The sequence below is a fragment of the Aliirhizobium wenxiniae genome (genome assembly GCF_019511445.1).
Classification (GTDB): Bacteria; Pseudomonadota; Alphaproteobacteria; order Rhizobiales; family Rhizobiaceae; genus Neorhizobium; species Neorhizobium wenxiniae_A.
Genome location: NZ_JAEUAN010000021.1, coordinates 1 through 52,924, shown reverse-complemented (window position 1 = coordinate 52,924; position 52,924 = coordinate 1). Strand labels below are relative to the sequence as shown.

General features: G+C 60.9%; 68 protein-coding genes (1 of these 68 cut by a window edge). 21 read left to right on the top strand and 47 right to left on the bottom strand.

The features are described 5' to 3' along the window. The 6 genes in view from JNB91_RS22900 to JNB91_RS22875 are tightly spaced (at most 36 nt apart) and all read right to left on the bottom strand, a layout consistent with a single transcriptional unit that may run on beyond the window. A protein-coding gene (locus tag JNB91_RS22900) for a DUF2163 domain-containing protein (protein ID WP_220327798.1) crosses the window boundary here: on the bottom strand, nucleotides 1-571 show its 5' portion. The gene continues 305 nt to the left of window position 1, outside the view; 571 of the gene's 876 nt are visible here — the first part of the coding sequence; the start codon lies at nucleotides 569-571; its stop codon lies beyond the left edge, outside the window. Beyond that, nucleotides 568-1,206, bottom strand: coding sequence for a DUF2460 domain-containing protein (locus JNB91_RS22895; RefSeq protein WP_220327797.1), 639 nt, complete (start codon nucleotides 1,204-1,206; stop codon nucleotides 568-570). Before JNB91_RS22895 ends, JNB91_RS22900 begins: the two co-directional genes overlap by 4 nt. Before the next feature lie 21 nt (nucleotides 1,207-1,227). Then, nucleotides 1,228-1,767, bottom strand: a complete 540-nt coding sequence (locus JNB91_RS22890; protein ID WP_220327796.1) for a phage tail tape measure protein — start codon at nucleotides 1,765-1,767, stop codon at nucleotides 1,228-1,230. A 36-nt stretch (nucleotides 1,768-1,803) separates the two neighbouring features. Continuing rightward, a complete protein-coding gene (locus JNB91_RS22885) occupies nucleotides 1,804-2,037 on the bottom strand; it encodes a rcc01693 family protein (protein WP_220327795.1) in 234 nt (77 codons plus the stop codon). After that, entirely contained in the window at nucleotides 2,034-2,381 is a 348-nt protein-coding gene (locus tag JNB91_RS22880; protein WP_220327794.1) for a gene transfer agent family protein, read from the bottom strand. Before JNB91_RS22880 ends, JNB91_RS22885 begins: the two co-directional genes overlap by 4 nt. Nucleotides 2,382-2,395: 14 nt before the next feature. Further along, entirely contained in the window at nucleotides 2,396-2,803 is a 408-nt protein-coding gene (locus JNB91_RS22875) for a phage major tail protein, TP901-1 family (RefSeq protein WP_220327793.1), read from the bottom strand. Between the two features lie 98 nt (nucleotides 2,804-2,901). Between JNB91_RS22875 and JNB91_RS22870 the strand changes: the two genes are divergently transcribed. Continuing rightward, nucleotides 2,902-4,134, top strand: a complete 1,233-nt coding sequence (locus JNB91_RS22870; protein WP_220327792.1) for an MFS transporter — start codon at nucleotides 2,902-2,904, stop codon at nucleotides 4,132-4,134. On the opposite strand, the gene JNB91_RS22865 is transcribed toward JNB91_RS22870, so the two are convergent. From JNB91_RS22865 to JNB91_RS22845, 5 genes are all read right to left on the bottom strand, one after another. After that, the gene (locus JNB91_RS22865) at nucleotides 4,115-4,513 is read right to left on the bottom strand and encodes a DUF3168 domain-containing protein (protein WP_220327791.1); all 399 of its coding nucleotides are present in this window, start codon (nucleotides 4,511-4,513) and stop codon (nucleotides 4,115-4,117) included. The two genes, JNB91_RS22870 and JNB91_RS22865, sit on opposite strands and share 20 nt — an antisense overlap. Beyond that, nucleotides 4,510-4,845 (bottom strand): phage head closure protein, encoded by a 336-nt coding sequence (locus JNB91_RS22860; protein ID WP_220327790.1) that lies wholly within the window; start codon nucleotides 4,843-4,845, stop codon nucleotides 4,510-4,512. The genes JNB91_RS22865 and JNB91_RS22860 overlap by 4 nt, the downstream gene beginning before the upstream one ends. Continuing rightward, nucleotides 4,842-5,411 (bottom strand): head-tail connector protein, encoded by a 570-nt coding sequence (locus tag JNB91_RS22855; RefSeq protein WP_220327789.1) that lies wholly within the window; start codon nucleotides 5,409-5,411, stop codon nucleotides 4,842-4,844. The genes JNB91_RS22860 and JNB91_RS22855 overlap by 4 nt, the downstream gene beginning before the upstream one ends. A gap of 254 nt (nucleotides 5,412-5,665) precedes the next feature. Beyond that, entirely contained in the window at nucleotides 5,666-6,925 is a 1,260-nt protein-coding gene (locus JNB91_RS22850) for a phage major capsid protein (RefSeq protein ID WP_220327788.1), read from the bottom strand. Next, the gene (locus tag JNB91_RS22845; RefSeq protein ID WP_220327787.1) at nucleotides 6,922-7,527 is read right to left on the bottom strand and encodes an HK97 family phage prohead protease; all 606 of its coding nucleotides are present in this window, start codon (nucleotides 7,525-7,527) and stop codon (nucleotides 6,922-6,924) included. Before JNB91_RS22845 ends, JNB91_RS22850 begins: the two co-directional genes overlap by 4 nt. Before the next feature lie 111 nt (nucleotides 7,528-7,638). Here JNB91_RS22845 and JNB91_RS22840 point away from each other — a divergent pair, with 111 nt between their 5' ends. Then, entirely contained in the window at nucleotides 7,639-7,839 is a 201-nt protein-coding gene (locus tag JNB91_RS22840) for a hypothetical protein (RefSeq protein ID WP_220327786.1), read from the top strand. 4 nt (nucleotides 7,840-7,843) lie between these two features. On the opposite strand, the gene JNB91_RS22835 is transcribed toward JNB91_RS22840, so the two are convergent. The 6 genes from JNB91_RS22835 to JNB91_RS22810 form a co-directional block, all read right to left on the bottom strand. Then, nucleotides 7,844-8,170, bottom strand: a complete 327-nt coding sequence (locus JNB91_RS22835; RefSeq protein WP_220327785.1) for a DUF6107 family protein — start codon at nucleotides 8,168-8,170, stop codon at nucleotides 7,844-7,846. 224 nt (nucleotides 8,171-8,394) lie between these two features. Next, complete coding sequence (locus JNB91_RS22830) at nucleotides 8,395-8,697, bottom strand: type II toxin-antitoxin system RelE/ParE family toxin (protein WP_220327784.1); 303 nt, start codon at nucleotides 8,695-8,697, stop codon at nucleotides 8,395-8,397. After that, nucleotides 8,697-8,987 (bottom strand): CopG family ribbon-helix-helix protein, encoded by a 291-nt coding sequence (locus JNB91_RS22825; RefSeq protein WP_220327783.1) that lies wholly within the window; start codon nucleotides 8,985-8,987, stop codon nucleotides 8,697-8,699. The genes JNB91_RS22830 and JNB91_RS22825 overlap by 1 nt, the downstream gene beginning before the upstream one ends. A gap of 56 nt (nucleotides 8,988-9,043) precedes the next feature. Beyond that, nucleotides 9,044-10,249: a phage portal protein gene (locus JNB91_RS22820; RefSeq protein WP_220327782.1), complete on the bottom strand. Its 1,206-nt coding sequence runs from the start codon at nucleotides 10,247-10,249 to the stop codon at nucleotides 9,044-9,046. Between the two features lie 33 nt (nucleotides 10,250-10,282). Continuing rightward, nucleotides 10,283-10,591 carry a Dabb family protein gene (locus tag JNB91_RS22815; protein ID WP_220327781.1) on the bottom strand — a complete coding sequence of 103 codons (309 nt, stop codon included), beginning with the start codon at nucleotides 10,589-10,591 and terminating at the stop codon, nucleotides 10,283-10,285. A 39-nt stretch (nucleotides 10,592-10,630) separates the two neighbouring features. After that, nucleotides 10,631-11,299: a lysozyme family protein gene (locus JNB91_RS22810; RefSeq protein ID WP_220327780.1), complete on the bottom strand. Its 669-nt coding sequence runs from the start codon at nucleotides 11,297-11,299 to the stop codon at nucleotides 10,631-10,633. Nucleotides 11,300-11,473: 174 nt separating this feature from the next. Here JNB91_RS22810 and JNB91_RS31230 point away from each other — a divergent pair, with 174 nt between their 5' ends. Next, on the top strand, nucleotides 11,474-11,596 hold the full coding sequence (locus JNB91_RS31230) for a hypothetical protein (protein ID WP_262928024.1): 123 nt from the start codon (nucleotides 11,474-11,476) through the stop codon (nucleotides 11,594-11,596). A gap of 27 nt (nucleotides 11,597-11,623) precedes the next feature. Next, a complete protein-coding gene (locus tag JNB91_RS22805) occupies nucleotides 11,624-11,959 on the top strand; it encodes a hypothetical protein (protein WP_220327779.1) in 336 nt (111 codons plus the stop codon). 72 nt (nucleotides 11,960-12,031) lie between these two features. On the opposite strand, the gene JNB91_RS22800 is transcribed toward JNB91_RS22805, so the two are convergent. Beyond that, entirely contained in the window at nucleotides 12,032-13,285 is a 1,254-nt protein-coding gene (locus JNB91_RS22800) for a DNA-packaging protein (protein WP_220327853.1), read from the bottom strand. A 145-nt stretch (nucleotides 13,286-13,430) separates the two neighbouring features. Next, the gene (locus tag JNB91_RS22795) at nucleotides 13,431-13,994 is read right to left on the bottom strand and encodes a hypothetical protein (protein ID WP_220327778.1); all 564 of its coding nucleotides are present in this window, start codon (nucleotides 13,992-13,994) and stop codon (nucleotides 13,431-13,433) included. Nucleotides 13,995-14,329: 335 nt separating this feature from the next. On the opposite strand from JNB91_RS22795, the gene JNB91_RS22790 reads away from it, so the two are divergent. Together JNB91_RS22790 and arsC are read left to right on the top strand one after the other, a co-directional pair. Next, nucleotides 14,330-15,232, top strand: a complete 903-nt coding sequence (locus JNB91_RS22790; protein WP_220327777.1) for a dihydrodipicolinate synthase family protein — start codon at nucleotides 14,330-14,332, stop codon at nucleotides 15,230-15,232. Nucleotides 15,233-15,234: 2 nt separating this feature from the next. Further along, nucleotides 15,235-15,657 (top strand): arsenate reductase (glutaredoxin), encoded by a 423-nt coding sequence (gene arsC / locus JNB91_RS22785; RefSeq protein WP_220327776.1) that lies wholly within the window; start codon nucleotides 15,235-15,237, stop codon nucleotides 15,655-15,657. A gap of 3 nt (nucleotides 15,658-15,660) precedes the next feature. Here arsC and JNB91_RS22780 read toward each other — a convergent pair whose 3' ends face one another. After that, nucleotides 15,661-17,121, bottom strand: coding sequence for a protein adenylyltransferase SelO (locus JNB91_RS22780; RefSeq protein ID WP_220327775.1), 1,461 nt, complete (start codon nucleotides 17,119-17,121; stop codon nucleotides 15,661-15,663). Between the two features lie 206 nt (nucleotides 17,122-17,327). Here JNB91_RS22780 and JNB91_RS22775 point away from each other — a divergent pair, with 206 nt between their 5' ends. Continuing rightward, nucleotides 17,328-17,495 (top strand): Thivi_2564 family membrane protein, encoded by a 168-nt coding sequence (locus JNB91_RS22775; protein WP_180355836.1) that lies wholly within the window; start codon nucleotides 17,328-17,330, stop codon nucleotides 17,493-17,495. Nucleotides 17,496-17,589: 94 nt separating this feature from the next. Here the strand turns inward: JNB91_RS22775 and JNB91_RS22770 are convergent, their stop codons facing one another. The 4 genes from JNB91_RS22770 to JNB91_RS22755 form a co-directional block, all read right to left on the bottom strand. Beyond that, nucleotides 17,590-17,814: a hypothetical protein gene (locus JNB91_RS22770; RefSeq protein WP_220327774.1), complete on the bottom strand. Its 225-nt coding sequence runs from the start codon at nucleotides 17,812-17,814 to the stop codon at nucleotides 17,590-17,592. 78 nt (nucleotides 17,815-17,892) lie between these two features. After that, complete coding sequence (locus JNB91_RS22765) at nucleotides 17,893-19,113, bottom strand: TadE/TadG family type IV pilus assembly protein (RefSeq protein WP_220327773.1); 1,221 nt, start codon at nucleotides 19,111-19,113, stop codon at nucleotides 17,893-17,895. 122 nt (nucleotides 19,114-19,235) lie between these two features. Continuing rightward, nucleotides 19,236-19,424, bottom strand: coding sequence for a hypothetical protein (locus JNB91_RS22760; protein WP_220327772.1), 189 nt, complete (start codon nucleotides 19,422-19,424; stop codon nucleotides 19,236-19,238). 290 nt (nucleotides 19,425-19,714) lie between these two features. Continuing rightward, entirely contained in the window at nucleotides 19,715-21,043 is a 1,329-nt protein-coding gene (locus JNB91_RS22755) for an aspartate aminotransferase family protein (RefSeq protein WP_220327771.1), read from the bottom strand. 104 nt (nucleotides 21,044-21,147) lie between these two features. Here JNB91_RS22755 and JNB91_RS22750 point away from each other — a divergent pair, with 104 nt between their 5' ends. Further along, on the top strand, nucleotides 21,148-22,017 hold the full coding sequence (locus tag JNB91_RS22750) for a LysR substrate-binding domain-containing protein (RefSeq protein ID WP_220327770.1): 870 nt from the start codon (nucleotides 21,148-21,150) through the stop codon (nucleotides 22,015-22,017). On the opposite strand, the gene JNB91_RS22745 is transcribed toward JNB91_RS22750, so the two are convergent. The 6 genes from JNB91_RS22745 to JNB91_RS22720 all read right to left on the bottom strand — a co-directional run bounded on the left by JNB91_RS22745 (nucleotide 22,018) and on the right by JNB91_RS22720 (nucleotide 28,397). Further along, nucleotides 22,018-22,965, bottom strand: a complete 948-nt coding sequence (locus JNB91_RS22745; RefSeq protein WP_430736341.1) for a GGDEF domain-containing protein — start codon at nucleotides 22,963-22,965, stop codon at nucleotides 22,018-22,020. A 243-nt stretch (nucleotides 22,966-23,208) separates the two neighbouring features. Next, nucleotides 23,209-24,801: an EAL domain-containing protein gene (locus JNB91_RS22740; RefSeq protein ID WP_220327769.1), complete on the bottom strand. Its 1,593-nt coding sequence runs from the start codon at nucleotides 24,799-24,801 to the stop codon at nucleotides 23,209-23,211. 164 nt (nucleotides 24,802-24,965) lie between these two features. Then, a complete protein-coding gene (locus JNB91_RS22735; RefSeq protein ID WP_220327768.1) occupies nucleotides 24,966-25,784 on the bottom strand; it encodes an ABC transporter permease in 819 nt (272 codons plus the stop codon). Continuing rightward, the gene (locus JNB91_RS22730; protein WP_220327767.1) at nucleotides 25,781-26,569 is read right to left on the bottom strand and encodes an ABC transporter ATP-binding protein; all 789 of its coding nucleotides are present in this window, start codon (nucleotides 26,567-26,569) and stop codon (nucleotides 25,781-25,783) included. Before JNB91_RS22730 ends, JNB91_RS22735 begins: the two co-directional genes overlap by 4 nt. Before the next feature lie 192 nt (nucleotides 26,570-26,761). After that, entirely contained in the window at nucleotides 26,762-27,793 is a 1,032-nt protein-coding gene (locus tag JNB91_RS22725; protein ID WP_220327766.1) for an ABC transporter substrate-binding protein, read from the bottom strand. Between the two features lie 394 nt (nucleotides 27,794-28,187). Continuing rightward, nucleotides 28,188-28,397 carry a hypothetical protein gene (locus JNB91_RS22720; protein ID WP_220327765.1) on the bottom strand — a complete coding sequence of 70 codons (210 nt, stop codon included), beginning with the start codon at nucleotides 28,395-28,397 and terminating at the stop codon, nucleotides 28,188-28,190. A gap of 229 nt (nucleotides 28,398-28,626) precedes the next feature. Here JNB91_RS22720 and JNB91_RS22715 point away from each other — a divergent pair, with 229 nt between their 5' ends. Then, the gene (locus tag JNB91_RS22715; RefSeq protein WP_430736338.1) at nucleotides 28,627-29,328 is read left to right on the top strand and encodes an ankyrin repeat domain-containing protein; all 702 of its coding nucleotides are present in this window, start codon (nucleotides 28,627-28,629) and stop codon (nucleotides 29,326-29,328) included. 60 nt (nucleotides 29,329-29,388) lie between these two features. On the opposite strand, the gene JNB91_RS22710 is transcribed toward JNB91_RS22715, so the two are convergent. Together JNB91_RS22710 and JNB91_RS22705 are read right to left on the bottom strand one after the other, a co-directional pair. After that, on the bottom strand, nucleotides 29,389-30,207 hold the full coding sequence (locus JNB91_RS22710) for a polysaccharide deacetylase family protein (RefSeq protein WP_346269382.1): 819 nt from the start codon (nucleotides 30,205-30,207) through the stop codon (nucleotides 29,389-29,391). 264 nt (nucleotides 30,208-30,471) lie between these two features. Further along, a complete protein-coding gene (locus JNB91_RS22705; protein WP_220327764.1) occupies nucleotides 30,472-31,131 on the bottom strand; it encodes a GntR family transcriptional regulator in 660 nt (219 codons plus the stop codon). Between the two features lie 91 nt (nucleotides 31,132-31,222). Here JNB91_RS22705 and JNB91_RS22700 point away from each other — a divergent pair, with 91 nt between their 5' ends. The 3 genes from JNB91_RS22700 to JNB91_RS22690 are packed head-to-tail and all read left to right on the top strand — an operon-like array spanning nucleotide 31,223 to nucleotide 34,165. Then, a complete protein-coding gene (locus tag JNB91_RS22700; protein WP_220327763.1) occupies nucleotides 31,223-31,852 on the top strand; it encodes a TRAP transporter small permease in 630 nt (209 codons plus the stop codon). Beyond that, complete coding sequence (locus JNB91_RS22695) at nucleotides 31,852-33,120, top strand: TRAP transporter large permease (protein ID WP_220327762.1); 1,269 nt, start codon at nucleotides 31,852-31,854, stop codon at nucleotides 33,118-33,120. The genes JNB91_RS22700 and JNB91_RS22695 overlap by 1 nt, the downstream gene beginning before the upstream one ends. Nucleotides 33,121-33,157: 37 nt before the next feature. Next, on the top strand, nucleotides 33,158-34,165 hold the full coding sequence (locus JNB91_RS22690) for a TRAP transporter substrate-binding protein (RefSeq protein ID WP_220327761.1): 1,008 nt from the start codon (nucleotides 33,158-33,160) through the stop codon (nucleotides 34,163-34,165). A gap of 251 nt (nucleotides 34,166-34,416) precedes the next feature. On the opposite strand, the gene JNB91_RS22685 is transcribed toward JNB91_RS22690, so the two are convergent. Further along, entirely contained in the window at nucleotides 34,417-35,292 is an 876-nt protein-coding gene (locus JNB91_RS22685; protein ID WP_220327760.1) for a DMT family transporter, read from the bottom strand. 348 nt (nucleotides 35,293-35,640) lie between these two features. On the opposite strand from JNB91_RS22685, the gene JNB91_RS22680 reads away from it, so the two are divergent. Continuing rightward, a complete protein-coding gene (locus JNB91_RS22680) occupies nucleotides 35,641-37,035 on the top strand; it encodes an aminotransferase-like domain-containing protein (RefSeq protein WP_223218324.1) in 1,395 nt (464 codons plus the stop codon). A 3-nt stretch (nucleotides 37,036-37,038) separates the two neighbouring features. On the opposite strand, the gene JNB91_RS22675 is transcribed toward JNB91_RS22680, so the two are convergent. Then, nucleotides 37,039-38,475, bottom strand: coding sequence for an MFS transporter (locus tag JNB91_RS22675; protein ID WP_220327758.1), 1,437 nt, complete (start codon nucleotides 38,473-38,475; stop codon nucleotides 37,039-37,041). Between the two features lie 130 nt (nucleotides 38,476-38,605). Between JNB91_RS22675 and soxR the strand changes: the two genes are divergently transcribed. Then, nucleotides 38,606-39,076: a redox-sensitive transcriptional activator SoxR gene (soxR, locus tag JNB91_RS22670; protein WP_220327757.1), complete on the top strand. Its 471-nt coding sequence runs from the start codon at nucleotides 38,606-38,608 to the stop codon at nucleotides 39,074-39,076. A 170-nt stretch (nucleotides 39,077-39,246) separates the two neighbouring features. Beyond that, complete coding sequence (locus JNB91_RS22665; RefSeq protein WP_220327756.1) at nucleotides 39,247-39,882, top strand: outer membrane protein; 636 nt, start codon at nucleotides 39,247-39,249, stop codon at nucleotides 39,880-39,882. Between the two features lie 85 nt (nucleotides 39,883-39,967). On the opposite strand, the gene JNB91_RS22660 is transcribed toward JNB91_RS22665, so the two are convergent. Next, nucleotides 39,968-40,405 carry a GNAT family N-acetyltransferase gene (locus tag JNB91_RS22660; RefSeq protein ID WP_220327755.1) on the bottom strand — a complete coding sequence of 146 codons (438 nt, stop codon included), beginning with the start codon at nucleotides 40,403-40,405 and terminating at the stop codon, nucleotides 39,968-39,970. A 106-nt stretch (nucleotides 40,406-40,511) separates the two neighbouring features. On the opposite strand from JNB91_RS22660, the gene JNB91_RS22655 reads away from it, so the two are divergent. Further along, nucleotides 40,512-41,078, top strand: a complete 567-nt coding sequence (locus tag JNB91_RS22655; RefSeq protein WP_220327754.1) for a GNAT family N-acetyltransferase — start codon at nucleotides 40,512-40,514, stop codon at nucleotides 41,076-41,078. Further along, nucleotides 41,047-41,643, top strand: coding sequence for a GNAT family N-acetyltransferase (locus JNB91_RS22650; RefSeq protein WP_220327753.1), 597 nt, complete (start codon nucleotides 41,047-41,049; stop codon nucleotides 41,641-41,643). Before JNB91_RS22655 ends, JNB91_RS22650 begins: the two co-directional genes overlap by 32 nt. Nucleotides 41,644-41,750: 107 nt before the next feature. Here JNB91_RS22650 and JNB91_RS22645 read toward each other — a convergent pair whose 3' ends face one another. The 3 genes from JNB91_RS22645 to JNB91_RS22635 form a co-directional block, all read right to left on the bottom strand. After that, nucleotides 41,751-42,371, bottom strand: a complete 621-nt coding sequence (locus tag JNB91_RS22645) for a DapH/DapD/GlmU-related protein (RefSeq protein ID WP_223218323.1) — start codon at nucleotides 42,369-42,371, stop codon at nucleotides 41,751-41,753. A 134-nt stretch (nucleotides 42,372-42,505) separates the two neighbouring features. Next, nucleotides 42,506-43,321 (bottom strand): TRAP transporter substrate-binding protein DctP, encoded by an 816-nt coding sequence (gene dctP / locus JNB91_RS22640; RefSeq protein WP_220327751.1) that lies wholly within the window; start codon nucleotides 43,319-43,321, stop codon nucleotides 42,506-42,508. An 18-nt stretch (nucleotides 43,322-43,339) separates the two neighbouring features. Next, a complete protein-coding gene (locus JNB91_RS22635) occupies nucleotides 43,340-43,603 on the bottom strand; it encodes a hypothetical protein (RefSeq protein ID WP_220327750.1) in 264 nt (87 codons plus the stop codon). 76 nt (nucleotides 43,604-43,679) lie between these two features. Between JNB91_RS22635 and JNB91_RS22630 the strand changes: the two genes are divergently transcribed. The 4 genes from JNB91_RS22630 (at nucleotide 43,680) to JNB91_RS31720 (ending at nucleotide 46,242) form a co-directional block, all read left to right on the top strand. Next, on the top strand, nucleotides 43,680-44,348 hold the full coding sequence (locus tag JNB91_RS22630; protein ID WP_220327749.1) for a TetR/AcrR family transcriptional regulator: 669 nt from the start codon (nucleotides 43,680-43,682) through the stop codon (nucleotides 44,346-44,348). Beyond that, nucleotides 44,348-44,965, top strand: coding sequence for a hypothetical protein (locus JNB91_RS22625; RefSeq protein ID WP_223218322.1), 618 nt, complete (start codon nucleotides 44,348-44,350; stop codon nucleotides 44,963-44,965). Before JNB91_RS22630 ends, JNB91_RS22625 begins: the two co-directional genes overlap by 1 nt. Before the next feature lie 235 nt (nucleotides 44,966-45,200). Next, entirely contained in the window at nucleotides 45,201-46,076 is an 876-nt protein-coding gene (locus JNB91_RS22620; protein ID WP_220327748.1) for a DMT family transporter, read from the top strand. Between the two features lie 4 nt (nucleotides 46,077-46,080). Next, a complete protein-coding gene (locus tag JNB91_RS31720) occupies nucleotides 46,081-46,242 on the top strand; it encodes a DUF1127 domain-containing protein (protein ID WP_220327747.1) in 162 nt (53 codons plus the stop codon). Between the two features lie 41 nt (nucleotides 46,243-46,283). Here the strand turns inward: JNB91_RS31720 and JNB91_RS22610 are convergent, their stop codons facing one another. From JNB91_RS22610 to JNB91_RS22565, 9 genes are all read right to left on the bottom strand, one after another. Next, entirely contained in the window at nucleotides 46,284-47,201 is a 918-nt protein-coding gene (locus JNB91_RS22610; protein ID WP_220327746.1) for a DMT family transporter, read from the bottom strand. A gap of 203 nt (nucleotides 47,202-47,404) precedes the next feature. Further along, nucleotides 47,405-47,878 (bottom strand): VOC family protein, encoded by a 474-nt coding sequence (locus tag JNB91_RS22605; protein ID WP_220327745.1) that lies wholly within the window; start codon nucleotides 47,876-47,878, stop codon nucleotides 47,405-47,407. Between the two features lie 131 nt (nucleotides 47,879-48,009). Beyond that, a complete protein-coding gene (locus JNB91_RS22600; protein WP_220327744.1) occupies nucleotides 48,010-48,333 on the bottom strand; it encodes a hypothetical protein in 324 nt (107 codons plus the stop codon). 70 nt (nucleotides 48,334-48,403) lie between these two features. After that, complete coding sequence (locus JNB91_RS22595) at nucleotides 48,404-48,943, bottom strand: GNAT family N-acetyltransferase (protein WP_220327743.1); 540 nt, start codon at nucleotides 48,941-48,943, stop codon at nucleotides 48,404-48,406. A 71-nt stretch (nucleotides 48,944-49,014) separates the two neighbouring features. After that, nucleotides 49,015-49,473 carry a GNAT family N-acetyltransferase gene (locus JNB91_RS22590; RefSeq protein ID WP_220327742.1) on the bottom strand — a complete coding sequence of 153 codons (459 nt, stop codon included), beginning with the start codon at nucleotides 49,471-49,473 and terminating at the stop codon, nucleotides 49,015-49,017. A 30-nt stretch (nucleotides 49,474-49,503) separates the two neighbouring features. Then, a complete protein-coding gene (nudI, locus tag JNB91_RS22585; RefSeq protein ID WP_220327741.1) occupies nucleotides 49,504-49,929 on the bottom strand; it encodes a nucleoside triphosphatase NudI in 426 nt (141 codons plus the stop codon). Nucleotides 49,930-49,956: 27 nt separating this feature from the next. Next, on the bottom strand, nucleotides 49,957-50,151 hold the full coding sequence (locus JNB91_RS22580) for a heavy-metal-associated domain-containing protein (protein ID WP_220327740.1): 195 nt from the start codon (nucleotides 50,149-50,151) through the stop codon (nucleotides 49,957-49,959). Between the two features lie 55 nt (nucleotides 50,152-50,206). Then, on the bottom strand, nucleotides 50,207-50,641 hold the full coding sequence (gene cueR / locus JNB91_RS22575; RefSeq protein ID WP_220327739.1) for a Cu(I)-responsive transcriptional regulator: 435 nt from the start codon (nucleotides 50,639-50,641) through the stop codon (nucleotides 50,207-50,209). Continuing rightward, the coding region (locus JNB91_RS22565; protein WP_223218321.1) for a copper-translocating P-type ATPase at nucleotides 50,638-52,924 on the bottom strand (2,287 nt) is incomplete at its 5' end. The genes cueR and JNB91_RS22565, both read right to left, overlap by 4 nt.

The following is a 52,924-nucleotide window of genomic DNA, read 5'->3' as shown; positions in this document are numbered from 1 at the left end:
CAAAACCCGCCAGCCCCGATACAAGCAGCCTGCTCCGGTCGATCATTTCGATAACCAATCCCTCGCCGCGCAAACCGGCAAGGGGCACCCGGCACCTGCCGTCTCCGAGTTTCGCATCACAACGGCGGTTATAGAGCCTGCCCTGCGGCCGGTTCAGCCTATGCGCCAGGCTGCGCAGCTCTGCTCGAAACTGTCCTCCCGCGCGCACCACCTCACCGATCTCGCGGATATTGAGCATCATATGCTCCTCCGGCCCGGCCCAGTTGACGAGAAACAGCTCGACCCGGGCACCGTCATAGCGTCCGGTGGCCAGATCCTTCTCGTCGATCGCAGCATTCGAAAACCCGCCCGCCACCTCGTCGGCGCCGGCGCCAAGCCCCGTAGCCTGTTCGCTGTCGCTGGCCGCAAAACCGCTCGCCGCCAGAAAAGCGGTGCCATCGAACACAAGATCGCGGTCATGATCGGTAAAACCGATCACCGTGCCGTCACGCCGCGTCACCCGCCAGCAATGGCAGGTCGTCGTCGCCTCACCGCCCAGATGCGCCTTCAGCGCCGGATAGATCGTCCTCATGCCAATATCTCCGTCAGCGGAATGGTGGGAATACGCCCGGCATCGAAATGCGCGAGATTGACATCGATCCGGTCAATGTCGAAGCGCACAGGAACGTCGAATTCATATCCCGCCTCGATCAAAGCGCCGGATCCCGGCACATGCCCCGCAGCAAAATTCACCATCCCGGTCGCCGCATCCACTGAATAGGCCGCGCCCGAAACGGCAACGCCATCCACGGAAACCAGCACCGTTCCCTGAACCGGTTTGACAATCCGCCGCGTCCAGCCGCCGCCTGCATCCTGGTAGGTCTTCACCAGTTGGAATGAGGCCGTCACTCCGTCACCGGTACCGATGATCTGGTCGGTCGCAGCCACTGTTCCGCCCGGTGGACACGACGCCCAATCGACAGGATCCCGAAACCGAAACCCGTAGAGTTGCCCCCGACGCGCCTCGAAAAACTCCAGCACGGCATAAAGATCGGCAAGCGACCTCACCCCCGATCCGGCATCGTAACTGCGGCGGCTGTCGCGCCAGCGCTGGTTGCGCTGCTCCCGCCCGTTGGAAAGGTTGACGATATCGGTGCGCCTGACAGGCCCACCGCTCGAACCCAGCGCCACCCGCAAGGGAAAGCGCACTTCGTGAAATCCGTTCATGTCGCCCCCTGAAACATCGCTCTAAAGCCCGCGCCTGCCGCGCATGACACTGCGCGCCAGCATGGCCGAGACTTGCCCCTCGCTCTTGCGAAAGCTCGCCGCATCGGTTGCCGTGACGTTGAAAACGATTTGCGGCATCGCCCCGCCACCGCCAGCGGATGCCACACCGAGCGAACCGTCCGCGCCGCGTTTCGACGGCAGGATAGCCTCCGGCCCCGCCTCGCCCATCAGCCCCGTACCGCCACTCATCGGAAAATAGCTCGGCGCCCGCACCACCCCGCCATCGGCAAAGGGCGTCACCGAGCCGATCAACGAGCCGACGGCATTGCCGAGCAGCCCTTCCAGCGGCTTCAGACCGGCGCTTAGCGCAATATCCGTCAGCCGGTTGCCAAGCCCGCGCAGCACATCTTCAAGCCCCTTGCCGCCGGTCGTTGCCGATCGCAGCGCACCGGTCAGCGCCGCACCGAACCGCTGCGACCGCGCCTCCAGATCCGCCATCACATCCGACAGCGCTTCGGCACCGGAAAGTGTTGCGGAGATATCCGTATCGTCGTTTTCCATTTTTGTTCTCCGTGAGCCACACGCTCGAAGCCGCAGTCACCGATCCGGAAACGCTCGCATCAGTTCCTCCAGTTCCCCCCTGCCCGTCGCCACCGCACGCGGCCTTGCACCACCGGTCATGAGAAAAAACTCGACCGGCGTCAGCGCCCAGAAATCCTCCGAAGAAAGCCGCAGCAGGGAGAAACCGACATGCATGACGAGATCCCAGGGAAACGGTGCCGAAACACCGATCCCGCCATCACCCGCATCCTCTCCCGCTGCGGCATTCAAGGGTTTGCGGCAGCGCCCTCCCCATGCCCGGAAAAAGTCGCCGTCAGCAGCTCGCCGACGATGCCGGCATAGATCGCGATCCCGCCCTCGACGCTCATCCCCGCTACTTCGTCATCCGAGACAAGGTTGCCGCCGCCACGCAGGCCCGCGCCGATGATGCGGATCATGTCGGCGGCCCTCAGCCTGCCGGAAGAAAAGCGCGCGGCCAGCCCGTTCAGGTCTTCCGCCGCAAAGGCTGTCTCCAGTTCCGCCAGCGCGCCGAGCGTCAGGCAGAGGATGCGGCGCTCGCCGTCCAGCACCGCCTCCACCTCGCCACGCCGCCGGTTGGCCCGACCGCATGTCATAACCGCCGCCGCCATCACAGCACCTCGAATGCCAGCGCACCGGCGGATTCCAGCGCCAGTTCAAAGCGCACCTCGCCATTATGCTCGCCCGAATATTCCAGCGCCGTCAGCTGGAACGGCCCGGTGATCGTGCCGAAACCCGGAATGATCACCTGCCAGCCGAGGATGGCCGAGGCAAAGAACGCGGCGCGCACCTTCTCGTCGCTTGCCTGGTCCTTGAATATGCCCGCGCCCGTCAGCGATGCACGCTGGATACCAGCCCCGCCCAGCAATTCCCGCCAGCGGCCGACGCTTTCGGCATCGGTCACATCCACCGTCTCGGCATTGAAGGCGAGACGCCGGGATCTTAGCCCCGCCACGGTCATGAACGTTCCGCCTTCATCGATCTTCAAAAGCAGGTCCCTGCCCTTCTGCGCTGTCATGTCGTCATCCCTTCCGATTGGATCTTATCTTCCCTTCACCGGCACTTCTCCGGGACTACCGGACCTGCTAAAGCCGAATGCCGCCCGCCCAATCCTCGATGTCCCGTCCCATGCGTTTTTCCCTTCGCTCAGCCCAGACAGTGGGCGTCCTCGCCGTCACGCAATTGATCGGCTGGGGAACGACATTCGAGTCCATCGGCGTGCTCGGCCGCAGGCTGGCGCCCGATCTCGGCTTGGTGAACGAGATCGTCTTCGCCGGACTGTCGGTGATGATGATGGTCAGCGCCCTTACAAGCCCGCTCATCGGCCGGCTTCTCGACCGTTACGGCGCTGCCCGCGTCATGGCGGCCGGCTCCCTGGTTTTCGCCACCGGTCTGATTTTCCTCGCCTGCTCCAGCGGTATCCTCACCTATGCCGCGTCCTGGATCGTTCTCGGCATCGGCGGCGCCATGGTTTTATCCGCGCCTGCCTATACGGCGGTGGTCGAGCGGGAGGGCATCGACGGCAAGCGCACGATCGCCATCCTGATGCTGTTTACCGGCCTGTCCGCCACGATCTTCTGGCCGCTTTTGAGCGTGTGTTCGGACATGTTCGGCTGGCGCAATGCGCTGTTTATGGCCGCGGCCCTGCACGCTTTCGTCTGCATGCCGCTCTATCTCTTCTGCCTGCCCAAACCGATCGAATATGCCGCGACAGATACGACGGCAGACCTTGCTCCCGTTCCGCTCACACCCGGCAGCCGAAAAACGGCTTTCGTGCTGGTGGCGATGGCAACCGCGATCGCCTCCTTCGTCACATTCGGTCTGTCGCCATCGCTGCTCGAAATCCTGCATCAGGCGGGCGCTACACCGGAATTCGCCCTGCAGCTTGCCGCCGCCCGTGGCGTACTCGGCATTTCCGCCCGTGGCGTCGACATGCTGCTCGGCAAGCGCGGCAATCCGTTCATCACCTCGGTCGCAGGCTCGAGCCTGATGCTGATCGCCTTTGCCAGCCTGCTTCTCCTGCCGCCGTCGACATTCAGCCTCTGGGCCTTCATCGCGCTTTACGGTTTTGGTTCGGGCATACTCGTGGTCGCCCGGGCGCTGTTGCCGCTGGCGCTGTTTTCGCCGCGCGAATATGGACGCCAGGCGACCCGCCTTGCGCTGCCCCAGAACATCGCAAACGCAGCGGCCCCGATCATCTTCACCGCGCTGATCGACCGTACCGGCATCGCCACCGCGCTCATTGCTGCCATCGCGCTCGCATCGGTCGCGCTCGTCTCGATCATCTTGCTGATCTCGCTGGTTCGCAAAGCCAGAGCCGAGGCCGGTGTCACTCCGTCACGGCCCTGAAGCGGATCTCCGCGAGATAGTATTTCGTCTTCACCTCCCGCCGCGTCCGCATCCCGACCCGCAACAGGCTCACCAGCGCAGCGCCCTCCAGTTCCAGCGGCACATTATCGAGCAGCGACGTCACCTTGGCCGCAATCTCCAATGCCTGACGCCTGCCCTCGCCCTCCGACCAGACCTCCAGTACGAGAAAATGCTCCTCGCCGGGTTCGCCTACGGTGGAAAGATCGCGCGTCTCCATCTCGCCTATCACGATCGCCGGCAATTTCGGCCGCGCCAGAAGACGATCGCGAATACCGTCCGGCCCAAGCAGAGCCGTCAGCCCCGCATCGCCGGAAAGCCGCAGATGGATCGCCCTCAACACCGCATTCGCCGCACTCATATCGCCACCTCCTCACAGAGACAGGTGAGGTAACGTCCCGTTTCATCCGGGTCCTGCACCAGCTTTATCGCAAACAGCCGCGCGCCCTTGCGCAAACGCTGCCCGGCGACCAAGCCCCAGCGAAACCGCAGCCAGATGCGATGGGAGATCGTGCCGGTCTCGGCCCCGGCCCATTCCGCAAGGCTCGACGATACCGGCTCGATCTTCGCCCACATGGCGGCAATCTCCGTCCAGTTCACGGTTGCGCCGCCCTGCCCGTCCGGCGTGCTCACCGGCTCTTCCAGGGCAAGCCTCGCCGTCATCTGGCCGGGATCGAAGAACACGACCATCACAGCCTCCGCATCCGGAACGGTGCAATCAGCCGCTCATACCCATCGGGCACACCCGCCGGCTGCTGGTCGGCTGAAATTGCGCTGCGAAAGGCGAACATATGGCTGATATGGATCAGCATCGCCCGTTTCAGCGTGTCGGGCACATCCGTCCCCGCCTCGCCATAACCGGCGGAAAAATCGATCTCGATACCGTTGACGGCCCGGCTGGGCGACGGCGGATCGCGCAACCACAGACGCGCCGGCCGCCCCGTGCCATCCAGCAGATGATCCTCAAGCGAAACATCAACAGCGGCTCCCGCCGCATCATAAACCGTAACGGATAGAATCGCTTGCAGCGGCGACTTGAGGATCGGGATCACCCCACCCCTGGGCCACCGGTCGAGATAAAGCCGCCAGCTTTGCGCAATCAGGCAAAGCCCCGTCTCGCCTTCCAGAAATTCGCGGGCAGTCTTGATCAGCGACAGCAGCAACGCATCCTCGTCACCGCCATCCAACCGCAAATGCGCCTTCACCTCGGCAAGCGTCAACGGTTCCGCCGATGGCGGATCGATCAGGGCATAGGTCATTGGAAAATCCTTTTGGGATTACTTCAGTTCAATCGCGTCGCGAACCTCCACCCCCCTCTGCCCTGCCGGGCATCTCCCCCACGAGGGGGGAGATCGGATAAAGGCAAGCGCTCACCCGGCAAGAAACCGACAGAGGACGAGAGGTTTAAGGGACATGAGAGGCTGTCAGCGTGTGATCTCCCCCCTTGTGGGGGAGATGCCCGGCAGGGCAGAGGGGGTATCCCGCACTCAGGTCCCTGAAGGCGAACTACGCGTCAGCTCACCGCAAACTTCACCAGCTTGATCGCCTCGAAATTCTGCACCCCGCCGCCAACGCGCTTGGTGGTGTAGAACAGCACATAGGGTTTTGCCGAATAGGGATCGCGCAGGATCCGCACGCCCGCCCGGTCAACGACGAGATAACCCGAGCGGAAATCCCCGAATGCGATAGACAGCGATCCCGCCGCCACATCCGGCATTTCTTCCGCTTCCGCCACCGGAAAGCCCATCAACGTTGCAGGCTGGCCGGCCGATGCCGGCGGACGCCACATATAGTTGCCGTCGGCATCCTTGAATTTGCGGATATCGGCCTGCACCTTGCGGTTCAGCATGAAAGTGCCGTTCTGCCGATGCCCCGCCTTCAGCGAATAGACCGCATCGACAAGCGTGTCCGACGGACCGGCTGATTTCCAGGCGCCTGCCGCCCCGGTCGCGATGTAACCTAGACTGCCCCAGGTCCAGGCACTATCGGCCACCGCCGCATAGTCGAGAAAACCCTTCGGCTTGTTGATGCCATCGCCGCGAATGAAGGCGTCGCCCTCCTGTTCGGCAAAGACGATATCCACCTCGCCGGCGATCCAGGCCTCGATATCGACCGCCGCATCGTCGAGCAGCGCTTGCGTCGCCGCCGGCATCGCATAAAGCTCCATCGTCGGAAACGACAGTTCGGCCAGCTGCGGCGCATTGGTCTGCGGCCGCGCCGCCGTCTCCGCCACCCAGCCGGTGGCAAGACCCGTCGTCGCAAACGGCTTCTTCAGCACAGCGGTCGAGACGGTGCACACCGTCGAAAGCGCCCGCATCGGCGAGACGACGGAAACCCGACGCCCAATCTCGGTATCGGTCTCGTCCGGCACCAGATAACCGCCATCCGCACCGCTTCCCGCCGACATCGCCTTGGCTTCCAGCTCGCGCAGACCGGCCTCGTCGCCGCGGCGAACATAGGCATCGAAAGCCGCCTTGTGTTCGACCGCTTCCGGCGACATCTCGCCCCCACGAGCCGAGCCAAGCTGCGGCCGTGCCTTCTTCAACACCAGCTGGTCCAGAACCTTCTTCTGGTCGTCCATCGCCCGGTTGATGCGATCGACCTTGTCGCGGGTCACGACATCCGAGGTCAGCTTCTGCTCGATCTCGCCCAACCGGCGGTCGTTGACATCCTTGAAGGCCTCGAAGGCCTCCATGAACTCGTCAAAAGCCGCCGTCATCGTCTCCGGCACCGCCTTCACTTCGGGCGCCACTTTCATCATCTCATCCGTCATATCGATCTTCCCTTGAAGCTTGAGGACCACATCATCTTCGCCGCCCGCCGCATCTGGCGGACGAGCTCGGTTTCCCGGTCGCGAAAAAACCGGGCATGCTTGACGTCGGAAACCCGTGCCGATGGCAGCATCGGAAAGGTCACGACGGAAATTTCCCAGAGATCGGCTTCGAGAATGCGCCGCACGCCGGTCTTGGCATCGGTGCGCGCCTTGACGGTACGAAAGCCGATCGACAATCCGTCCAGCGCGCCGGATTTCATCAGCGAAAACACTTCGCGCGACCGCCCGACACCGGGCGACAAAACACCTTCGACATAAAGCCCGCGCGTATCCTCGCGGATCGTCTTCCAGGCGCCGATCGGCTCGTTCGGATCGTGCTGATATAGCATCCGCACGCCAGGCGCGCCGCGCTCGACAAGCGAGTTCAGAAATGCCCCGCGCTCGATCCGGTCCTTGCCCAGATCGATCTCGCCGAACACACTGGCATAACCTGAAAACGTCCCGTCACCGGTGATGCCCGCCAGTTCCAGATTCGCGAATTTTCGGGCCGTCGGGCGCAAAGGAATACGCATGGGGGCGCGATGCCCGCGGTGAGCGTGCATGAATGTCTCCTGATTTGAACTGAACGATCGGCGCGGCTCGGTCGGGCCTGCGTTGAAGCCTTCCGCAAGGCGCGTTATATTGGCGACACGGGTCCCTGAATGGAGCACGCCATGCAGACGTTGATGCTTATCGCACTCGGTCTCATCTCAGGCACGGCCGTCATTGCTGGAGCACTCGGCCTTGCCCTGCATCCGCCGGCCATTCTCCGAAAGCCACTGCTGTCGGAACCACTCGACAGGCCGGATCATGCGTTGAAAGACGCAGTCATGTATAACGGTACCGAAGGTAGCAGTGGCGACAGCCACAGCTGAAGACTCACCGCCGCCCGGCATATCTCTCCGCCACACGCGACAGCGCCCCCAGCACCCACCAGGCGCAAAGGCTCGCCGCCGCCGATCCCGCCAGCATCGTCTCAGATCCCGACAGCATGCCGGAAATCCCCAGCCGTTCCACCAGCCACAATCCCGTCGGCCCGCCAAAGATCAGCCCGCAGGTCACGCCCGTCAAAAACCGGCTCGCCGCCTCACGCCTGCTTTTGGGCAGAAGATAGATCAGCGACACGCCTGCCCCTGCAAAAGCCCCCGCCGTCTTCGCCGCCCAGACACCGATGATCGCGCCCGGATCCTGTCCAAGGTCAGCCATTGTTAATCCCTTGTCGGTTAGAGGGGGCGCGGGCAAAGCCCGGCCAAAGTCGAAGACCGTGCCGCAGAAGCACGCCTTCGCCACGCATCAGGTGCGAAGCGGTATCAAGTTGCCACACTCGATAATGCGATATTGGTCAACGTTCAGAATCGCTTGAACGGGCGTATTGAGAGATTGAGTCTTGAAGTTCAGAGGTTGAGTGAAGGTCTTGGCTGCGAACCGCCCTACCCTTCCGCTCCTTCTTCAGCGTCGAGATCGGGAGGCAGTTGCCTCCCGTGCCTGATATGCGAGACCTCCAGAACCTTTCCGCGGATCCGGTAGTCTAGAACGTAGTCACCCGAGACAAACCGTCTTCGTCCCTCGAGCGTCGCATGCGGGCTTCCAGCCTCGGGGTAATCCGCCAACATGCGCAGCGCTGTCCGCAACTGCCGCAGAACAGCATCAGCCGCGCGAGGATTGAACTGCTCCAAATAGTGCTGCTCGCTTCGCAGGAAGAGGCTGGCATTCTTCGAGAGCTTGACCCGCATCAGGCAGCATCACTCTTCTTTTCACCCAGCAATTCAGCAAAGAACTCCTCGGCATCGACCGTCTCGCCACGCTCGATCTGCTCCTCGCCCTTGCGGATCTGCAGCACGTCGTTACCTTCCGCCATCAGATAATATTTCAGCGCCCTGACTATCACCCAGCTGCGGCTGCGATCGGCGGTTTCGGCGATCTTCTCGATATCCTCGAGAATGTCCTGCGGCACGCGCAGGGTGATCGGATCTGAGAGAACCGGCTTTTCGGCCGATTTGTCGACACTCTTCTTCTCAACCATGGCAGCCTCCATCTGTAATACGGCGTATTACAAACTACACCCGAGTGAGCACGGCCTCAATATCCCACCGCCTCGCGCTTCTCGTCATCGGTCAGAAACGCAGCTGCGCCTACCCGCGCCCACAAAGCTTCACGCTCCGCGCTCAGCCCGGCGATCCGGTCAAGATCCGGCTCCAACCGCAACCCATCATGGATTTCCGAAAACCAGACAGAGAAACTGGCAGCGGTCCGGGCAATCAACGGCAGCACGGTCAGCCGGTAAAAAGCGCGATGGGCCTCCTGATAATTGGCATAGGTATTGTCGCCGGGAATGCCCATCAGCATCGGCGGCACGCCAAGCGCCAGCGCAATGTCGCGAGCGGCGCCATTGCGTGCCTCGATGAAATCCATGTCTTTTGGCGTAAGCCCCATTGCCTTCCAGTCCAGCCCGCCCTCAAGCAGCAGAGGCCGCCCGGCATTCACCGCACCGGAATAGCCCGCTTCCAACTCCTCCTTCAGCCGCTGATACTGATCCGTCGAAAGATTGCCGCCATCCTTGGGCTGATAGACGAGCGCGCCGGAAGGCCGTGCCGAATTGTCGAGCAGCGCCTTGTTCCAGCCCGCCGCCGCATTGGAGAGATCAAGCGCTGCCCCCGCCGCCACCAGCGGCGAAAAGCCGGAATGGTCATCGAGCGGATGAAACAGCTTCAGGTGCAGCAACGAAAGCCGCCCGTCCTCCGCCTCCGCCGCCAACCGGCGCGTTCCCCCTCCGGCACGGTAATCATAGCCCGTCACCCAGCCGTCCCGCCCCTCGACGACGCTCACCCGGTCGGGCCGCAAAAGATGCAGCTCCCGCAAAGTCCCGCCGATCATGAGCGGCTCGACATAGGCATTGCCCGACAAGAGCAGATGCCCGTAGAGCGCCTCGAAGAAATCCGGCCCGCCTTGCCGCCCGTTCGGCCGCAAGAGCCGTAAAAGCGCCGGATGATCGGCCACTTCTTCCGCCCCGTCATAAGCCAGCCACGGCACGGCGGCCGCAGCTTCGGCAATCATCCGCACCGCCCGATGCGCCACAGGGTTTTTCATGAACCCGGTTCTCGAAAGAGCCGCATAGGAACGGCCGGACCAATGCGCCGCGCCCTCACCCGAAAGCACCGCAAAGGCGGAAGCGACACCCGCCGCCATCTTTACCTCGCTCACCGGCTGGTCAGCACTTGCCCCACCCGCAGACACGGCTTTGCGTTCCCCCGTGGAAAACCACGGCAGGCGAAAAGGAGATTTCATCCTGATGATCCCTTATTGGGTTAGGACTTCGCCCTATCTGAGCGGCGTCTTCACCGCCTTGTCGGCGTCATAGTCGGCGGCGATCCGCACTTCGCGGATGGGCCGCACCGTCTCAGTCGATTTCTGATAGATCGGATGCGCCTTGTAGGCTGCCAGCGCCGCCTCGTCCTCGAATTCGCCATAGACGACGAAATCGACATCCGTACCCCATTGGTCGGTCTTCACATTGGTGCCGATTTCGAGCAGCGATGCATGCGGATTTGCGGTCAGCATCGAAAGCCCTGCCCGGACATCCTCGAGATTTTCGGGCGTGGCCGTGAAAAACACGATATGGCGTATCATCGAAACTCCGCAAGCAAGCTCATTCAAACCAGATGCCTGCTAACACGCACCCCGATCCGCATCAATGCGCCTCGGCAAAGCCGCGCGGAATGCTCTCGCATATCCGGCCACAAGCTCCGCCCGATCCGTCCCGTTGATGATTTTTCGCGCGCCGGTCCAGTCCGGCTTTCCAGCAGCAAAATAATCGCCGAGCCGGAACCCGGTAAACGCGCCTTCCCGCATGCCACAGACAAGGATCTCGACGGCAACCGCCATCTCCATAGCGCGCGCCGGCTTCGAGACGAGATCGATGCCGGTCAGCGCCGACATCGCCTCATAGTTACGCCGGTGCGTCAGCTGCACGAAACCGCGACCAAGCCAGGTTCGGCCTTCGGCGTCCGGCCGCCAATAGGGTGTCTTCACCGTCGGCAGCCGCCCCACCCTGAAGGCCCGCTCCAGCCGGACCATCGCCTCGGCATCGCTCAGCGCCAATGTCTCGCGCACCGGCTGCATCGTCGCTGCAGTCTCGTGAAAGGCGGTGGCCAGCACATAGGCCAGCGCGTCATTGCCTCCCGCTGCGTTACGAGCGGCCTCGGGCAGCGCCGCCCACCCGTCAAGAATCGCATCAAGGCCCTTCACCTCGCGCTGTTTCAGCCGACCGGAAAACAGGCTCTTTCGCACTTCTTGGAAGAAGATGCGACGTTCCGCCACACCGTTAAACTCGCCCATCTACCGCCCGCCTTGATGATGCCGATGACTTTCAATCGGTTTAAGAAAACTAAATCGTTTTAACAACTTAAAGGCCAATTTACTTTCTTCTCCGGCTGTGGAACCAATATGGGCATGCGACGTTATGTCGACGCCTTTCCATGATGGTGCAGCGCAACAAACAAGGAGATCATGATGATGCAGCAGCCCGCTACGGCAGCCCCTTCGAAACCGATCCCGCAGGACGTCCTGGATCGTATGGAATCCGAATGGAAGCAGATGCAGGAAAACAATTCCCGCCGGCCGAACCAGCGCTGAGCCAAGTCTCCCATCCGGATATCGATGATGTCCGGATGGCGTAATTCTATAGCACCGGCCGTCATGGGCGCGGTGCTTTTGTTTGGCGCAAGCCTGCTGATCAGGGCAGCCGTTGATCCGTCCTGCTCACCTCGACAGGCGGAGCATGCACGCCGCCTGCAGCAATCCGAACAGACCTTGTTACGGCTGTCATCACTCACCCGCCATGAGCAATGCCTCTTCTATCGCGAGCGCGCCGCTCTGATTGCCGAACAGATCAAGCCGGGCGACCGCTGTTTTGGCCCAGGCCGCAACGGCGATGCCCTGAAGCGGCAGACCGAAGCGCGGCTCTATCGCAAACTTGCAGACGGCTGCGCACTCTAGCTCTCTGTTTTGGCGGATGTTACGCGAAACCGGTGACCGCTTTCGCGTAACATGCATCTCGCTTCGGCACCCTCAAATCCCCCGCACTCGCGGCTCGCCCTGCCCTTCCAGCATCAGCGCCGTCAGCGCCCAGACCAGCGCATCCAGCCGGTCCGGAGAGCGGCCTGACGACAGCCCGTCCGGGCCGAAATCACACATCTGATCCTCCAGTTCGACGAAGCGTCCCGCATGGGCCACCCGCCCCTGCTCATAAAGTGCCGCCACGGGCTCGGCGCGCAGAAACTTTCCGCGTGTCGCGCGCACCATGGTGATCGGCAGCGCCACATCGACGCTTCGAAGCATCGCCGTCACCATCTCGCCGCCCTGATTGACCTCGGCGACGATCCTGTCGGCGGCAAACCGCCGATAGGCTTTCACCACGCCCTGCGCCCATTGAGCAGGTGTCGCCCCCTCAACCGAGCAATCGGCGAGAACCACGGCCCGTCCCTCCTGCTCCAATCCGGCCACGACGATGCCGCAACAGGAATTCTGTCCTATGCCGGAGGGCGGATCGACGGCGACGACAATCCGTCTCAAGGCCGGAACCACCCGGATCACGCAGGTCTCGATCTCCGAGCGCCGCCACAGCGCATCCTCACGGTCCTCGATCAGCTCTCCCGCCAGTTCCTGACGTCCCAGCCTTGTACCGCCATACCGCCGTTCCAGCGCCTCGATAAAGCCCGGAGCGAGATTTTGCCGATTGTCGCCGGTCGCAATCCTGACAAGCCGCGTCGAAGGATCGGCGATCAGCCGTTTCAACACCGGCACCGGCCGCGGCGTCGTCGTCACCAATTGCCGCGGATCGCGGCCAAGCCGCAGACCGAACTGCAGCATGTCGAACGTCTCTTCCGCATGTTTCCATTTCCCGATCTCGTCACACCAGGCATAATGAAACTGCGGCCCGCGCAATGCTTCAGGATCTTCCGAGGAAAAGATCTGCGCCACCGCCCCATTCCGCCAGACCAGCCGGCGCCGGGAAATCTCGAAATCAGGACAGTTTTTCCGCGCAATCCGGCAGATGCCGGATACGCCGTCGATCATCACCTCGCGGGCATCCCCCAGCGTTTCGGCCACCAGCGCGATCCTGAGGTCAGAGCGCTCACCGGCGGAAGCCAGCGCATGCACCCATTCCGCGCCCGCCCGGGTCTTGCCCGATCCGCGCCCGCCCATGACCAGCCAAGTGCGCCAGTCACCCGCCGGCGGCCTCTGCTCGGAGCGAGCCGTCAGGAACCATCCACGCTGCAAACGCGGTGCATGACATTTCCAGCCATCCCTGTCATTTTCCATGACAGGTTCAGGTGGTTTACTGGCTCCGAGCGGACCTTGATGACAAAACGCACCGGCGCTGATCGCGCTGTTTTTCCGTAGCCTGAGTTCGCCTATTGCCGCCATCTTATCCTCATGCTGCTGCAGCACCGAGATGATCTCGGCTTCAGCCGGTGTCAGGCGGTTGCGATTGATGCCTTCCCTCACCGCCACGCTCGCCCGGATCAATGCCAAGTGCGAGACACCGCTTCTCGAAGATTTCCTGCGCGCGCTGATTGATGAGCATGTCGACTTCACGCACAGCCTCCTCATAGCCACTCTCGTCGGCCACCCGTTCGGCCTCGATTTCGCGATCCCGCGCCAGCTGCCGTTGAAGAGTGTCGACCTTTTCGAGCGTGCGCACGATCAGGCTCATCGCATCGGTTGCCGCTTTCACGTCGGCGCGCGCCAGTTTCTGGGCCGCATCGTCACCGTCGGTCAAAGCCGCAGCGGCGCTCTGGCGCATCGCCCGGAAGGTGGCAAACTGCTCGCGCATCTCCACCGTCATCTCGTTCAAGAGCCTGCGCAGCTCTTCAGTCGGTGAGCTTGCGCTATCGGCCGATTTGGTTTCCAGCGCAGCCCTCACCTCGCCCGCCAGCGCGACATCCTCCATGACGATCTCGTCGCCATAGGCGGCATGTTCCCGCCACGTCCCGAAGAGTGCGGAATCGAAATCGTTGAATTCATCCATGCCAAAAACCCTCATGCCAAAATTCTTCGGCAAATCCTTGCGGCGCAAACGGAAAAAGGCCGCCAGCCCTAACGACTGCAGCCTTTTCCCCGTATCGCAATGTCGGATTGATATCTGTCCGGCGGCGCGCCGGAATTTTGGTCGCACGCCTTTCGAAGCACTCCGCCATCGGCGCAGCTCTTCGACTATGCCTGAACCCTATCAAAGCACCGTCACGCCGTCAAGGATTATTTTCCTATCCTGGCATTTTTGTCGACGCAGCTACCGATCTTCACTCTTGCGGTGATCGGGCAATGCCTCATAGTGGCGGCCCGTTCGTTTCGCCGGAGACCTTGATGCCCACCACGCCGCCCGCCTTTACCGGCCTTTCCGCTTTCCCGCTGACGCCCGCAAACGAAGCGGGGCGTGTCGATACCGACGCCCTGCAGCGGCTCATTGCGCGCATCGTCGAGGCGCGAGCGGATTCGATCGGCCTGCTCGGCAGCACCGGCACCTATATGTATCTTTCCCGCGAAGAACGCCGCCGGGCGGTGGCAGCCGCCGTCGAATGCGTCGGCGGCCGGATCCCGCTCATCGTCGGCGTCGGCACGCTGCGCACCGACGAGGCGCAGGCGCTTGCCCGTGATGCGGCATCCGCCGGTGCGCAGGCGCTGCTACTTGCACCGGTCTCCTACACACCGCTGACGCAGGACGAGGTTTTTCAGCATTTCAAGGCGGTAGCCTCCGCTACCGAGCTGCCGCTCGCCATCTACAACAACCCGTCGACCACCCATTTCTCCTTCAGCGACGAACTGATCGGCCGTTTGTCGCAGTTGCCGAATATCAGCGCGATCAAGATGCCGCTCGCCAGGGGAAGCGATTTTTCAGGCGAAATCGCGCGCCTGAGGGCTGCCACACCCGCCAGCTTCGCCATCGGCTATAGTGGTGATTGGGAGTGCCCACATGCCCTGCTTGCAGGCGCGGACTGCTGGTACAGCGTCGTAGGCGGACTGCTGCCGAAACCGGCGCTGGCGCTCACCCGCGCCGCGATGGCTGGCGACGCCGCCGAGACGGCCCGGCTGGATGCCCTTTTCCACCCGCTCTGGGCGCTTTTCAAGGCGCATGGCAGCCTGCGCGTTATCTATGCTGCCGCCGAAATCATGGGGCTTTCAACCGCAAAGCCACCGCTTCCGATCCAGCCGCTCGGCCTTGAGACGACGCGCGACATCGAGGCCGCAATCGCCGGTCTGGAGGCATGACAATGGACGCCACGATCTATCACAACCCTGCCTGCGGCACGTCGCGCAACACGCTCGCAATGATCCGCAATGCCGGTATCGAGCCTCATATCATCGAGTATCTGAAAACGCCGCCATCGCGATCAGAGCTCACACGGATGATCGCCGATGCCGGGCTGACCGTGCGGCAGGCCATTCGCGAAAAGGGCACGCCCTACACTGAGCTCGGCCTCGAAAACCCCGCCCTGTCGGACGATGCGCTGCTCGACGCCATGCTCGAACACCCGATCCTGATCAACCGGCCCTTCGTCGTCACGCCCCTCGGCACAAGGCTCGCCCGCCCGTCCGAACTGGTCCTCGACATCCTGCCGGATACCCACAAGGGTCCGTTTGCCAAGGAAGACGGCGAAGCGGTGATCGGCGCGGACGGCAAGCGTCTGGGCTGATCCTCAGGTCCCGCAAAAGGTCCGCGTTACCCGCTCGTCCAACGTCGGCGGGGTCATGTAATCGGCAAATTCTGGCTGCTCCTCATAAGGCTTTTCCAGCGCTGCAAGCAGCCGCTCGAAAAAGGAGAAGTCACCGTAATTGGCAGCCGAAATCGCCTCCTGAATGCGGTGGTTGCGCGGAATGATCGCCGGATTGACGGCACGCATTTTTTCCGCGCGGCCGCCATCCGCCCCGTTCTCCCGCGCCAGCCGCTCACGCCAAGAAGACAGCCATTCCGCTGCCTTGGAAAGATCGGCGAACTGGGCAAGGAAGCGTTCGTCCGCTCCTTCTGCGGCATCCGCCAAACCACGGAAAACAAGGGTAAAATCAGCCTCCTCTTGCTGCATCACCGAAAGCAGGTTCTGGACCAGTTCACCGTCACCATCCGCGTCGGTGACAAGCCCTATCTTGGCGCGGAAAACCTTGATCCATTCCGCCTGAAACCGCTCTCCGAATTCCTTCAATACGGCGTTCGCCACATCCACCGCCTTGTCCTGATCCTCGTCGATCACCGGCAGCAGGCATTCCGCCAGCCTTGCGATGTTCCACTGGCCGATGCCGGGCTGGTTGCGATAGGCGTAACGGCCGCCATGGTCGATCGAGGAAAACACCTTCATCTGGTGATATTCGTCGAGAAAGGCGCAAGGGCCGAAGTCGATCGTCTCGCCCGAAATCGTCATGTTGTCGGTATTCATCACCCCGTGGACAAAACCGACGCCCAGCCAGCGGGCAATCAGTTCCGCTTGGCGGAAAGCCACGGCCTTCAGCAGCGCCGCATAGCGGTTTTCGTCCGTTTTCAGATCGGGATAATGCCGGTCGATCACATAATCAGCCAGCGCCCTTATGCCGTCGGTGTCGCCGCGCGCCGCAAAGAACTGGAAGGTGCCGACCCTGACATGACTTGCCGCCACGCGCACGAAAACCGCGCCCTGCTCCACCGTCTCGCGGAAAACCTGCTCTCCGGTCGCAACCGCCGCCAGCGCCCGCGTGGCCGGAATGCCGAGTGAAAACATCGCCTCCGAGACGATATATTCCCGCAAAACCGGCCCAAGCGCCGCACGCCCGTCACCGCGCCGCGAGAACGGCGTCGGCCCGGCTCCCTTCAGCTGGATATCACGACGAATGCCCTTGTCGTCGATTACCTCGCCGAGCAGGATCGCGCGACCGTCGCCGAGCTGCGGCACGAAATTACCGAACTGGTGGCCGGCATAGGCCATGGCGAGCGGCATGGCGCCCTGCGGCACGACATTGCCGGCAAGCGTCGCGGCCAAGCGGTCGGGATCGGAAGGATCTAGTTCGATACCCAGTTCCTTCGCCAGCGCCTCGTTGAATTTGATAAGCTTCGGCCCATCGACCGGCTCAGGATAGACGGAAGCATAAAACCTGTCCGGCAGGCGGGCATAGGAATTGTCGAAGTGGAACACTTGTGTCTCCTGCAGGCTCGTGGAGCCGTTTTGCCCAATATGGGAAATCGCAGCCGGTGAACAAGCGGAAAGGCCGTCCCCCTCAATCGTAGCAGGATCACGCAGTCCAACTATCTTATTGAGACCCCTTTCCTTTTTAGGATCGGCTCATAATTACAGTTTTGTGATCGGCGCAGGACGCGCCTAAAAATATGGAGACTGGGGCTATGGGTTTGTCACTTCTGATCAGCATCCTGATCACCTTCCTCGTGATCGTGCTGGTGCTTTATCTCGTCAACATGCTGCCGCTTGATGCGAAGGTCCGCCAGATCGTGCGGGTCATCGTCATCATCATCGGCATCATCTCGCTTTTGAAATATCTGGCCGTGTTCTGACCCTCACCCTCAAAACCATTTGCCCGGACGGATCCCAAGAGGATCCGCCCGGGCAACGGCGGCTTTCGCCCTGGGAGCCCCAAAATTTCAGAGTTCACGAGTTCATCGATTTCAAATGGCTGACGACTTCCGCCTGATGCCTGTCGTCCAACACTTCCACCCGATCGTGCCAAAAGCGTGACGCCTCTGCGGGTTCATCATCCCATTTGCGGGTGCTGACGAAATTGTCGTCCATCTTGGCAAGCCGCGTTCCGCCGAGCCGTCGATATTCCTGGGCGAGTTCCAGTGCCTGCGTCTTTTGTCCATCGACATGGGTCATACCGGTTTCCTTTCCTGTCTCCAGGTTAGAACAGAACGGACGCCTTGGTGTTCCCGTATTCGCGAACAGAAAATCCGCCTAATTGGTCAGCCGGTTCACCGGTTTGATCGCGTTTTCCGCAATCGCCTTGAACGAAGCCACAAGCGCTTCCATCGTGTTCGGTTCATAATAGTTAGCAGGCGTCGAAGCGCAGTATTTCAGCAGGTCCTGCCCCTTCGGCGGCGCCATGAAAGCGACGGTGTAGACCTTTAACCCCGCCGTCTTGGCATTGTCGCAGCCGGTGCGCACATTCTGGTCCAGCTTCTGGCTCCAGTCGGTGCTATTGCCGGTCATCTCGCCATCGGTCATCAGGATCATGATACGATCCGATGTCTTGTTGCCCTTCTTGGCCTGCTCGACGCTTTCGGTGTCGGTTCCGTAAATATTGCTCTTGATGTTGTTGGTAGCAGTGGTCACGGAGGTTGTCGCATCCGTTCCGCCAACCGGATTGAGCGTCATGGCGTTGACATAGTTCCTCGCCGCCGTCGTTCCCCAGGCAACCGCCGACTGGCCCTTGATGCCGTTGGTATAGGAAATCGTGCCGGTACGGACGAATTTGGTCTTGGGGTCTGATTTGTCGAGCGCATCGAACAACGTCGCTGCCGCCTGTTTCAAAGCCTCGATCTTGGTCACGTAAACGGTCTGCTGGCCGATGCAGATGCCGAGCAGGTTGATGACACATGTCGTGCCCTTCACGGTCGTGGTGTTTTCCCCCATCGAGGCCGATTCATCGAGCAGGATTTCCATCGATATGCCATTGCTCGCCGCCGCACCGTCAGCCCCCGTGCCGCTTCCGGTGCCCGATATGGTCTTGCTGGAAGAATTCACCGGATAGGTTTTTCCGGCGAAAAAGCTGGTAAACGGGGTGAGCTGGATATTGGCGGAAGACGTAACGGCAACCGCATAGCTTTTGGCACCGGTCCCTGCATCCGTCGTGGTGTTGATCGTCACCGTCGTCGCGTTCTTGATCGCCGTCGTGTCGGTACTGCTCATATAATTGGCTAGCTGGCCTGCCAGAAAATCCTTGCCGAGCTTCTGGCCGGCAGTCGCATCGGAACCGTTCGCCATGGCACCGGAAACGGCAAGTGCGGCAGCATCCGTCGCCTCCTGCAACTGGCGCTTGGAAACCATCAGATTGGCTGTGTCGATCGCCAGTCCTGCGCCGCCGAGCAGCATGGGCAGGATGAGCGCCGTCATCATCCCGAAATTGCCGCTCCGGTTGGAAACAATGCTGCGATGAGGCGCGTCGAATATTAGCATGACGACATTTAACGCGAGGCCGCGCCAATTGTGTCGCTCAATATTCAAACTTGCTTAATTAATGGAAATTGCTGCCGATCGCGCTGTTTAAGATTGGGAAGATTACCGCGGCTCAAGTGAGTTCAAGTCACATAGGGGGCAAGTTCAAGCAGCTGCTTTTCATCCCTCACGCCGATCCGATAAAGATAGATGATGTTGGCAGCCAGCTGGCGCGGATCCCCCTCCACCGGCCAGCCTTCGAACCGTAGTTGGCTATAGATACGGCGGATCATCAGCAGGCCTTCCGCACCAATGACCTCTTCGCCCGCCATGGCCGCCCTTTCCTGAAACCACGCCGAAGCTGCGCACCTGCCGCTTTGCGATTTCCAAGTCTCACACAGCTTGATCGAAACATCCCCGTCTCGCGCCGATGCATATCCAGGCGCGATGCACCGATGATCCGGCAGCTATGCCGAATATCATTAACTATACTTCATGAGGATTTGAAGATGTCACGACGATGTCGGGCGCAACAATCATATACGGCGTGGCGCTTTTCCGTGCCACGCCGCCAGCTATTCTGTTTCGAGCAAAACTAATCTATCCGCGCGACGGCAAGGCTCTAACCTTGCGCCGCCACGATCGCGTCGGCCATGATCTCGACACCGCGATCGATTTCGGCATCGGATACCGTCAGCGCCGGAGCGATGCGGAAGACGCCGCCCATGCCGGGCAGCTTGACGATGTTCATCGACAGGCCGCGAAGCATCGCCTCTTCCATGATCTTCGCACCGAGTTCGAAACCGGGCGACTTGGTGTGCCGGTCGGTGACGACTTCCAGCCCCAGAAGAAGCCCGCGGCCACGCACGTCGCCGACGCATTCGAAACGCTGCTGCAAGGACAACAGCCCGTCCTTGAGGCGCTTGCCCCGCGTTATCGCCTGTTCCACGAGATTGTCGCGCGCCATCACATCCAGCACCGTGACGCCAACCGCCGCCGGCAGCGGGTCGGACACGTGGGTCGTATAGAACAAAAAGCCTTTCTGATAAGCCTTCTCTTCCACCGCTGCACTGGTCATAACGGCTGCAAGCGGCAGGCCGGCGCCGAGTGTCTTCGACAGCGTCATGATATCGGGCGTGACGCCATCGCGCTGGAAGGCGAACATGTTGCCGGTGCGGCCGATGCCGGTCTGGGCTTCGTCGAGGATGAGCAGCATGCCGCGCTCCTCGCATTTCTTCTTCAGCGCCGCGAGATAGCCGAGCGGCAGTTCCAAAATGCCACCGGAAGACAGGATCGGTTCGGCGATGAAGGCGGCCAGATTACCGGTCGACTGGTTGTCGATCAGGTGGAAGGCGTCGTCGAGTTCGGCCTGCCAGTCGTTCGATCCGTCCGGGTTCTTGAAGCGCGGACGATAGGCATTCGGTGCCGGGATGACGAAGGAGCCGGCGGAGACCGGACCATAGCCCTTGCGGCCGGCGCTATAGGTGGCGGAAGCGGCAGCCCCGGTCATACCGTGCCAGCTTTGGGCGAAGGCGACGATTTCATGCCCGCCGGTGACGAGCTTTGCCATGCGGATCGCCGCTTCGTTGGATTCGGCGCCGGTCGTCAGAAGCTGAACGCGGTCGAGACCGGGGGCAAGTGCCGCAAGCCTTGCCGCCAGTTCCACCACCGGACGCGACAGCATGCCGGAAAACAGATGCGCGACGGACGCCATCTGCCGGTCTACGGTCGCCACGATATCCGGGTGGGTATGACCGAGCACGGCGCTCATCTGGCCGGAGGTGAAATCCAGAATGGCGCGGCCATCGGCGTCATAGACGTAACTTCCTTCGGCCCGTTCGATGATGACATGCTCAAAGGCCGGCCCGTAGCGGGTCAGGTGCTTGTCGGCATCGGCCCAAAATGCGGGATCGTCGTTGAGCGACGTTACGGTTTTGGCAGCGTTATCCATGGCAATTCCCCTTGGTGATTGATTGACCAGAAAGGTAACAAGCCGCTGGTGCCTCAGTCCAATTGATAGTATTTCAATCCGATATCCATTTTCTTGACATCGCCATGCTCGATCTCGCTCTCTTGAAAAACTTCGTCGTGGTGGCCCGAACGGGTTCGATCAGCCTTGCCTCCACCCAGGTCGGGCGGACGCAATCGGCGCTTAGCATGCAGATGCAGCGGCTGGAAGAACAGGTCGGCCAACCGCTTCTGCAGCGCACCGGTGCCGGCATGCGGCTGACTTCGGCAGGCGAGAGACTGCTTCCCCATGCGGAGCAGCTGATCGCCCGGCACGACGAAATTCTGGCCGATATGGGTGGTATTGCCCTCAAAGGGACGGTCAGTCTCGGTTGTCCCGAGGATTATTCGATCGCCTTTCTGCCGGAGCTGCTGAAAAACTTCTGCGCTGCCAATCCACAGGTGGAGTTGCGCCTCACCTGCGCCCCGACGATCGGGCTTCGGCCACTCCTCCAGCGGCGGCAGATCGATATGGCGCTGGTGTCGCTGCCCGATGCCGAGGATGCAACGGTGATCCGCCGGGAACGCTTCGTCTGGGTGGCGGACCGGCCGAATACACCGGTGCTTTCCAACGAGATCCTGCCGCTGGCGCTGTCTGCGCCGACCACGCTCGACTACCGCGCCGCCTGCGATGCGATGGAGGCGGTCAACCGCCGGTACCGGGTAGCGTTCGCCAGCGACAGCCTTGCCGGACTGATCGCGATCACCCGCGCAGGCCATGCGATCAGCGTATTGACCAGCACTGCGGTGCCGCCGGATCTTCACATCATCGAGAACGGGTTGCCGAAACTGCCGACGATCGGCATCGCACTGGAATTTTCCGAAAACCGCCCGTCTTCAGCCGCAACAATGCTGGGCGACCATATCCGCCGGCATCTGCCTTCCCTCAAGGAGCCGGCGGTCGCGCGCGGTCTCTAATCACCCCAACCGAATATCGGGATCGAGGCTGATCTGGTTGCGACCGCGCATCTTGGCCGCATAAAGCGCCAGATCGGCACGGCGATAGATCTCATCCGCCTTCGCACCCCGTTCGGCACTGGAGATGCCTGCCGAAAATGTGTAGCGGAAGCTCGTCTGATCCGGCAGCGGACGCGACAGCCTGACTGCCTCAAGCATGCGCCCGACGATCGTCTCGGCAGCCCCAGCCTGCGTATTGGGCAGGATGAGAACGAATTCTTCGCCGCCGACGCGGCCGAGAACATCGGTCTTGCGCACATGGCCCTGCAGGGTGGCGGCAAAATCGCGCAACACCGCATCGCCCACCGAATGGCCGAAGCGGTCGTTGATATATTTGAAATTGTCGATGTCGAGCACCGCGACACAACCGACGGGGCCGCGCTCGCCCTCGCTTGCACTCGTTGGAGTTGCGAGCATGTCTGCAAGCTTGGCCATGACAAACCGGCGGCTGGGGATGCCGGTCAGTTCGTCGGTATGGGAGGCCTTGATCGCATCGTCGCGATCCTGCCGCAGCGCTCTCTCGTCGGGACGGATCGAGGTGATGTCGCTTGCCACGCAGAGCATCCAGCCGTTTTCCTGCGTGGTCTCGGTCATCCATAACCAACGGCCATCGTGAAGGTCTGTCTCGAAGGCCCGAAAACCGGCCTTGCCACGCCGCGATATGGTGGAAGAAAGCCAGGCTTCGAAATCCTCGGTCTTGACGACGGTGCCGCGTTTCGCATGAAAATTGCGACGCATGAGGTCTGGCCAGAGCGGGTGCTCACCTTCTTCGATGAACCATGCCGCGCGAAAGGCGCGGTTGGCATAACGCAGCCGGTCCTTGTCGTCATAAACTGCCACGCAAGCGCCTGCGGCTTCCATCAGCCGGGCGGCCTGCACCATCGTTTCGTTATCGTCCAAGGCCTTCATGCCCTCAGGGTTGGTCAGGTCCATCCAGCTAAACATGACCGGTGAAAGATCGGTTAGAGGAATTGCGCAAAGACGAAGGAAGCCGACCGCGACCCGGCTTCGCCATCAACAATCCCGACTTTCACACAGGTTGCTATAGCAAGATTTCGCCTTTTCGGGGTCTTCTAAAAGCCGGCAGGGTGCAATTGCAATCCATCACGGCTGAAATCTGCAAAGGCGTCATGCCAGCCATCAGGCAAACCTTCAGGCGGCTGCCCGGATGATTTCGCGAGCCGGGCCGAACTCCTTTTTCGAAGCGGACTGGAAGGCGATGAAATCGGCCGCTTCCAGTGGCTTGGAGAATAGCCATCCCTGGCCGTAATTCACGCCATGATCGCGCAGATATGTCGCCTGTTCCTCGGTTTCGATGCCCTCGCCAACGGATAGCAGGCCGAGTTCCTTTGCCATGGCAATGATGTGCCCGGTCACGGAACTGGTCGCCGTGCCTTTGCCGATCGTATCGATGAAGGACTTGTCGATCTTCAAAGCATCCATCGGCAGGCCCTGCAGATATTGCAGGCTGGAATAACCAGTGCCGAAATCGTCGATGGCAACCGAATAACCCCGATCACGGGCGCGGGTAAGCGTTCTTCTGGCGGAATCGACGTCGATGAAGCCACGCTCTGTCGCCTCCAGCAGGATCTGCTGGTTGCGGATGCCGCTCGATGGCAGCTTTTCGCCAAGCATGTCCAGGAACCGGCCGGTCTTGATGTCGTCGGCGCAGAGATTGATCGCAACATGCAGGCCGCGATCCTTGTTGAGCAGCGGTCCGAGATCGCGGATAACCGCATCCATCACCTGGTCGGTAATCTGCTTGATAATGCCGGTTTCTTCCGCCAGCGGAATGAAGAGATCGGGGCGGACCAGCGAACCATCAGGCCGCTTCCATCGCACCAGCGCTTCCGCACCGACGCAGATATTGGTCTTCAACTCGATGATCGGCTGGTAGTGGACGACGAATTCGCGGTTCTGGACCGCCATTTCCAGCTCGCCACGGGGCGAAAGCCGGCGTTTGGACATGAAGATGACGATGCCGACAATGAAAGTGGAGATGAACAGCCCGACCGGCAGCAACAGCAGCAATTCCGCCATCAGCCCATTGTGAACTACGCTTACAGAGTGGGATACGACGGCATTGACCCCATCGGCGCTGACGCGGGCGAACATCATCTCACCATCGATGCCGCGCGCCTCGCCGGTCAGGTGACGTCTGGCAAAGTCGATGTCGACTTCGTTGCGCATACTCGCCAGATGCCCTTCTCCTGCGAAAAGGGCCAGCGACGTTTCGGGCATCATGCCGATCGAGGTAAAGCGCCCTGGCGGCACCAGAACCATATGGCTGCCGAGCCGCAACGCGGTCATCCGCTTGGCGATGCCGTCCGCGGGGCGTACGCCGAACGTGACATCAAGCCCTTCCGACGTACGATAATCGGCCTGCGGCTGGTGGATAACCCTCGTCACCCTGCCCCAGGTTGTGCATTTGACGACCCCGTTTTCCAGGTAGTTGATCTCGCTTGCCGCATCGTTGTTCAGCGTCATGATGCGCATGACCGAGACATGGGTCGGCGCGCAACGCTCAAGCGTGGAAGTTTCCATTTCCGACAGCACACGCTGGGCTTCGCCATAGGTCAGCTGTGCCCGTTCGATAGCCCGGTGACCGACGTCCTCCAGAGCGTCCAGTTCCTTGCCAATGGCGATCTGCCATGATGCATAGGCCATGAGCGCAAGCGGCGCGATGGCGCCTGCTATGGCCAGCAACCCACCCAGGGCGATTACCCGCGCTCTTCTCCTTGGCATGCCTTATCCCTATATCGCCCGAAAAAAGCTGGTGAGCCTTCACCATCGGGCCAAGGGCTTACTATTTTTCTAATCAGCTCCCCCCTATTCAACCTCTATGAGAAATTTCCCAGGCAACGCCGACAATCGGTCCGAGTAGCCAGCGGTGCGCCGGGGCATCCTTGTCAGTTGGCCATGGTCGAGCGATGCGCCCAGCCGGTCATGCGGCGCTCGAGAAAGGCCATCAGCGAATACATGGCGATGCCTTCTACGGCGAGTGCCAAGAGGCCGGCAAAGACCAGAGGCACGTTGAACTGGCTTTGCGCCGAGGCCATCATGTTGCCGAGGCCATAGTTGGAGGCGACCGTCTCGCTCAGGACCGAGCCGACGAAGGCGAGCGTGATGGCGATCTTCAACGAGCCGAAGAAATAGGGCATCGAGCGCGGAATGCCGACCTTGAGCATGATGTCGAGCTTCTTTGCCCCCAATGCCCGCAATACGTCTTCCGTCTCCGGCTCGATGGTGGCGAGGCCAGTGGCGACATTCACCACGATCGGGAAGAAGGAGATGAGGAAGGCGGTGATGACGGCCGGGATGGTGCCGATGCCGAACCAGATGACGAGGATCGGCACGACGGCGACCTTGGGGATGGCATTAAAGCCGATCATGATCGGATAAAGACCGGCATAGATCGTCTTCGACCAGCCGATAAAAAGGCCGATCGCCAGACCGCCGATGACGGCCAAACCGAAACCGAGCGTGGTGGTGAACAGCGTCTGGGCCGAGTTTTTCAGAAGCGGCGACCAGTATTGAACGACTGCCTGAAAAATACGGCTCGGGGCCGGCAGGATCGTTACCGGCGTGCCGAGACCGCGCACCAAGAGTTCCCAGAAGAGAAACAGGCCCAAGGTAAAGAGCCATGGTGCGGCCTTAACCCAGTTTATGCGGGCGGGCTGTTTTGCAATTGCGGGCGTTGCGGCAGTGTTTTCCGTTGTCGTGGTCATACGGTTGCCCTCGCCTGCGCAATCTCGCCGTGGAGCTGGTGCACGAGGTCGTTGAACCTCGTTTCATACATGATCTCAAGATCGCGCGGCCGCTCGAAGGGCACGCGATGCTCTTTGAGGATGCGGCCCGGCCGCGCGCTCATGACAAAAATCTTGTCGGCCAGAAAGGCCGCTTCGCGCAGGTCATGGGTGACGAGCACGATGGTGACGCCCTGCGCCGCGTGAAGGTCGCGGATGACGCACCACAGCTCCTCCCGGGTAAAGGCATCGAGCGCGCCAAAAGGTTCGTCGAGCATCAAGAGTTCCGGCTCGTGGATGAGGGCGCGGCACAGATTGGCGCGCTGCTGCATGCCGCCGGAAAGCTGCCAGGGAAATTTTGCGCCAAAGCCCTTGAGGCCAACGAGTTCAAGCAGATGCTCGGCTTTCTCGATATATTCCTTTTTGTTGGCGCGCAGGCGATGGCGGTGTCTTTCGACGATTTCGAGCGGCAGGAGAATGTTTTCCAGCGTTGTGCGCCAGGGCAGCATGGTCGGGTTCTGGAAAGCCATGCCGACGATCGAGACGGGCTGGGTGACATGTTGGCCGGCGACGATGACGGTGCCGACCTGCGGGATATGCAGGCCGGTGACGAGCTTCATCAGCGTGGACTTGCCGCAGCCGGACGGCCCGACAACAGCGGCGAAGTCGCCCTTGTCGACGCGCATGGTGAGGCCGGAGACCGCAAGCGTGCCTTCCGCGCCGCCATAGCGCATGTCGACGTCATCGATGGATACGAGGTGTGCCAATCAGTATTTCCTTGATCGAACAATCTTGTCGCGAAAACCCCTCCCGCCTGCCGGCCACCTTCCCCACAAGGGGGAGGGTTTGGAACGCCGCACCACAGCTGGCCTAATCTGGCGCAGAGCGTGCGGCCGGGTTAAGCCCCTCCCCCTTGTGGGGAGGGGTTTGGGGCGGGGTCTTTCTTTCCCTTCGTTTCTTTACGGCAGCATACGCTCCGTCTTTTCCGGCAAGAAGCTGGCGTCGAAGACCTGTTCCGCCTTGATCGCGCCCTTCAGCCCCATGGAGATCTTCAGCGTTTCGATGGACGCCGAAAGCCTTGCCATGTCGACGCCGCCGATGCCGTTTTCGATCACGTAGGGCGTCTTGATGTTCATGGCATTTGCCATGGTCAGCCGCTCAAGCTCGATATCCGGGTTGAGCGTTTCGTTGCGCTTCAACACGGCATCGACGCCTTCCTTCGGATTGGCGACGGCAGCGGCAAAGCCCTTGGCCAGCGCCTTCATGAAACCCTTCACCGCTTCCGGATTTTCCTTGGCGAAATCGGTATTTACCAGCACCGAGTTGCCGTAGAGATTCAAGCCGTGTTCGGCCATCAGGATGGTTGCGATATCGTCATCGGCAATGCCTTGAGCCTTCAGGTTGAGGATGACCGAGAAGGCGAAACCGAAGACGGCGTCAACATCACCCTTGGCGAGCATCGGCTCACGAACCGGGAAGCCGATGGATTCGATGGTGATCTTGCTGTCGTCGATTTTTGCCACCTGCTTGAAGGCCTTCCACTGGGCGAAAGCGCCATCCGGCGGCGGCGCGCCGAGCTTCTTGCCTTCGAGCGACTTCGGATCACCGGTAACGCCGAGCGACTTGCGACCGACGACCGCAAAGGTCGGGCGCTCATAGATCATCATCGCCGCCTTGACCTTCTGCGACGGGTCTTCATCCAAGAACTTGATCAGCGAGTTGATGTCGCCAAAGCCCATCTGGTAGGTGCCGGTCGCGACACGCGGAATGGCTTCCACCGAACCGTTGCCGGTGTCGATCGTGACGTTCAGCCCCTCTTCCTTGAAATAACCCTTGTCCACGGCGAGCAGAAAGCCGGCCGCAGGGCCTTCGAATTTCCAGTCGAGCGTGAATTTGATCGAGGTTTCGGCAAAAGCCGGGGCCGAGAACCCGGCGGTGAGCGCCACCGTGGCAAGAGCGGCAAGTTTGGTGAGATATCGACGCGTCAGCATTATGTTCCCCTGCTGGTTGTTATTGCCCCATAAAAAACGACAAATCGACAACCGCGCAAGTGGGAATTGCACATTTAATCATCAATATTTCGAGTGCTTATTTTCAAATCACAAGTTTGACGGCATCACCATCATAACAAGCCACATTCAGGCTGGCCGCGCGATCCCGCAGCCCGGAGCAGGCACGGGGGGCAGGAACAGGTTAACCGTGACGGAAAAGAAGATGAGACCGGCCTAAAACACGATTGCCGATCCCGATGGCTGGCCTATCTTCTCCGACTGGAGGACGAAGCATGCGCATAAAGCTATTTCTTGCCTGCGTGGCGGTGTTGACCGTCGCATGGCTCACAGGTCTTTTTGCATTGGTATGGTCGCTGATCTGAACCGGGATGCCCTATCCGCGACGGCTCTTCTCAGCCACCGACAAGGCGATGACGGCACCGAAATAGCCGACCTGCATGAGGGCGAGAGACGCGGCACCAATGCCCATGGCCCACCAGAAACCATCACCCGAAATCAGACTGGCGCAAGTAACAACGGCCGACATGGCCAGCATTTTCAGAAAACCACAGGGCAGCCGAAGATGGCGAAAAAGGTTTTCCATGCGCCCCCCAATATTTAACCACGGATTAACTTATATCAACTTGCCGACACGTCATACCCCATATGAGTGATATTGATTCGAATTTCCGAATACTCTCATCACGGCTATTCTGCGTAGAAAACACGGCATTCCAGACCTGAAAACCATCGAGATGACGGCTTGTTGACCTGCAAACGGCTCGCCCCGTGCTAAAGCGTCACCTCATAGACATCCGGGTTTAGGAGCCACCATGCCGGACAGAAAGGGATCATCCTTGCGCCATCTCACCCGGGCTACCATGCTGCGGATGCTTGTGGCGGCCAGCCTTCTACCCATTCTCATGGAGCCCGTTATGTCGGAAACGAAGGAAAATCGACTTATCGATGCCGCCCGGACCGGAGACAATCCGGCGATTGCCGCACTCATCCGGGACGGCGCGGCAATCGACCCGCGCGACGCGCAGCGCCGGACCCCGCTTCTTATCGCCACCCATGCCAACAATATCGAAGCCGCGCGGCTGCTGATCGAAGCGGGCGCGGATGTGAATGCCAAGGATGCCATTCAGGACAGCCCCTATCTCTATGCCGGTGCGAGAGGACATATCGAGATCCTGCGGTTGACGCTCGCCCACGGCGCGGATTTGAAAAGTACCAACCGCTATGGCGGCACGGCGCTGATCCCGGCGTCCGAGCGCGGCCATATCGAGACCGTCGATACATTGATCAAGGCCGGCATCGACGTGAACCACATCAACAATCTCGGCTGGACCGCGCTGATCGAGGCGATCATCCTCTCTGACGGCGGAAAGCGCCATCAGGCGATCGTCAGACTGCTCATCGATGGCGGCGCAAGGATCGACATCGCCGACAAGGATGGCGTGACGCCGCTCAAGCATGCGAAGGCGCGCGGATATGTGGAGATCGTCGAGATGCTGGAAGGGGTTGGACGGTAGCACCGGACGGAGCGCCCCAATCGGCAAGCATCAGCATGCGGACCGGCATGCACGAAGAGACTATTGCCCTTCGATCAGCTGTGAAACCGTGACAAATTCAAACCCGCGTGCACGCAAACCATCGATGATCTTCGGCAGGGCTTCCCGCGACAAGCGCCGACTGCCATACATGACATGCATCAAGACGATCGACCCATTCCGGGCATTTTCGATGACATGCTCGGCAATGAGGTCGGCGTTCGCCGCGGCTTCAGGAAAGGATTCCGGCTCAACATCCCACATGATCGTCTTGCGATCGTTTCTCGACAGATACCAGGGCAAGGTGACGAGCTTCTTGCCGTAAGGCGGGCGAAAATAGATCTCCCCCTGATATCCAGCGGCCCGTATCGCGGCGTCCGTGCGCTCTATCTCCGAAGCGACCGTCTGCGGTCCAGCCAGCGTCATGTCGGGATGGGAATAGGTGTGATTGCCCACTTGATGCCCGGCTTCGATGATCGCGCGAATGCCGGCCGGGTTTTCTTCGATCTCCCTACCGATCAGGAAGAAGGTGGCAGTGACATCCCGCTCCTTGAGCAGGGCAAGTACCTCCGGCGTGAAGCGAACCGATGGGCCATCATCGAATGTGAGAGCGATAACAGGTCGTTCGGTCTCCACCCGCGCAAAGATGTCGCCAAACATCTGTGTCGTTCGCGATTTGCTGAACAGGAAAGCGGCGAACAGAGCCATGAGAACGGCAAGGATAATGGCGCTGGAAATAACAACTCGACTTCTGGCCAAATGACATCTCCACACGCCGCAACCATAACGTTCATTGGGTGGCTTCTTGTCGCAAATGTGGCGGAGAAAAAGGTTAGAGGCAGCTAATGCGACATCGGTCAATTCGCACGCATCGTCGCCGAATGCCCACCCGCCCTGTGCCTCCTCACCATATGGGACACGTCTCACATTTCGCAAAAAAACGTCCCGCCGATGGAGTGCTGCAGGATGCGAGCTGTCTTTTCGATTGGACTTATCCGCCCCGGTCTGTCACAAGCGCGGCCGGGCGCGACTGCCGTTAACTTTAGAACGGGGTCGGGCGATAGATTGACGTCACGTCGTTGCCGCGAGATCACGCTGGCCGTCCGCTAAACTCCCGAACTTTTACTATCCCCTGCCCTCGACGACCTTGATCAGGTCTTCGCGCACCGAGCCGATATGGGTGGCGAGCAGCTTGCCGGCCTTTTCGAACTTGCGGGCGCGGATCAGGCCGATCAGTTCGGCGTGCTCGAACATCGCCTTTTCCATTGCCGGTTCGTTTGACAGTTGCAGGCGGGTGTAGCGATCGCTGGTCTGTAAGAGCGAGGCAACGATCTGCCGGCTTCTTGGCATGTCGGCGCGGTGATACATGGCCATGTGCAGGTCGGCATTCAGCCGGCCGTAATCATCCCGCTCGCCCGAGGCGATCGCCTTGACGTAATTCGCCTGATGCTCGTCGAGGTCGGCCAGATCCTTTTCGTTCAGCGCCGGAGCGGAGGCGAAAAGCAGCCGCGGCTCCAGCATGACACGCAGGTCGAATACGTCGTCGATTTCGGCTCGCGACAGTTCCGAGACGATCGCGCCCTTCTGCGGCAGGATTTTCACCAGCCCTTCCGCCTCCAGCTGGAACAGCACCTCTCGCACCGGGATGCGGCTGACGCCATAGGCTTCCGCCAATGCATCCTGCCTGAGTTGCGTGCCGCCGGCATAATGTCCCGACAGGATCGCCTGGCGGATTTCGGTGATGAGGGCGCCCGAAAGCGTCTTGTGTTTCAGTTTTAAGGCCATGCCACCCCGCTACACCAAATTGACGGAAAAGCCAGTTGACTCTCGAAATGTATAAAATCTACATTATACCCAATAAAAGGGAACAGAAATTATGACGACTGCCTTGACGGAGAACGGGCTGCCGCCCGGTTCGCCTCCCCTTGCCGCACGCGCCCTCATCGGACTTTCGGAGGGCGTGCTCGCCGTGGAAAAGCTCCTCGTCGGCCTTTTCATGGCGCTGGTACTTTTTCTCATCCTGCTCAATGTCGCCACCCGTTATGGCGGCATGCCGCTTTACTGGGTGGATGAGGCGGCGGTTTACGCCATGGTCTGGCTCACCTTCATTGGCGGTTCGGCGCTGACCCGCCTGCGGCTCGATTTTGCCGTGACGCTGATCAGCGACAAGCTGCAGAAGAAGAATGCCGAACGGATGCAGGCCTTCGCGACCTTTCTGGCCATGCTGTTTTCCATCGGGCTCGGCGTGATGTGCTGGAACTGGATGGACCCGATCGGCATCGCGGCCGCAGGTTTCGACGCGAAGGAATACGCCGGCGAGAGCTTCAACTTCCTCTATACCGAATACACCCAGACACTGAACTGGCCTGTCTGGGCGATCAGCCTCGTTGTACCGCTTTTCGCCGTCACCATGACGATCCATACCGCCGCCAACCTTGTGGAAGAACTCGGGTTTTCTCCGAAGCGCGTGCGCCATGCATTTGCCAATGCAGAAGGGGTCAACTGATGGTCACGACCGCTTTCTTCACCTTCTTCATGCTGGTCGGTGTACCGATCGGCCTGTGCCTCTGCATGGCGGCCGCCGTCTATATCTGGGCGACCGGCAACACGCTTCTCTTCGCCAGCTTTCCGGTTCAGCTTTTCGGCGGGGTCGACAATTACGGCCTGATTTCCATTCCGCTCTTCGTGCTGATCGGCGAAGTGATGAACGGCGGCGGCATTACCCGCCGCATCATCAACATGACGATGGCCTTTATCGGTTCGATGAAGGGCGGCCTCGCCTATGTGAACCTGATCGCCAACATGTTCGTCTCCTCGATCCTCGGCTCTGCCACCGCACAGGTCGCCATCATGGCGCAGATGATGGTGCCGGAGATGGAAAAGAAGGGCTATGACAAGACGTTTGCGGCCGGCCTTACCGCCTATGCCGGCATGCTCGGGCCGATCATTCCGCCATCGATCATGTTCGTCGTCTATTCGGTTCTGGCACAGGTGCCGGTAAGCGACATGCTGACTGCCGGCATGCTGCCCGGCATTCTTCTGACCGCGATCTTCTGCATCGTCATCGCCGGCATGGGCTGGTTCGTTTATGACTATCCGCGCGGCGACGTGATGACGCTGAAACAGCGGGTCAAGATCGTGCTCGGCGCGCTGCCGACACTGTCGATCCCGATCATCATCGTCGGCTCGATCATGGCGGGCATTGCCAATGCGACGGAAGCAGCCGCCGTCGGCGTGGTCGCGGCAGTTCTCGTCGGGCGCTACTGGATCGGCGACCTGAAATTCTCCGACCTGCCGATGATGCTTCTGAAGGCCGGCGTCTATTCCGCCGTCGTGCTTCTCCTGGTCGCGGCCGCCGCCGTGTTCTCCTGGGTTCTGGTCTACGGCATGGTGCCGCAGAATGTCGCCGCCTGGGTGCAGACGATCGCATCCGACCCGATCACCTTCATGCTGCTGGTCAACGTCATCCTGCTCGTCATCGGCACTGTCATCGACGGCGCGCCGGGGCTGATCATGACGGTGCCGATCCTGCTTCCGATAGCAACCGAGGTTTATGGCATCGACCCGATCCATTTCGGCGTCGTCGTTACCGTCAACCTAGTGCTCGGCTTCCTGTCGCCGCCCGTCGGGTTGTGCTTCTTCGTCGCCTCGGCGGTGACGGGGGCGAAACCGGGCAAGATGTTCATCGTCACCCTGCCCTTCTTCTTCGCCTCCTGCGCACTGCTCGTACTGCTGTCGATCTTCCCGTCGATCTCGACCTTCTTCGTCAGATAACTGCCCCTAAAACCATAAAACTCCAGAGGATTAGAGCATGACCATTACCCGCAGATCATTCCTCCGCAACTCGACGATGGCGGCAGCCGGCACCCTTGCCGCCAGCACGCTCTCGATGCCGAATGTGCTCAGGGCACAGGAGGCCAAAACCTTCCGCCTCGGCATCACCACGCCGCCCGGCCACCCGTGGAACAATGCCGCGCTGAAAGTCGGCGAAATGCTGAAGGCCGAGACCAAAGGCCGTCTCGACCTCGCCGTCTTCCCGGCCAACCAGCTCGGCACCGAAGCGGTGATGATGCAGCAGATGCAGGCCGGTTCGCTCGATTTCGGCTGGATCATGACCGCCGAACTCGGTTCGCGCATTCCCTCGATCGCGGCGATCAACGCGCCTTACGTCGTCGATTCCACCGCCAAGGTGGCCAAGCTCGTGCGCGATCCGCTGGCGATGAAGATGCTCGACGTGCTGCCGAAGGAAACCGGCACGCTGGGTCTCGCCTGGGGCATCACCACGATGCGCGTCGTCTTCACCGCCAAGGAGATCGGCGGGCTCAGCGACCTGAACGGCATGAAGCTCAGGATCAACACGACGCCGGCATATCGTGATTTCTACCAGCTGCTCGGCACCGCCCCGACCCCGATCCCAACGCCGCAGGTGTTCGATGCGATGTCGAACGGCCAGGTGGACGGGCTCGAGGCCGATCTCGACTTCTCGTGGAACCAGCGGTTCGACAAGGTTTCGAAGACGATGCTGAAGATGAACGCGATCTTCATGCCCTGCGTCGCACTCGCTTCCGGCCGCGTCTGGAAGGATGTCTCCGCTTCCGACCGCGAACTGATCACCAAACTGACCAAGGAAGCGCTCGACGCCCAGATCGACGCGACCGTTGCCAACGAAGCAAAACTGCTCGACGAGTTTGGCAAGGTCATCTCGGTCAAGGACGTGCAGGTGGCGGACGCGGGCAAGGTGATTGCCGAATACGACAAGATCTGGCTGCCCAAGGCCCCGATCCTCGCCGACCTGCGCAAGCTGGGTGCGACGCTGTAAAGGCTCAATTTCGAGGAAGCCTTACGAGGGCTTTATGCGGCGCGTCTCCGGTTGGGACGCGCCGTTTTTCTTGCTGACGGTGCCAAGCGCTCCCAATGACCTCCCCCCTTGTGGGGGAGATGTCACGAAGTGACAGAGGGGGTGATACGGCGAATTCGACTGGCGATGTGTGTGTGGCGAAGCCCCCCTCTGCCCTGCCGGGCATCTCCCCCACAAGGGGGGGGAGATCAGCCAGACGCTACGTCATCGCCTTACCGCGCAAACCTTTTCGCCGCGGCGACGCAGAGGATGACGCCGAGGGTGACGATGAACATCGATGAGGTTACCTGCTCGCCGAGCAGGAGCGCTGCCAGCGCCAGACCGAAAAACGGCTGGATGAGCTGCAGCTGGCCGACCGTCGCCGTGCCGCCCTGGGCGAGGCCGCGATACCAGAAGATGAAGCCGATCAGCATCGAGAAGAGCGAGACATAGGCGAGACCCGCATAGGCCGGGCCGCCGACGCCCGCAAATGTCGCCGGCATCAGTGCCAGCGCGCCGACCAACATGACCGGCAGCGAGATGACCAGCGCCCAGCAGATGACCTGCCAGCCGCCGAGCCGCTTCGACAATGCCGCACCTTCCGCATAACCGAGGCCGCAGACGATGATTGCCGCCAGCATCAGCCAGTCACCGAAGGAGAGGCCGATCGAGGCGGCTGTTCCGCCCTGCGCCAGCGCAAAGCCCGTTACCAGCATGCTGCCGAGAACAGCGAAGACCCAGAAGGCGAGCTTGGGGCGCTCACCGCCACGAATGACGCCAAAGATCGCGGTGGCAAGCGGCAATAGCCCGATGAAGACGACCGAATGGGCAGACGAGATATGCTGCAGCGCCAGCGCTGTCAGCAGCGGGAAACCGACGACGCAGCCGAGCGCGACGATGACGAGCGAAAAAATCTCGCTGCTTTGCGGCCGTTTCTGCCGGAAGGCCAGAAGCAGGAGAAGCGACAGGAGGCCGGCAATCGTGCCGCGGGCGACGGTCAGGAACAGCGGATCGAAACCGATCACCGCAAGTCTTGTGGCCGGCAGCGAACCGGAAAAGATCAGCACGCCGATAAAACCGTTGAGCCAGCCCGACAATCCGCGATCCATTTCATTCTCCAGTATTTCGATCGGCGGGGGTGCCGATGGTATTTACAAACCACGCATCCGCGAAAAGTCCCCCTCTGGCCTGCCGGCTTTTCTGGGGCGAGCCGCGTGTCTCGCCCCGCTCTTCGAGCCCCCCACAAGGGGGAGAAACTTGCCGCATCCGCCTGCCTGGATCAGGCCCCGGCAATGCGACTGGGTTAAGCCCTCCCCCTTGTGGGGAGGGTTGGGAGGGGTCTTTCTTTTCGTCAAGACGCATCGTCCTTATCCTTCTGAAAGCGTGGCTTTGCCAGAAACAGTCTGATACAATTGATTGAAACTGTTATGGTGCAATGACCAGTACGGATGGGAAATATGGATCTCGCGGCTGGAGCAACGGAAACCAAGGCGGAGATGGTGATGGGTGTGATCCGGCAGCGGATCACCGGGCGGACATTGACGCCGGGGGCGAAGCTGCCTTCGGTGCGCTCGCTTTCAGCTACGCTTTCGGTTTCCACCTCTACGGTCGTCGATGCCTATGAGCGACTGGTGGCGGAGGGGGCGATCGTCTCGCGGCCGGGGTCGGGGTTTTATGTGGCCAACCAGGCAGCCCCCTTTTCACCCGCCGAGGCAGGGCCGAAACTCGACCGGGCGGTCGATCCCTTCTGGATTTCGCGGCAATCGCTGGAAAGCAGTGAAGACAGTCTGAAACCCGGCTGCGGCTGGCTGCCGCCCTCATGGCTTCCGGAAGAGGCGATACGCAAAGCTCTCAGAACCTTGTCGCGTGCGGAACCTTCCGCGCTTGCCGACTACGGCACGCCGCTGGGACTTGCGCCCCTGCGCCGCTTGATTTCGCGGCGGATGGGTGAGCGCGGCATCGAGGCTTCGCCGGATGAGATCATGCTGACGGAATCCGGCACGCAGGCGATCGATCTTCTCTGCCGGTTCCTGATCGAGCCGGGCGATACCGTGCTGGTCGACGATCCCTGCTATTTCAATTTTCACGCACTTTTACGGGCGCATCGGGCAAAGATCGTCGGCGTGCCCTATACGGCGAACGGGCCGGACCTTGCGGCCTTTGCCGCAACAGTTTCAGAGCATCGGCCGCGGCTCTACATCACCAATTCGGCGATCCACAATCCGACCGGGGCGGTGCTTTCGCCCGTCACCGCGCACCGGGTGCTAAAGATCGCCGAAGAGTTCGATCTGACGATCGTCGAGGATGATATCTTTGCGGATTTCGAGACGGTTTCGGCACCGCGGCTTGCGGCTTTCGATGGACTGGAGCGCGTGATCCATATCGGCAGTTTTTCGAAAACGCTTTCGGCTGCGGCGCGCTGCGGTTTCATCGCGGCGAGACCGGATTGGATCGAGGGGCTGACCGACCTGAAGATCGCCACGTCCTTTGCCGGCGGACGGATGACCGAAGAAGTCGTTCATGCCGCGCTTTCGGATGGCGGGTATCGTAAGCATCTCGATAGCTTGAGGGCGCGGCTTTCCAAGGCGATGGCGGAGGTGACGGAGAGGCTTGGCTCGATCGGCATCGAACCGGTGCTGCGGCCGCAATCCGGCATGTTTTTATGGTGCCGGCTTCCCGGAGAGGCCGACGCTGCCGATGTGGCACGCGCCTGCCTGAAAAAACAGATCGTGCTTGCCCCTGGCAATGCCTTCAGCCTGTCGCAATCGGCAAGGAACTGCATGCGTTTCAACGTCTCGCAAACGCTCGATCCGCGCATTTTCGAGACGTTGAAAGCGGCCTTGAAGGGCTGACGATCAGCTCCTTTTCAGTTTCACGCCGAAGCCAAGGGCGAAGCTGACCAGCGCGCCGAGCGCGGCAGTGCCGTAAAGCCATGTGGCCGTATCGCCGGCAGAGCCGGTTGAAAGGCTCGCCGTCAGGCCGGTTGCGGTGGCGATCGTGCCGGAGAGCGCAGCGCCGACTGCATAGCCCGCCGTGGACATGGTGGGCAAAAGAGCACTGGCGAGATCGCGGTCCTGCGGGTCAGCCGCATCCATCGCCGCTTCGTTGACATTGGCCCAGGCGAGACCGAAACCGGCGCCGACCAGAGCCTGGCCGAACACGATCAGCGGCAGCCAGTTGAGGCCGATCGCAATCGCGATCGCGGCAAAGCCGGCAAGCAAGAAGAGAGGTCCCAACCACATCGTCGCATTACGCCACGCGAAAGCCTCGTAGCGGCTGGCGAACATGGCGACGAGGCTCCAGGAAATCGCCATGGTGACGACGACATAACCGACGACTGCCGGTCCGAGACCGAATACGTCACTGGCGAAAAGCGCCAGATAGGTGCTGCCGGCGGAATGCCCTGCCGACATCAGGAACAGGATGAGGAAGGCACGGCCGAGCACGGAGCCGGACCGGAACGAACCGGCGGGGAAAAGCCGCGCACCGAAACGGCCGTCGAGCACGCCGACCGACAGCAGCGCCACTATGCCGATGACCAGCAACGCGGCCTGCCAGAGCGGCTCAGCACTTGCCGAAGACAGGGCGAAGATGAGTGCCGTCAGCACGCAGAGACCGACGGAAACCGGCGCAAAGCTTGCCGCCCTTCCTCCGCTCGTCTTCGGTTCTGCAAGCGCGGTGAAAAGCGCCAGTGTGACCAGGAAAGGAGCCACGGCGAGGAACGAGAACCGCCAGGATGTCGCCTCGGTGATCAGGCCGCCGATCAGCGGCCCGAGCAGTGCCGTCACGGCCCAGACGGTTGCTTCAACCGCGAATACGCGGGCGATGAGAGGCGATGCAAAATTGGCCGGGATGAGGCTGTAGCAAATCGCCACGATCAGGCCATCGGCGACGCCCTGCAGCAGCCGCCCGACAACGATCCAGCCGAAAGCAGGGGCGACGAAGGCAACCAGCCCGCCGAATGTAAAAACCAGGCAGGCAAGTGCAAGGCTCATGCGCACGCCGAGCCGGTCACGGACAGAAGCGGCCGCCGTGCCGCCGGCGATCGAGCCGATGAAATAGAGACTGTAGACCCAGCTGTACCAATCGCGTCCATCCAGTTCGGCTGCCGCAAGCGGCATGGCGGAAACGATGGCGAACTGGTTGAAGGCATGCAGCCCGATGCCGCTCGAAATCAGCGCCAGCATGCGGCCGCTCTCGCCGCGCAACAGGCTGGCATAGCCCGCAGCCGCGGCTCCATCCGGTCTGGCATCCCGCATCGGGCCGTTCCGCTCCTCGATCAATTCCGTCATTCCACTCGTACCTTTTCATGCCGGCCTGCTTCAAGCCGGGCTTTTCACATCGGGGCTTTTCACGTTGGGTCTTCTCACATCGAGGGCGGCACCCTAAAATCTCAACCTTGGTTGAGGTCAATGGCAAAAGATGACGAAATCCGAAAAGATCAAAGCGCTCCAGGGCATGAGTGTGGGACAGGCTGCCGAGCGCTCCGGCGTGGCGATTTCAACGCTGCATTTTTATGAGGAGGAAGGGCTGATCGAAAGCTGGCGCAATGGCGGCAATCACCGGCGCTACAGTCGCGACGTCCTGCGGCGCATTGCGGTCATTCGGGTGGCGCAACGGGCAGGCGTGCCGCTCAAGGAGATCGCCGAGGCGCTGAAATCCCTGCCGCAGAAACGCACGCCGAACGCAAAGGACTGGGCGCGGCTTTCTGCCCGCTGGAAGTCAGAACTGGATCACCGGATCGGGATGCTGACACAGCTGCGCGACGAACTGACCGGCTGCATCGGCTGCGGTTGCCTGTCGCTGAAAGCCTGCCCCTTGCGCAATCCCGGCGACCAGCTGGCGAGTGCCGGAAGCGGTGCGTTGTTGCTTTCCGGCGGTGATGGGAGCTGATTCGCCGCGCGGATGCGGCGCAATGTTCCCGCGCTCAAATCAAAGGCAAAATGATCAATCAATAACCATCAAATGATCGATTTTTCGGCGCGTGACATTTTTGCTACAGCCTTTTTAGCGATCGCTCCTACATGCCTTGTCATCACGCAATGCTTATGGAGGGAAAATCCATGAAGGGTATTTTCATTCTCGCCGCTTCCGTCGCCGCTCTCAGCGCATCGACCGCAGCCTATGCAGCAGACGCCGTGGAGCAGATCCCGACCGCGCCGGTCGCCATTGAAACCGCTCCCTCCTTTACCTGGGAAGGCTTTTATCTTGGCGCCCATACCGGTTACGGCTGGGGTGACGGCGATCTCGAAGGCGTCGGCTCGGATAATTTCGACGGCTGGCGGCTGGGCGCCTTTACCGGTTACAACTGGCAGTTCTCTAACGGTTTCGTCGCCGGTATCGAAGGTGACGTGAACTACGACTGGAACGATGACAGCATCGGTGCCGGCTTCGATGCCGAAAGCGGCTTTTCCGGCTCGGTGCGCGGCCGTGTCGGTTACGCCTTTGACCGCACGCTGGTTTATGCAGCCGGCGGTTGGACGGCGCGAAATGTCGAAATCGACGGGCCTGCCGGCTTCAATGACGACGACACCCTGCATGGCTGGACGATCGGTGCCGGCGTCGATCACGCCTTTACCGACAACATCTTCGGCCGGCTGGAATATCGCTACAACGACTATGGCAGCGGCGAAATCGGCGGCCTCGACGTCGACTTCAACCAGCATGTCTTCCAGGTCGGCGTCGGCGTGAAGTTCTAAGAATATCGCCTGAACAGGCACGAGGAGAAGCCGTTCGCACGAGGTGTGCGGACGGCTTTTTGTTGGCGACAGGCCAAGCAGAACCTCAGGAACGGCGCTTTGTCATGCGGATATCGACTTTGCCGATATCCTGCTCGTCACCCCAGCCGAGAGACCGGTAAAAATCGGCTGCCCGGGTATGCCTGCCGGTTTCCAGCCAGATCTCGGCGTGGTGCCTGAAAAGCTCTGCCTCGGCGGCAGCGACCAGCTTTTTGCCAAGCCCCCTTCCCTCGAAGGCTGGAAGCATGAAGGCGGCGAAAAGCGAGGCGTCGTCGATATCGATCATCGAGAAGCCCACGACCTCGTCATCGACAACCGCTGCCCAGGCGCAGGGAGATGCGGTCATCATTTCGGCTACTGCTTCCTCGGTAATGCCCATCTGAGAAAGCTGCTCGATGGAGAGATGGTTCTCCCTTACCGAGGTTCGCACCCGAAAGATGGCAGGGATATCGGATAAAAGGGCGGCTCTGATGTCTGCGGGCATGTCTTAGGCTCTTGGTATGAAGGCAGATCTGGGAAGGCGCGCCTGAGATATGATAACGACGACAGGTCCACGGCTAAACACATGCGTTAAAATCACAGGCGGCCATATGCAACAGATAAAGACGGACCGCACGCTTATCACCCTCATCCGCCCTGATGATGCGGAGGATATTTGTGCCTATTACCTGCGCAATGGCGATCATCTGGATCGCTGGGAGCCGCTGCGCCCGGCGGGTTATCATACGCCCGAGGAGTGGAAGATCCGCGCCATGGATTTCGCCGGTGAGATCCTGAAAGGCATTGCCTACAGGTATGTCGTGCGACTGGAAGGTAACCGCGAGATCATCGCGGTTGCCAATTTCACCAGCGTCGTGCGCGGCGTCTTCCTGGCCTGCTACCTTGGCTACTCGCTCGACCGGACGATGCAGGGCAAGGGCCTAATGTTCGAGGTTCTGGACACACTCATCCCTCACGTCTTGCAGCATTACGGGCTCCATCGGATCATGGCGCATTACATGCCGGAAAACGCCCGCAGCGGCGCGCTTCTTGCCCGCCTCGGCTTCGAGGTGGAAGGACGAGCACGGGACTATCTCAAGATCAACGGAGAGTGGCGCGACCATGTGCTGACGGCGCGGATCAATGATGTCGGCACCCCGCCCGCCATCCGGCCATGATCCCGTTCCCAACCGGCGCTATCAGCGCAATATTGCGGCCGTCCCTGACTCGGCTTATCCAGATGTCATGACGGAATTCACCATTGATCGCCTGACGACAAGCGACGCCGAGGCATATCGCGATATCAGGCTGGAGGGACTGCAGCGCAACCCCGAAGCCTTTGGCGCGTCTTTCGAGGATGAATGCGACCGGAGTGTCGAACATTTTGCCGGCAATCTTGAGAACGGCATGGTGTTCGGGGCGTGGGCGATGCCCGACCGGCAGCTTCTGGCCGTCATGGGCCTCAGAATACCGACGGCAACAAAGCTCAAGCACAAGGCGACGCTGTGGGGTGTCTATGTCCGTCCGCAGGCACGCGGCCTCGGCGTCGCCTCGGCACTGCTGGCTCACGTTCTCGACCACGCGGAACCGCTGGTCGAGGGCGTCAACCTGACGGTGGGCGCCGCCAATCAGGCCGCGATACGGCTCTATTCACGCGCCGGCTTCATCCAATACGGGCTGGAGCAGCGCTCCCTGAAAGTGGGCGACATCTATTACGATGAAATGCTGATGACCCGGCCCTGAAGCACATCGCGATCTTCAGATCGCTTTCCGTGCTTCAGACCTTGTTTTTGCGCATGTCTTTATCCCGAAACCGGTGACCACTTTCGGGAGACATGCTGCGGCACCTTTTAGGCCCAGCGCTCGCAAAATGCCTCGATATCACTCGACTGGAAATCCGCCAGCCGCTCCATGATCGTCTCGAAAGGCCAGTCCCACCAGGCGATGGCGGCGAGTTTTTCGGCTATATCGCGGGAAAACCGTTCGCGGATCGGCTTTGCCGGGACACCACCGACGATCGTATAGGGGGCGACATCCCGGCTGACGACGGCGCCCGCGGCCAGAACCGCGCCATCTCCGACCGTGACACCCGGAAGCACGATGACGCCGTGGCCGATCCAGACATCGTTGCCGATGATGACACGATCATTCATGCGCTCCTGAAAGAAGGCATGGTCGCGCTCTGCTGTCGGATCGTAATATTCCGGGCAATAGGTGAAGCGGTGCATGGACGGGCGGTCCATCGGATGATTGGGCGCTCCTAATCTGACTTCCGCCGCGATGGCGCAGAATTTTCCGATCGTGGCATCGGCAACCATGCAGCGCTGGCCGAGATAGGAGAAATCACCGAGTTCGACATTGTGCAGCATGCCGTCCGACAGGATCTCGCAGCTTTGGCCGATGCTCGTCTCTCTGAGCATGACCGACGGGTGGATGACGGTCTTGGCGACTTTTGGCGTGCTGGGCTGCAAGGTGTCGGCATCTCGTTTTTTTCCGGATGCCGGCCTGCCTAGCCGCGGATAGTGAAGATGTTGTGACGGGGCGCCCATCGGCGCCCCTTTTCCATCGCCCCAACTGTTCGGCAGCGCGGAAGGTGTGCAGCCTGCTAGCCGGCCATGTCGTCCATGATCGAGGTCACGGCCGCAAGGGTCGCTTCCGCGTTCGCCACACCCTGGCCAGTCTGTTCCTTTGCCCAGTTTGACTGGATATCGCGGTAGCGAATGGCGGCTTCCCAGCGTTTCGCTTCTTCCACATCAAGCACGCGCACGGTCGCGCCGGCCTTGCGCAGATCCTCGACCTGACGATTAAAGCTTTCGTCCATCACCTTGCCAAGCGCGGCATAGGACGCCTGTCCGGCACGGCGGATGGCCTGCCTGTCCTCTTCCGCCAGCCCGTCCCAGACGCGTCTGTTCATGGCGAGGATATAGACATGGCCCAGCCAAAGATCCTTCGAAACCAGGACATGCGGCGCGGCGTCATGAACGTTCAGCATGTAGCCACTGTCGACATTGACCATCAGCCCGTCCAGCGTCCTCGCCTTCAACGCCTCGTAGATTTCCGGCCCCCAATGCATGCGGACGGGGGTTGCTCCGGAATTGCGCAGGAAATCGAGATGCCAGAAACTGGCGGAGCGCCATTTGCCGCCCTCAAGCCCGTCCAGCCCGGCCATCGGCTCGGTGCTGAAGAAGGCAACCGGGTAGCCGGTGCCGAAAAACAGCTGGACGATATCGTTCTTTTCCAGCTCGGCCGGGAATGCCGGGATGTCGGCATAGACCTTTTCGAAGAATTCGAGCTGCCGGCCGCCGGTCGGGCCGGTCGGAAAGCCCTTGAAGATCTGGTGCAGCGGCATTTCCTTGGCCGTATATTCCGGCACGACGGTCGCCATGTCGGTGCCCTCGGCCTTGCTGACCGCGCCGAGCACATCATAGGCCTTGGCGATCTAGCCATCCCAGTGATCCTCGATCCTCAGGCGGCCGTTCGATTCCTTCTCGATCGCCGGAAACAGGACGTCCTTCAGGAACCGCGTGCGCATGCCGCCCAGCGGCTCGTGGTCGCTGAACTTGAGAATGCGGGGGGCAGACGGGAGGCCGGTCTGTGCCATCGCATCGGACAGCATCGACGCTGCGGCCGCACAGGTGGCTGTCGCCATGAACAGTCTGCGGCTCATGCCGTTTGCGCCGAATGTGTCTCGTTCTGTCGCCATAGGAAAAACTCTTTCTCTTGTTCGCATCTTCGCCCGGCAATATATCTGAACGATCCTTCAGTTCGGAATTCGCATTTTGGAAAAGCCAGGTTCAGCCGTTCCACAGCGCCTGAAAGTGCGCAAAACTCCGGTTCAGACGCGCTCGGGCGCGACCGTGGAGGCCATTCACGAAGCCGCGATTCAGGTTTTACTGGCCGAGGGACTGACGCGGCTGACGACGACAAGGGTCGCGGAACGCGCCGGTGTTTCCGTCGGCACGCTCTACCAGTATTTTCCCAACAAGGAGGCCCTGCTCTTCGCGCTACTGCAGCGCCATTTCGAGGAGTTGGCATCGGCCATGGAGGGCATTGGCCCCGATGATGCGAAACAGCCTCTCTCCATTCTCGCCGAACAGATCGCCGACACCTATGTTTCGGTGAAGATTGCCCGGCCGGATGCGACCGCGGCACTTTACCGGGTTGCCGGCGCGATAGACCAGTTCCGCCTGCCGGCCGAGATCTACAAACGGCTTGAGGGTTCCGTCCTGCGGATCCTTGAAAAGGCCGGGGATGCGTCGTTCAACAGTCCGGAACAGGCGGCATTCACGCTTCTTTCGGCGCTCGCCGGCCTGTCGCGCGGCAGTTTTGGCAATCTCACCGCAGGCACAATCGATCCGGACCGGTTTCGCAGCGAAGCCCGCATGATCGCAACAGCCTATCTGACGGCAGCGGCGCAGACAAAGACGAAGACAGTGGGGGATGCATAGTGATCATCGTCATAGAGGGCATCAGCGCCGCCGGAAAGACCACATGGTGCCGCGCTCACGCGCAGGCCCATCTGATCCGCGAGAGTTATCCCGCCGATCGCAAGGAGCAGCCCGAGACCGGACTGGCGACAGCGCATTACTGGGCGGACTGGAATGCCAAGCGGTGGGGCGATGCGCTTTCGATGGAACAGGCGACCGGCCATGCGATCTGCGACACCGATCCGCTGAAGCTGCATTACAACTGGTGCATGCTGCAGATCGGCGCTCTTCCGAGGTCCCAATGGGAGCTGCAGCTCGAGACGAGCCGCGCGACCTTTTTGGAAAGGCGGATCGGTTTTGCCGATGCCTATCTCGTCAAGACGATAGACCCGGTGATCGCCCGGCAACAGCGGGATGGCGATACGTCCCGCCTGCGCGACCGGTTCGATCAGAATGTGCTGCTGCAGCCGGCGCTGATCCGATGGTACACGCAGATGAACAAGGTTCTGGGCGGGCGCGTGCACTGGGAACTGCCGGAAACGGGGTTTCCACCCGACGCGATCACCGCCAACCCGCTGCGCTACGATTCCGGCGCTTTCGATGCGTTCATCGCGTCACTCGATGAGGCCGCGACATAGCTGCACTTCCGCCGTATCGACCGAAATCACGCATCACAACGCTTGATTGCGCCGCTGCAGATCGGCTAAAGTCTATCCATCGACCGAGTGGTAACTAGGGTTCCGGGCGGCCATGCCGTCGCAGGACCGAGCGTTGCAGAAACCGTGGGAGTTCCACGGCTGCACCCGAGGGACAAAATCCCAGAGGCGGAGACGTCGAGATCAACCAGCGCCGTTGGCGCATAAGGAGGTCTCGATGGCATTTGCCTCGCTACTGCTTGTTGTCCTTGCATCCTTCATTCATGCAAGCTGGAATCTGCTTTCAAAACGGGCGGCACCGGTCGGCCCGTCATTCGTGTTTGCCTATAATCTGATTGCCTGCGTCGCCTATGCGCCATGGGTCATCTATCTGCTCGTCACAGGCGACGGCATCGCCTGGAGCCCGGCGGGTATCGGCTTTGTCCTGTTAAGCGGGCTGATCCACCTGGCCTACAGCCTTTGCCTGCAGCGCGGCTATCAGGTGGCCGATCTGTCCGTGGTATACCCCATCGCCCGTGGAACAGGACCGATGCTGTCGTCGCTCGGCGCCTTTCTCATCCTCGGGGAAATACCATCGGGACAGGGCCTATCCGGCCTTGTTCTCGTCGTCGCGGGGATAGGGCTGATCGCGACGCAGGGCGACCTGTCGGCATTCCGGCGTCCGGGCGGACAGGCGGGCATTCGCTGGGGCTCCGCCACCGGCTGCCTGATCGCATCCTACACGGTCGTCGACGCCTATACCGTCAAACATCTCGGCATAGCGCCGGTGGTGCTCGACTGGTTCTCGAACCTGCTGCGCTTCTTTCTGCTTGCCCCGATCGTCATCGCCAATCCTAGACAGGCGTTGGAGCGCATGCGCGGTTACTGGTGGATTGCGCTCGGCGTGGGGCTGTTATCGCCGCTTTCCTACATTCTGGTGCTCGCGGCGCTGACCTCAGGCGCACCGCTCAGCCTGGTCGCGCCGATGCGCGAAATGTCGATGATGGTCGGCGCGCTGATGGGCATGCTGATCCTGCGCGAAAAAGTTGGCCCATGGCGGCTTGCCGGCTGCGCGGTGCTGATTGCCGGCGTCATTCTGCTTTCGGGAGCGTGAACAGATGTTTTGGCTCACGAAAATGATCCGGCTGGTCTGGCTTGTATGGCCGGACCGCCGTCATCAACGAAGCGTCTTGCGCCAGATGGGAGACACCCAGCTTCGGGATCTGGGGATCAGCCGATCCGAAGCCATGCGGGAAGGCAGAAGGCCGTTTTGGCAATAGCGGCTGCAGCGAAGCTCCGGCCTCGCTCAACCGCCCGCCCCTCACCCGTGGCTGGAATTGTTCGGTACCACCGGTTCCTCATCCTTCACCTTGGCGCGGTGGAAGATGAACATGCCGGCGATGACGATGATGGCGGCGCCGGCAAGCGTCTGATTGTCCGGGAAATCGCCGAAGAAGGCCCAGCCGAAGACGATCGCCCATAGAAGCAGCGTATATTGCAGCGGCGCCAGAACCGAGGCCGGTGCCAGTTTCAGCGAGCGGGTGATCAAAAGATGCGCCGAGCAGGAGACGACGCCGAGAAGCAGAAGCGCGAAAAGCTCGCTTCCGGTAAACGGGCTCCAGTTGCCGACGCTGAAGAAGATGCCGGCAACAAGCGCGCCGAGCGTCTGCCAGGTGACCAGCGTCACATCCGGCGTCGAGCGCAGCACCCGGCCGAGCACCAGCGACAGGGCGAAGGACAGGCTGCCGACGAGCGCGAAGACCGACGGCCAGGACAGCATGGCTTCGGACGGGCGAAGAGCGATGATGACGCCGACAAAGCCGATCAGCACCGCCAGCCAGCGCCGCCAGCCGATCCGTTCTCCGAGGAAGAAATGCGAAATCGCCGCCACATAGATCGGCCCGGCCATGTAGAAGGTCATGACATCGGCGAGCGGCAGGTAGACCACGGCGGCGTAAAACAGCCCGGTATCACCGGTTGCCATCAACACGCGGGCGAATTGCAGGCCCGGCTTTTCGACCTTCAGAAGTGATGCGCCAGAACTGCGGGAGAGCATCGGCCCCAGAACGAGAAAGGCACCAAGCGAGCGCAGCAGCAGGACCTGCCCGACGGAAAAGCTGGCGACGAGCCATTTGCCCATGGCGTCGTTCAAGGCGAACATCAGGTCGCCGACGAGCATAAGAAGAATGCCGGCCAGAATGGCGTTGCCGCCGACGGCATAGGCCGTTGTTGCTTTCATGATCTTGAGGCGCTCCGCGACGCCGTTTTCGACGGCGGCCGGGAACGCGCTGGGGGAGAAGACCCCGAGCCATACCGGGATCGTCTCGATACCTGTTGGAATGGCCGCTCCTTACTCCTCATGCCAGCCCTTTTGCAAGCGGCATTAAAGCACAATGTCATATTGCCCTGCGGCAATCACGACGGAACGGCCGAAACCATAATTCAGCCGCGGCGGGCGGCATCGATCGCGGCGACGTCGATCTTCCTCATTGTCATCATCACATCGAAAGCGCGCTTGGCTTCCGCTCCGCCGATCTCCAGCGCCTCCATCAGCGTGCGCGGCGTGATCTGCCAGGAAATGCCCCAGCGATCCTTGCACCAGCCGCATTCGCTTTCCTCGCCGCCATTGTTGACGATGGCGTTCCAGTAACGGTCTGTTTCCTCCTGATCTTCGGTGGAGATCTGGAAGGAAAAGGATTCGTTGTGCTTGAAATGAGGGCCGCCGTTGAGGCCGACGCAGGCGACGCCGGCCACGGTGAACTGGACGACCAGAACATCGCCCTCAACGCCGTCCGGATAATCGCCGGGTGCGCGGATCACTGCACCGACTGCGCTGTCGGGAAAGGTTTGTGCATAGAAACGGGCCGCGTCTTCCGCATCCTTTTCGTACCACAGGCAGATCGTGTTCTTGTTCATGGCAAGCCTCCCTTTGCTGCTGCGTCCGGTTCTCCCCTTCCGGTCCCCCTTACGATTCTCTGGGGGCGGGCGGATCGCAGATCCATCTCGTATTCAAGACGTAGGGCGAACCGACGATCCGACAGCGGGTTTCATTTTTTCCCGATAAAATAATGATCGACGATATTCTGGCCGTTCTTGAGGATATGGGCGGCCAGCTCAGGATCGCCGCCTTCAAAGGTTTCCGGATCGCCGCCGCAGAGGAGGACGAAAAGCTTCTGGTGGGCGACGGAGACGAAATAGTCCCGAGGCGGCGGCGCGTCTTTCCATCCGGTCGATTTCAGCTCTTGCGCGGCTTCAGCCGTCGCATCTTCGATCGCCTTGTAGATCGTCGCCATCATGGCCTGGCGGGCACGCTCCTCGATCTGCGCATATTGTCTCTCAGCCGGGGTCAGGACGGGGCAGCTGTCACTCATCGGATAGGTCTCCCTGTATAATCTGGATTTCTCGCACTTAAATGCGTCGGCAATGGGCTGATGGCACGGTTCAGCCGGCAAGCTTTTCCCGAAGGACGTGTGCTGTGGGCCATTGATACCGAACCAGTTCCACCGCCGGATTGCCCGCGCGCTCGACTGCTCTTGTCTCGATGACCCGGCCGCCAAGCCGGTCATATACGGCGGTCGCCTTTGTGTTTTTCGCAAAGGCGACCAGATGGACAGGACGATCCTTTCGCGGATCATCGAAGGCGGTGAGTGCCTCTCGCAGAAGCGCTTTCGCCACGCCCTTTCCCTGGAATGACGGGGAAACATAGAGATTGTGCAGATAGGTTCCGAATTCCGTTTCCTCGTTGAAGACGAAGCAGCAGAAGCCGGCGATTTGCGTGCCTTCGCAGGCAAGGATGATCAGATGGTCGGGAGATGGCAGCGCGGCGCAGCGCGTTTGCCAAAGCTCTCGCTTTTCGGCCGGAAGAACATCCTTCAGATAGGTTTCCGGCAGGATATGGGCGTAGGCGCGCTGGCTCATCGACACGTGGAGGTCGATGATCAACTGAGCGTCGGACGGGACAGCCTGGCGGTATTTCAACATGATGGCTGGACTTTTGGGGTTGAGCTGGTCGGGATCATATCTGAGTTGGCGAACAGGCTGATTGGAATGCGTTATTTCAACTTCAGGATCATATCCCAGCGGTCCAGCCCCGGAGCGTAGCCGTCCGGGGTGACGCCGGTCGAAACGAAGCCGAACTTCTCGTAAAAACCTTTGGTGTGCTGGCTTGTATTGAGCGTGACAGTCTGAACTTGAGGAATACTTCTGGCGAGATCCAGCCGGGCTTGAGCAAGGAAGCGACCAACACCCATGCCGTGATATTTACGTGCCACCATGCCCCATGAAAGGAACGCGGTGTTCTTTGCCGCAATCACGTTCAGCCCGCCGCAACCGATGATCTTCTTGCCATCCTGCACAACAAGATACGGACGTTGTAGAACTTCGGAACCCAGAAATTCGATGTAATCGGAACGCTCCTGCAGAGCGAAGAAATGAGGAACATTGCTGTCGAAGACAGCGAGACAGGCAAGCCTATCCTCGATGCAATAAGCGCGGGATTTCGCTGAAAGCATTCGAACATCCTCCTCAAGGACCGCCTGAACCTAAAGTAACCCCTTCGCCCTCAACGTGACCCGCGTTGCCGCATTCAGGTCATAGGCTTCGAACTCGCCGGGACGCACCCAGGCAAAATCCTCGAATTCATCATTGATGGCGATGTCGCGATTGGAGGCCCGGCAATCGAAGATCAGATAGATCATGTAGATCTCTTCCGTCGAGCCGTCCGGATAGGTTTTGGTCCTGACATCATCGCGAAAGGTCCAGGGTGTGACTTCTGCAATCGTCAGGCCCTCGCCCAATTCCTCGCGGATCTCGCGCCTGAGCGCCTCCTCGATCTTCTCTCCGGCCTCCATTCCACCGCCGGAAAGCGCCCATTGACCGGGAAACACGCCCCGGTCGGAGGGCATCTTGCAAAGCAGATAGGCGCCGCCGTTTTCGATCAGCGGGCAGACGATGATCCGTTGCCTCATGGAGCAGTCTTCCCTGCTAAACGTCGATCAGGCGGCTTCCGGCGTGTAGCCCGCTTCGCGAATTGCCTCTTCGGCCTTGGCCTGGTCGCCCTCGACCGTGACCTTGTGAGACGGCAGGTCGATGGTCACGGTGGCGCCCGGCAGGGCTTCGGCAAGTGCGGCGCGGACGGTCTTTTCGCAATGGCCGCAGGTCATGTCGGCTACGGTGAAAATGGCGGTCATCTGAAAAAACTCCTTGGTAGCTAGTTTGGTTATGCGTGTTCGATAGGGGGTTTGGCTATGCGACGCTTTCGCCCGATGCGGCGCGTTCGCCCTTAACAGGGCTCTCGCCCGCCAGGTCATCCAAGATCGGGCAATCCGGCCGGTGGTCGCCGCCGCAGCAATGGGAGAGATGTTTGAGGGTTTTGACCATGCCCTGCATTTCGGCGATGCGGCGTTCGAGGTCATTGATATGGGTTGTTGCGATTTCCTTGACGCTGGCGCTCGTGCGGCTCTTGTCCTGCCAGAGTTTGAGCAGCGTCTCGGTCTCTTCCAGCGAGAAGCCGAGCGAACGGGCGCGCTTGATGAAGCGCAGAACATGCACCTCTTCCTCGCCATAGACCCGATAATTGCTCTGCGTGCGGCCCTTCGGGGCGATCAGGCCGATCTGTTCGTAATAGCGGATCATCTTGGCCGAGACGCCGGATGCGCCGGAGGCTTCACCGATATTCATGCTCGCTCCTCCACCTTGAAGGTTTTCAACCGCAGCGCATTGCCGAGCACGAAAACGCTCGACAGCGCCATGGCACCCGCGCCGATCATCGGCGACAATGTCAGGCCGAAGACCGGATAAAGCGCGCCTGCGGCAACCGGGATCAGCGCCACGTTGTAACCGAAGGCCCAGAACAGGTTCTGGCGGATGTTCTTCATCGTCGCGCGGCTGACGGCGGTGGCCGAGACCACGCCGGTCAATTCGCCGCCGACCAGAACGACATCGGCGCTTTCGATCGCCACATCCGTGCCGGTGCCGATGGCGATACCGATATCGGCCTCGGCGAGTGCCGGCGCATCGTTGATGCCGTCGCCGACAAAGGCGAGTTTTCGGATAGGCGTGCCTCTTACCGGCTCTGCCTTGTCGCTGCCCCTCACCCTAGCCCTCTCCCCGCTCGCGGGGAGAGGGAACGTGCCATGCTCAAGGCCGGAGGGAGCCGAGAGATCGAGGATTGCGTCCTTCTCCCCGCCTGCGGGGAGAAGGTGCCGGCAGGCGGATGAGGGGCCGTCGCAAACATCGCCCACACGCAAGGCATGCACCGCCTCGACCTTGCCCTGCGGCAGTACTTCGGCAACGACTTTGTCGATCCCGACTTGGGCGGCAATCGCCTCTGCGGTGCGGCGGTTATCGCCGGTGACCATGACGACCTCGATGCCCATCGCCTTCAGTGCATGGATGGCGTCAACGCTCGAAGGCTTCAGCGGATCGGCAACGGCGATGATGGCGGCGAGTTTTCCATCGACGGCGGCGTAAAGCGGTGTCTTGCCCTCGTCGCCCAGACGTCTGGCAGCCTCGGCAAAAATTTCGACCGAAGCGCCGAGTTTTTGCATGTAGCGGTCGGCACCGACCGCGACTTCATGGCCACCGACACGCGCGCGGATGCCGTAGCCGGTGACGGAGGAAAATTCTTCGGCATTTTCCGCCTTAAGCCCCCTCGCCTTTGCGGCCTTGACGATGGCATCGGCAATCGGATGTTCGGAACGGGCCTCGACGGCGGCGACCAGCGCCAGAATTTCGGCTTCACCAAAGCCTTCGGCGACAATGAAATCGGTCAGTTCCGGCCGGCCCTTGGTGACGGTGCCGGTCTTGTCGACAACGACGGTCGAGACATCCTGCAGCCCTTGAAGCGCATCGCCCTTGCGGAACAGGACGCCAAGCTCGGCTGCGCGGCCGCCACCGACGACGATCGAGACCGGCACGGCAAGCCCCATGGCGCAGGGGCAGGCTATGATGAGCACGGCGACCGCCGCAATCAGCGCATGGGTGATTTTGGGGTCGGGGCCAAAGAGATACCAGATCGCGAATGTCAGAACGGCAAGCGTGATGACTGCAGGGACGAACCATGCGGTTACCCGGTCGACCAGTGCCTGGATCGGCAGCTTTGCCCCCTGCGCCTGCTCGACCATGCGGATGATGCTGGCAAGCATCGTATCGCGGCCGACCTTTTCGGCGGTGAAGCGCAAGGTGCCCGTCGTATTGACCGTGCCGCCAATGACGGTAGCGCCAGCAGATTTTACGACAGGGATCGGCTCACCCGAAATCATCGACTCGTCGATATTGGACTGACCGTCGACCACCTTGCCATCGACCGGAATGCGTTCGCCCGGACGGATGACGACGATATCGCCGGGAACGACATCCGCCGTGGGTATGTCGATCTCCTGACCGTCGCGTTCGACGCGAGCGGTCTTTGCCTGCAGGCCGGCAAGCTTCTCGATAGCCGCACCCGTGCGGCCGGTGGCGCGCGCCTCCATCAGCCGGCCAAAGAGGATCAGCGTGACGATGACGGTGGCGGCTTCGTAATAGACGTAGCGTGCGGTTTCCGGCAGCAGGCCGGGGGCGAAGGTGGTGACGAGCGAATAACCGTAAGCCGCAGCCACGCCGACCGCGACCAGCGAGTTCATTTCCGGATGGCCGCGGAAAAGCGCCGGCAAGCCTTTCCTGAAGAAGCGCAGACCGGGCCAGAAGATCACCGCCGTCGCGAGCACGAAATAGAGATAATAGAGGTTCTGTGTGTCGATGACACCCATCAGCCAGTGGTGGAACGGCTCATAGGCATGGCCGGTCATTTCCAGCACGAAAAGCGGCAGGGTGAGGATGAAGGCGACTGCCAGATCCCGCTTCAGAGCAGCTTCTTCACCTCGGTGCATGTGGGTGTGGTCGTGGGCGGCGTGGGATGTGTTAGCGGAATGGTCATGAGAATGAGCAGGCTTAGCGGCCGGAGCAAAATGCCCCTCCCCACCC

Excerpts from the sequence above, each read along its gene's own strand:
- JNB91_RS22895 (WP_220327797.1), bottom strand. The coding sequence starts at position 1,206 with ATGAACGGATTTCACGAAGTGCGCTTTCCCTTGCGGGTGGCGCTGGGT.
- JNB91_RS22890 (WP_220327796.1), bottom strand. The coding sequence starts at position 1,767 with ATGGAAAACGACGATACGGATATCTCCGCAACACTTTCCGGTGCCGAA.
- JNB91_RS22880 (WP_220327794.1), bottom strand. The coding sequence starts at position 2,381 with ATGACATGCGGTCGGGCCAACCGGCGGCGTGGCGAGGTGGAGGCGGTG.
- JNB91_RS22875 (WP_220327793.1), bottom strand. The coding sequence starts at position 2,803 with ATGACAGCGCAGAAGGGCAGGGACCTGCTTTTGAAGATCGATGAAGGC.
- JNB91_RS22870 (WP_220327792.1), top strand. The coding sequence starts at position 2,902 with ATGTCCCGTCCCATGCGTTTTTCCCTTCGCTCAGCCCAGACAGTGGGC.
- JNB91_RS22865 (WP_220327791.1), bottom strand. The coding sequence starts at position 4,513 with ATGAGTGCGGCGAATGCGGTGTTGAGGGCGATCCATCTGCGGCTTTCC.
- JNB91_RS22855 (WP_220327789.1), bottom strand. The coding sequence starts at position 5,411 with ATGACCTATGCCCTGATCGATCCGCCATCGGCGGAACCGTTGACGCTT.
- JNB91_RS22850 (WP_220327788.1), bottom strand. The coding sequence starts at position 6,925 with ATGACGGATGAGATGATGAAAGTGGCGCCCGAAGTGAAGGCGGTGCCG.
- JNB91_RS22845 (WP_220327787.1), bottom strand. The coding sequence starts at position 7,527 with ATGCACGCTCACCGCGGGCATCGCGCCCCCATGCGTATTCCTTTGCGC.
- JNB91_RS22840 (WP_220327786.1), top strand. The coding sequence starts at position 7,639 with ATGCAGACGTTGATGCTTATCGCACTCGGTCTCATCTCAGGCACGGCC.
- JNB91_RS22835 (WP_220327785.1), bottom strand. The coding sequence starts at position 8,170 with ATGGCTGACCTTGGACAGGATCCGGGCGCGATCATCGGTGTCTGGGCG.
- JNB91_RS22830 (WP_220327784.1), bottom strand. The coding sequence starts at position 8,697 with ATGCGGGTCAAGCTCTCGAAGAATGCCAGCCTCTTCCTGCGAAGCGAG.
- JNB91_RS22825 (WP_220327783.1), bottom strand. The coding sequence starts at position 8,987 with ATGGTTGAGAAGAAGAGTGTCGACAAATCGGCCGAAAAGCCGGTTCTC.
- JNB91_RS22820 (WP_220327782.1), bottom strand. The coding sequence starts at position 10,249 with ATGAAATCTCCTTTTCGCCTGCCGTGGTTTTCCACGGGGGAACGCAAA.
- JNB91_RS22815 (WP_220327781.1), bottom strand. The coding sequence starts at position 10,591 with ATGATACGCCATATCGTGTTTTTCACGGCCACGCCCGAAAATCTCGAG.
- JNB91_RS22810 (WP_220327780.1), bottom strand. The coding sequence starts at position 11,299 with ATGGGCGAGTTTAACGGTGTGGCGGAACGTCGCATCTTCTTCCAAGAA.
- JNB91_RS31230 (WP_262928024.1), top strand. The coding sequence starts at position 11,474 with ATGATGCAGCAGCCCGCTACGGCAGCCCCTTCGAAACCGATCCCGCAG.
- JNB91_RS22805 (WP_220327779.1), top strand. The coding sequence starts at position 11,624 with ATGTCCGGATGGCGTAATTCTATAGCACCGGCCGTCATGGGCGCGGTG.
- JNB91_RS22800 (WP_220327853.1), bottom strand. The coding sequence starts at position 13,285 with ATGGAAAATGACAGGGATGGCTGGAAATGTCATGCACCGCGTTTGCAG.
- JNB91_RS22795 (WP_220327778.1), bottom strand. The coding sequence starts at position 13,994 with ATGGATGAATTCAACGATTTCGATTCCGCACTCTTCGGGACGTGGCGG.
- JNB91_RS22790 (WP_220327777.1), top strand. The coding sequence starts at position 14,330 with ATGCCCACCACGCCGCCCGCCTTTACCGGCCTTTCCGCTTTCCCGCTG.
- arsC (WP_220327776.1), top strand. The coding sequence starts at position 15,235 with ATGGACGCCACGATCTATCACAACCCTGCCTGCGGCACGTCGCGCAAC.
- JNB91_RS22775 (WP_180355836.1), top strand. The coding sequence starts at position 17,328 with ATGGGTTTGTCACTTCTGATCAGCATCCTGATCACCTTCCTCGTGATC.
- JNB91_RS22770 (WP_220327774.1), bottom strand. The coding sequence starts at position 17,814 with ATGACCCATGTCGATGGACAAAAGACGCAGGCACTGGAACTCGCCCAG.
- JNB91_RS22765 (WP_220327773.1), bottom strand. The coding sequence starts at position 19,113 with ATGCTAATATTCGACGCGCCTCATCGCAGCATTGTTTCCAACCGGAGC.
- JNB91_RS22760 (WP_220327772.1), bottom strand. The coding sequence starts at position 19,424 with ATGGCGGGCGAAGAGGTCATTGGTGCGGAAGGCCTGCTGATGATCCGC.
- JNB91_RS22755 (WP_220327771.1), bottom strand. The coding sequence starts at position 21,043 with ATGGATAACGCTGCCAAAACCGTAACGTCGCTCAACGACGATCCCGCA.
- JNB91_RS22750 (WP_220327770.1), top strand. The coding sequence starts at position 21,148 with ATGCTCGATCTCGCTCTCTTGAAAAACTTCGTCGTGGTGGCCCGAACG.
- JNB91_RS22745 (WP_430736341.1), bottom strand. The coding sequence starts at position 22,965 with ATGAAGGCCTTGGACGATAACGAAACGATGGTGCAGGCCGCCCGGCTG.
- JNB91_RS22740 (WP_220327769.1), bottom strand. The coding sequence starts at position 24,801 with ATGCCAAGGAGAAGAGCGCGGGTAATCGCCCTGGGTGGGTTGCTGGCC.
- JNB91_RS22735 (WP_220327768.1), bottom strand. The coding sequence starts at position 25,784 with ATGACCACGACAACGGAAAACACTGCCGCAACGCCCGCAATTGCAAAA.
- JNB91_RS22725 (WP_220327766.1), bottom strand. The coding sequence starts at position 27,793 with ATGCTGACGCGTCGATATCTCACCAAACTTGCCGCTCTTGCCACGGTG.
- JNB91_RS22720 (WP_220327765.1), bottom strand. The coding sequence starts at position 28,397 with ATGGAAAACCTTTTTCGCCATCTTCGGCTGCCCTGTGGTTTTCTGAAA.
- JNB91_RS22715 (WP_430736338.1), top strand. The coding sequence starts at position 28,627 with ATGCCGGACAGAAAGGGATCATCCTTGCGCCATCTCACCCGGGCTACC.
- JNB91_RS22705 (WP_220327764.1), bottom strand. The coding sequence starts at position 31,131 with ATGGCCTTAAAACTGAAACACAAGACGCTTTCGGGCGCCCTCATCACC.
- JNB91_RS22700 (WP_220327763.1), top strand. The coding sequence starts at position 31,223 with ATGACGACTGCCTTGACGGAGAACGGGCTGCCGCCCGGTTCGCCTCCC.
- JNB91_RS22695 (WP_220327762.1), top strand. The coding sequence starts at position 31,852 with ATGGTCACGACCGCTTTCTTCACCTTCTTCATGCTGGTCGGTGTACCG.
- JNB91_RS22690 (WP_220327761.1), top strand. The coding sequence starts at position 33,158 with ATGACCATTACCCGCAGATCATTCCTCCGCAACTCGACGATGGCGGCA.
- JNB91_RS22685 (WP_220327760.1), bottom strand. The coding sequence starts at position 35,292 with ATGGATCGCGGATTGTCGGGCTGGCTCAACGGTTTTATCGGCGTGCTG.
- JNB91_RS22680 (WP_223218324.1), top strand. The coding sequence starts at position 35,641 with ATGGATCTCGCGGCTGGAGCAACGGAAACCAAGGCGGAGATGGTGATG.
- JNB91_RS22675 (WP_220327758.1), bottom strand. The coding sequence starts at position 38,475 with ATGACGGAATTGATCGAGGAGCGGAACGGCCCGATGCGGGATGCCAGA.
- soxR (WP_220327757.1), top strand. The coding sequence starts at position 38,606 with ATGACGAAATCCGAAAAGATCAAAGCGCTCCAGGGCATGAGTGTGGGA.
- JNB91_RS22665 (WP_220327756.1), top strand. The coding sequence starts at position 39,247 with ATGAAGGGTATTTTCATTCTCGCCGCTTCCGTCGCCGCTCTCAGCGCA.
- JNB91_RS22660 (WP_220327755.1), bottom strand. The coding sequence starts at position 40,405 with ATGCCCGCAGACATCAGAGCCGCCCTTTTATCCGATATCCCTGCCATC.
- JNB91_RS22655 (WP_220327754.1), top strand. The coding sequence starts at position 40,512 with ATGCAACAGATAAAGACGGACCGCACGCTTATCACCCTCATCCGCCCT.
- JNB91_RS22650 (WP_220327753.1), top strand. The coding sequence starts at position 41,047 with ATGTCGGCACCCCGCCCGCCATCCGGCCATGATCCCGTTCCCAACCGG.
- JNB91_RS22635 (WP_220327750.1), bottom strand. The coding sequence starts at position 43,603 with ATGGCGACAGAACGAGACACATTCGGCGCAAACGGCATGAGCCGCAGA.
- JNB91_RS22620 (WP_220327748.1), top strand. The coding sequence starts at position 45,201 with ATGGCATTTGCCTCGCTACTGCTTGTTGTCCTTGCATCCTTCATTCAT.
- JNB91_RS31720 (WP_220327747.1), top strand. The coding sequence starts at position 46,081 with ATGTTTTGGCTCACGAAAATGATCCGGCTGGTCTGGCTTGTATGGCCG.
- JNB91_RS22610 (WP_220327746.1), bottom strand. The coding sequence starts at position 47,201 with ATGAAAGCAACAACGGCCTATGCCGTCGGCGGCAACGCCATTCTGGCC.
- JNB91_RS22605 (WP_220327745.1), bottom strand. The coding sequence starts at position 47,878 with ATGAACAAGAACACGATCTGCCTGTGGTACGAAAAGGATGCGGAAGAC.
- JNB91_RS22600 (WP_220327744.1), bottom strand. The coding sequence starts at position 48,333 with ATGAGTGACAGCTGCCCCGTCCTGACCCCGGCTGAGAGACAATATGCG.
- JNB91_RS22595 (WP_220327743.1), bottom strand. The coding sequence starts at position 48,943 with ATGTTGAAATACCGCCAGGCTGTCCCGTCCGACGCTCAGTTGATCATC.
- JNB91_RS22590 (WP_220327742.1), bottom strand. The coding sequence starts at position 49,473 with ATGCTTTCAGCGAAATCCCGCGCTTATTGCATCGAGGATAGGCTTGCC.
- nudI (WP_220327741.1), bottom strand. The coding sequence starts at position 49,929 with ATGAGGCAACGGATCATCGTCTGCCCGCTGATCGAAAACGGCGGCGCC.
- JNB91_RS22580 (WP_220327740.1), bottom strand. The coding sequence starts at position 50,151 with ATGACCGCCATTTTCACCGTAGCCGACATGACCTGCGGCCATTGCGAA.
- cueR (WP_220327739.1), bottom strand. The coding sequence starts at position 50,641 with ATGAATATCGGTGAAGCCTCCGGCGCATCCGGCGTCTCGGCCAAGATG.